Consider the following 53,942-nt stretch of genomic DNA (forward strand, 5'->3'; position numbering starts at 1 on the left):
CAGCAGCAGGCTGAGGCGGATGACCACATAGACCCCGACCTTGGACAGGATGGCGAAAACGGCCGCCGAGGGCGCGCTGGCCGCCGAATAGGTCGAAGTCAGCCAGAAGCCCACCGGCCACATGGCGCACTTGATCAGAAAGGCCGTGCCCAGCACCGCCGCCCCGATGTGGAACAGGCCCAGGTCGCCCGCCGCGACGGCCGGCACGCGCAGCGCCAGATCGGCCATGTTCAAGGTGCCGGTCACGCCATAGATCAGGCTGACGCCGATCAGGAACAGCAGGGAGGCGGTCAGGTTGACGGCGATGTAGATGACGCCCGCCCGCACCCTGGCCTCGCCCGATCCATGCAGGGCCAGGCCATACGACGCGGCCAGCATTACCTCGAAGAAGACGAACAGATTGAACAGGTCGCCGGTCAGAAGCGCGCCGTTCACCCCCATGATCAGCAGCAGGAACAGGGCGTGAAAGCGCGGGCCGGCCCGATCCCATCGCGCCAGGGCGAAGATCAGGGCGCACCCGCCCAGAACGCTGGTCAGGGCCACCATCATCGTCGACAGCCGGTCGGCGACCAGCACGATGCCATAGGGCGCGGCCCACGACCCCAACCGATAGACCCGCGCGGTGTCGCCGCCCCCGACCGCGCCGTTCGCGCTTTCGTGCAGCAGAATCAGGGCCATGATCAGTATGGCCGCCATGGCCGCAAGGCTGAGCGACGCCTTCAGGATGCGCCGGCGCTCGTCCACCAGCAGCATGGCCGAAGCGATGATCATGGGCAGGACGATGGGGCCGATGATCAGATGGGCGTGCCAGTCGGTCATGCGTCCGGCTCCTTGCCGTCGACATGGTCGCTGCCGGTGATGCCGCGCGCCGCCAGGATGACCACCAGGAACAGGGCCGTCAGGGCGAAGCTGATGACGATGGCGGTCAGGACCAGGGCCTGGGGCGTCGGGTCGGTGTAACGCGCCGGGTCGGACACGCCGCCCGCCAGCACCGGCGGGGCGCCCGACTTCAGCCGGCCCATGGCGAAGATGAAGATGTTGACCGCATAGGACAGCAGCGACAGCCCCATGATGACCTGGAAGGTGCGCGGTCGCAGCAGCAGCCAGACGCCGGAGGCGGCCAGAACGCCGATGGCCAGGGCCAGAACCAGCTCCATCATGACGGCTCTCCTTCCTCGGCGTCCCTCTGTTTGGGTTTTCGCAGCGACTGGTGCGCCAGGGCCACCAGCGTCAGGACCGTGGCGCCGACCACCAGCACCACGACGCCCAGGTCGAACAGAACCGCGCTGGCCAGCGGCACGCGGCCCAGGATCGGCAGATCGGCGTACTGGAACCACGAGGTCAGGAACGGATAGCCGAACAGCCATGAGCCGACGCCGCTGAGCGCCGCGATCACCAGACCGGCGCCGATCCAGACGATGGGCCGGATCGCCAGCCGCTCCTCCACCCAACGCGCGCCCGACGCCATATACTGCAGCACGAAGGCGATCGACAGCGCGACGCCCGCCGCGAACCCGCCGCCCGGCAGGTCATGCCCGCGCAGGAACAGATGCACGGCCAACAGGATGATGAAGGGAAACAGCCAGCGCATGACCACGCGGGGGATCAGCATGGTCTCCTTCAGCGTATCGCCTTCCGACCGGCTCTCGTGCGCGCGATCCGAGGCGTTCTGAACCCGCTGCTGTTTGGGCCCCGACAGGGTGTCGTCGGCGGGCCGGAACCGGCGCAACAGGGCGAAGACGGTCAGGCCGACGACGCCCAGCACCGTGATCTCTCCGAAGGTGTCGAAGGCGCGGAAGTCGACCAGAATGACGTTGACGATGTTGCGCCCGCCCGCGTCCTTATAGGCGTGTTCGACGAAGAAACGGGAAATGCCCTCGACCGACGGCCGCGTCATGACGGCGTAGGCGATGGCGGCCAGAGCGGTCCCGACGGCGGCGGCGATGATCAGGTCGATGCGGCGACGGACGCGGGACCGTTTCTCCATGGCCGGGGGCAGGCGGATGAACTCCAGCCGTTTGGGCAGCCAGCGCAGACCCAGCAGCAGCAGAACGGTCGTCACCACCTCGACCAGCAACTGGGTCACGGCCAGATCCGGCGCCGACAGCCAGACGAAGGACAGGCAACTGGCCAGGCCCGCCCCGCCCATCAGCACCACGGCGGCCAGCCGGTGGTATTTCGCCTGCCACGCCGCCGCGACCGCGCAGCCCGCGCCGATCAGCCACAGACCGGCGAAGGCCCAGTCGGCCAGGCTCGGCGTCGGCAGGATCGGCTGGACGACCAGCCCGCCGCCTGTCGCGGCCAGCCCGCCCGCCAGCAGGGCGACCAGGACGATGGCGCGCAGCTGCGGCTGCTGGCGCGTCGCCCCGAACAGGCGAACCAGGGCGTCCGACCCCTTGAACAGGCCCGTCATGGTCTTCTCGAACAGCCAGCCGCCGTTCAGACGTTTCCAGCCCCACGGCCCGCCGCGCGGATTGGCGTTGATGCGTGAGCCGAAGGCGACGTAAAGCGCCACGCCGCCGCCCAGGGCGATCAGGCTCAGCACCAGCGGCAGGTTGAACCCGTGCCACAGGGCCAGGCTGTAATAGGGCAGGTTGAAGCCCAGCACCGAGACGGCGGCGCTTTTCAGGAACGGCCCCACGGTCACGGCCGGGAAGACGCCGACGACCAGACACAGACCCACCAGCACCTCGACCGGCCGCCGCATCCAGGCCGGCGGCTCGTGCGGCGTGCGATCCAGCTCGGTCGGCGGCGGGCCGAAGAAGGTCGTGTGGATGAAGCGCAGCGAATACAGGACGCTGAAGGCGCTGGCCAGGGTGGCCAAGGCGGGCAGCAGCAGGTTCAGCCCGTGGGTGTTCACGCTGGCCACGGCCTCGGCCAGGAACATCTCCTTGGACAGGAAGCCGTTCAGCAGGGGCACGCCCGCCATCGCCGCCGCCGCCACCATGGCCAGGGTGGCGGTGAAGGGCATGAAGCGGAACAGGCCGCTCAGCTTTCGCATATCCCGCGTGCCGGCCTCGTGGTCGATGATGCCGGCGGCCATGAAAAGCGACGCCTTGAAGGTGGCGTGGTTCACCGTGTGGAAGATGGCGGCGATACAGCCCAGCGGACTGCCCAGCCCCAGCAGCAGCACGATCAATCCCAGATGGCTGATGGTCGAATAGGCCAGAAGACCCTTCAGATCGTGCTGGAAGATGGCGCACCAGGCGCCGAGCAGCAGGGTGGCCAGACCCATGCCCCCGACGATCAGATACCAGCTCTCGGTCCCCGCAAAGACCGGCCAGAACCGGATCAGCAGGAAGACGCCCGCCTTCACCATGGTCGCCGAATGCAGATAGGCGCTGACCGGCGTGGGCGCGGCCATGGCGCGGGGCAGCCAGAAGTGGAAGGGGAACTGGGCGCTCTTGGTCATCGCCCCCGCCAGCAACAGCAGCAGGGCGGGCAGATAGAGCGGGCTGTCTTGGATCGCCTTTCGCGACGCCAGAACGACATCCAGATCGTAGCTGCCGACGATCCGTCCGATCAGGATCATCCCGACCAGCAGCGCGATCCCGCCCGTCGCTGTGACGGTCAGGGCCATGCGCGAGCCTTCGCGCGCGGCCGGATTCTGGTGCCAGTAGCCGATCAGCAGGAAGGAGAAGAGGCTGGTCAGCTCCCAGAAGACCACCAGCTGAATCAGGTTGCCCGACAGCACCACCCCCTGCATCGCCCCCATGAAGGCCAACAGGAAGGAGAAGAAGCGCGGCACCGGGTCTTTCGGCGACATATAATAGCGGGCGTACAGCACCACCAAGGCGCCGATGCCCAGGATCAGGGCGCTGAACAGCCAGGAAAGCCCGTCCAGCCGCAGCGCAAGATTGACCCCCAGCGACGGCAGCCAGGGGATTTCGAACTTCAGCGTCTCGCCGTCCTGGAACATCGGCCACAGCGCCGCCAGACACCCCAGGCTGATCAGGGCCACGATCCACGACAGGATGGCGGCGGCCGTTCGGGCGTGACGCGGCAGACCGGCCGCCGCGATCGCGCCCATGAAGGGCAAAATCAGGATGATCAGAAGGAGAAAGCTGATGGACATCGAGGCGGCGCGTCTCTCCGAATGATCGCGGGTGGCTTTGGCGAACGCTCAAGGTTCGCCATGGTTCTCACCTACGGACTGGAAAGCGGGGCGTCAAAGCGACACCAGGGCGCGGCTGGTTGGCGGTTTTCAAGGTCAGAGACGCGCTGAACACGCCATCGCGAATCGATGAACCGGATTCGTCGGGCGATCTTCACAAGTGAAGTGGCGAATACTGAAACGAACTTTTGAATGTCTGGTCCCGGCGACCACGCCTGACGACCTTTACACCAGAGTGGCTCCGCAGGTAGGATTCGAACCTACGACCAGCCGATTAACAGTCGGCTGCTCTACCACTGAGCTACTGCGGAACATCTGCTCGGGAGGCGGGCCTATAGCAGCGGGTGTTCCGATCTTGCAATGGGAAATCGAACCATCGAGCCGATAATTGTCGAAGACCCCGAGGACCCGCGCGTCGCCGCCTATCGCGACATTCGCGAGCGCGATCTGACGGGGCGCCAGGGCCTGTTCATCGCGGAAGGGGAGGTGGTGGTGCGCGGTCTGGCGTCCGGCGCCTCGCGCTGTCGACCCCTGTCGCTGCTGCTGGCGGAAAAGCGCGTGGCCGCCTTGGACGACGTCATCCGGGCGCTGCCGGCGGACGCGCCGGTCTATGTCGCGCGTCAGGCGGTGCTGGATCGGATCGCCGGGTTCGAACTGCACCGGGGCATTCTGGCCCTGGGCGAAAAGCCCGCGCCGCCGCCGTTGCAGGCCCTGCTGGCGGACGTGGCGGCGGACGATGTCTTCGTCGTCGCCAGCGGAATCGGCAATCACGACAATATGGGCGGTCTGTTCCGCAACGCCGCCGCCTTCGGGGCCAGGGCCGTGCTGCTGGATTCGACCTGCTGCGATCCCTTCTATCGCAAGGCCATCCGGGTTTCGGTCGGGGCGGTGTTGCGCACGCCGTTCGCCGTCGCCCCTTCGTCCGACATTCTGGACGCCTTGACCCGGGCGCGTGTCGAGGTCCTGGCCCTGACCCCTTCGGCGGGCCAGCGTCTGGCGGATTATCGACGCAAGGGGCCGGTCGCGGTGGTGCTGGGGTCGGAGGGGCCGGGCCTGCCGCAGGCGGTCATCGACCGCTGTCGCCCCATCGGCATCGCCATGGCGGGGGGATTCGATTCGCTGAACGTCGCGGCGACCAGCGCGGTCGCCCTGCATCATCTGACCACGACGGTTCTGGAGGCCTGAAACGAAAAGGCCGCCCCTGGGGGCGGCCTTCGTCCGTATCGTCGCAATGGAGGCCTGACCGGGAATCGAACCCGGGTGCAAGGATTTGCAGTCCTCTGCGTCACCACTCCGCCATCAGGCCGCTTTTGATCCCCGATTTCTCGGAGGCGGTCATTGCGAGGGGCGTTCGCTATCAGATCGGATTGTCCGCTGCAACGCACGGACCTATAAGCGCGCGAGTTTTCCTCCCGGATTATCGTTGAAGGCTGCCCACAGATGGATTTCACCGCCGAGCGCAAGGCTATGGTCGACTCGCAGGTGCGGGTGAACGACGTGACGGATCGCGCGATTCACTTGGCCATGATGGCCGTGCCGCGCGAACAGTTCTGTGCGCCCGACCGCGCCTTCGCCGCCTATTCCGAAGAGGCCCTGCCCATCGCCGGGGATCGCCGCCTGATGCCGGCGCGCGACGTGGCCAAGCTGTTGCAGGCCGCCGATGCGCGGGAAGGGGGAAAGGCCCTGGCCGTCGCCGCCCCCTACGCCGCCGCCCTTCTGGCCCGGATGGGTTTGACCGTCACGGCCCAGGAATCGGACGAGGCCGTGTTCGGCATTGTCGGAGAGGCCCTGTCCGCAGAGGGTGTCGCAACGATGGTTCAGCCGCTTTCGCAGCCGGCCGGCGAAAACTGGGATCTGATCGTGTCCGAGGGCGGGGTCGCGGCCCTGCCCGAATCGTGGAGCGCCGCGCTGCGTCCCGGCGGGCGCATCGTGGTGGTCGAGCGTCGCGGCGCCATCGGCAAGGCGGCCCTGTTCGTGAAGACGCCCGAGGGGCTGTCGCGCCGCGAACTGTTCGATTCCTCGCCGGCGGTCCTTGCCGAGTTGACGCCGGCGCCTACCTTCGCGCTGTAGTGGCGCCATCGCCGAGCGACGCATCGCGCGCCGGCGACCGTGAATAAAACTTAACTGGCGTGTGGTTCAGTCAGGCCGCAGTTACGCCTGAGAAACATTCGGGCGTTCCTTTCGGGGCGTCGGGCAAGGACGGACAATGTTGAAACGCTCGCGTGTGCTGGCTTCGGCCGCAGTTGTCGCCGTGATGACCGGCCTGGGCGCGCCGGCCTGGGCCGAGACGCTTCAGGACGCCATCGCCCTGGCCTATCGCACCAATCCCAACCTGCTGGCTCAGCGCGCCAGCCAGCGCGCGCTGGACGAGACGGTGGTTCAGGCGCGTTCGGGCCTGCGCCCGACGCTCAGCGCCTCGGCCGGGGTCGACTATTCCCGCAACGACTTCCCCGCCGTGACCCAGTTCGTCGACACCAACAACGACGGCATCCCGGACACCCAGGTCTCGACCTCCTCGTCCGAGACACAGGGCGCCAATGTCGGCGTCAGCCTGAGCCAGAATCTGTGGACCGGCGGCCGCACGGCGCGCGCCATCGACCAGGCCCGCGCCGGCGTTCTGGCCGGTCGCGAAAACCTGCGTCAGATCGAACAGTCGGTCATGCTGTCGGTCATCCAGGCCTATGTGAACGTGACCCGCGACATGGAGATCCTGCGTATCCGCCAGGAGAACCTCAGCGTCCTGCAACGCCAGCTGGAAGAGACCAGCGCCCGCTTCGAGGTGGGGGAGATCACCCGCACCGACGTCGCCCAGGCCGAGGCGTCCCAGGCCCAGTCCGAGGCCGATCTGGCCAACGCCCAGGCGCAACTGGCCACCTCGCGCGCCGCCTACGCCGCCGTCGTGGGCCAGTCGCCGACTGATCTGGAGGCCGCGCCGACCCTGCCGGACGTGCCGACCGACTTCGACGTCGCCATGGAGACGGCGTTGCAGCGCAATCCCGGCATCCTGGCCGCTACGTATCAGTTGCAGGGGGCCGAGGCCGCCGTCGCCGCCGCCCGTTCGGAATATATGCCGTCGGTGCGCGCCACCGCCTCCTATGGCGGATCGTCCAACGATCTGGGCGACCTGGGCCAGCTTGCCGACCGCCGCAGCTTCACCGCCGGCGCCACCCTGTCGGTGCCGCTGTTCACCGGCGGGCTGAACCAGTCGCGCGTGGCACAGGCGCTGGAGCGCGCCAACGCCGCCCAGATGGCCATCGAGGGCGAACGCCGCACCGTGCTTCAGAACGTCAGCTCGGCCTACGCCCAGGTCCTGTCGACCCGCGCCAATGTGACGGCCGGGACGGAGGCGGTGCGCGCCGCCTCCGTCGCCGCCGAGGGCGTCCGTCAGGAGGCGCAGGTGGGCCTGCGCACCACCCTGGACGTGCTGAACCAGGAAGTGACGCTGCGCGCCTCCCAGACCGCCGTGGCCAGCGCCCGCGCCGCCGAATACGTCGCCCGCGCCTCTCTGCTGGCCGCCATGGGCCAGCTGGAAGGACCGGCGCTGAACCCGACCGTCGACGCCTACGACCCCAAGACCAACTACGATCAGGTCCAGGGTCGCGGCGGCCTGCCGTGGGACGGCGTGATCGAAGGCCTGGACCGCGTCGCCTCGCCGCCCATCGTGGGCGCCTTGGACGCGCCAGACGCGCCCATCGACACCCAGCTGAAGGGCGAGACGGTGCGCACCGCGCCCCGCAACTGACCCCCTAACCCGCGCCCCGCGAACGCAGCCCGTTGATTCCAGCGGGCGAAGATGCGACGACAAGACAGAGATTCCAGACGATCCGTCGTCTGTCTTTGTCCCGTTCGCGGCGCGCGGATCGTTCCGTGAGCCATCTTTCGTCCCAGGCCTCGCCCAAGGTTGCGCCATGACCGATCAGTCCGCCCAGGAACCGACCATGGAAGAGATTCTGGCGTCGATTCGCCGGATCATCTCCGAAGACGAGGCGCCCGCCGAAACCCCGGCCGCCGAATCGGCGCCTGAGGTCGAAACGCCGGCCGAAGTCGCAGCCGAGGCCCCGGCCGCTGCGGCCGAAACCGTCTTCGCCGCCCCTTTCGAGGCCGAAGCGGCGCCCGCCGTCGAGGACGATGTGCTGGACCTGACCGATCGTTACGAGCCCACGCCGGTCGAGACCATCGGCGACCTGGATGTCAGCCCGGTCGAACCCTATCAGGCGCCTGAGCCGCCCGCCGCTCCGTCCGTCGCCCCGGCTTCGGAGCCGGCCTACGACACTCTGGTCGGCGACAGCGCCGCCGCCAGCGCCGCCTCGGCCTTCGCGGGCCTGGCCGCCAGCTTCAAGAAGCCGGAACCCGCGCCGGCCGCCTCGACCGGCGACCTGCCCTTCGTCAGCGGCAATACGGTGGAGGCCATGGTCGCCGAAATGCTGCGGCCCATGCTGAAGGACTGGCTGGACGCCAATCTGCCGGCCATCGTCGAGGCCCAGGTACGCAAGGAAGTCGAACGCATCGCGCGCAGCGCCTAGCCCTTCGCCTCAGCCCAGACTAATCCGAGGGGCGGCTCCTGAAGGGGCCGCCCTTTCGCATTTTGCAAAAGACCAGACGTCATGCTTGAGAAGACTTTCGAACCCCAGGCCGCCGAGCCTCGCCTCTATGCCCAGTGGGAGGAGAGCGGCCTGTTCGCGCCCCGTACCGAAGGGGCCGAGGGCGCCTATTCGATCGTCATTCCGCCGCCGAACGTGACGGGCAGCCTGCACATCGGTCACGCGCTGAACAACACGCTTCAGGACATCCTGGCCCGCTATCACCGGATGAAGGGCAAGGCGGTGCTGTGGCTGCCCGGCACGGACCACGCCGGCATCGCCACCCAGATGGTGGTCGAGCGTCAGCTGGCCGCGGCCGGCAATGTCGGCCGCCGCGACATGGGCCGCGAGGCCTTCATCGATAAGGTCTGGCAATGGAAAGCCGAATCCGGCGGGACCATCGTGCGCCAGTTGCGCCGCCTCGGCGCATCGTGCGACTGGTCGCGTGAGCGGTTCACCCTGGACGAGGGGCTGAACGCCGCCGTCCGCAAGGTCTTCGTGCAACTGCACAAGGACGGCCTGATTTATCGCGACAAGCGGCTGGTGAACTGGGACCCGCATTTCCAGACCGCCATTTCCGACCTGGAGGTCGAGCAGCGCGAGGTGGACGGCGCCTATTGGCACTTCGCCTATTCGCTGGCCGACGGGGTCACCTACGCACACCCGGTCGCTTTCGACGAGGACGGCAAGGCGACCGAGTGGGAGACGCGCGACTTCATCGTCGTCGCCACGACCCGACCCGAGACCATGCTGGGCGACACCGGCGTCGCCGTTCACCCCGACGACGAACGCTATGCCGGTCTGGTCGGCAAGTTCGTGACCCTGCCCATCGTGGGCCGTCGCATCCCCATCGTCGCCGACGACTATGCCGATCCGACCAAGGGCTCGGGCGCGGTGAAGATCACGCCAGCCCATGATTTCAATGACTTCGGCGTTGGGAAGCGCGCCGGTCTGCCGTCGCTGAACATTCTGGACGCTTTCGGCCGCGTCACCGACGCCGACACGTCGGACGTGCCGTCGGACTATGTTGGGCAAGACCGCTTCGCCGCGCGCAAGGCTATCGTCGCCCGCGCCGAGGCAGAGGGCTGGCTGCGCGAGATCGAGAAGACCAAACACGTCGTCCCGCACGGCGACCGCTCCGGCGTGGTCATCGAGCCGTGGCTGACGGACCAGTGGTACGTCGACGCCAAGGTCTTGGCCCAGCCCGCGCTGAAGGCGGTGGAGCAGGGCGACACGGTGTTCGAGCCCAAGTCCTACGAGAAGATCTATTTCGAATGGCTGAGGAACATCGAGCCGTGGTGCATTTCGCGCCAGCTGTGGTGGGGCCACCGCATCCCGGCCTGGTACGGCCCGAACGGCGAAATCTATGTCGCCGAAACGGAGGAGGACGCCCGCGAACAGGCGATGGCGGACTATGATTCCGAGGTCGCCCTGACCCAGGACGAGGACGTTCTGGACACCTGGTTCTCCTCGGCTCTGTGGCCGTTCTCGACCATGGGCTGGCCCGAGAAGACCGAGGATCTGGAGCGGTTCTATCCGACCAGCGATCTGGTCACGGCGGCGGACATCATCTTCTTCTGGGTCGCCCGGATGATGATGATGGGCCTGCACTTCATGGACGGCCAGGCTCCGTTCAAGCGGGTCATCATCAACGGTCTGGTCCGCGACGAGAAGGGCCAGAAGATGTCAAAATCCAAGGGGAACGTCATCGACCCCCTGGGCATCATCGACGAGCTGGGCGCCGATCCGTTGCGCTTCACCATGGCCATCCTGTCGGGCACGCGCGACATCAAACTGTCGAAACAGCGGATCGAGGGCTATCGCAACTTCGGCACCAAGCTGTGGAACGCAGCCCGCTTCAGCCAGATGAACGAGGCGCGCCGCGTCGACGGTTTCGATCCCGCAACCGTCGAACAGACGATCAACCGCTGGATCAGAGGCGAACTGACCAAGACCGAACGCGCCGTGTCCGACGCCATCGAAGGCGGTCGGTTCGATGATGCGGCGGGCGCCCTGTACCGCTTCGTCTGGAACGTCTTCTGCGACTGGTATCTGGAACTGGCCAAGCCGGTGTTCCAGGGATCGGACGAGGCGGCCAAGGCCGAGACCCGCGCCATGACCGCCTGGACGCTGGACCAGACGCTGAAACTGCTGCACCCGGTCATGCCCTTCATCACCGAGGAGTTGTGGGCCGAACTGGGCAAGGAAGGCCCGGCACGCGAGTCCTTGCTGATCGGCGCCGAATGGCCGGTGCTGCCGGACGCCTTCATCGACGCCTCGGCCGAGGCCGAGATCGGCTGGCTGGTCGATCTGGTTGGTGAAATCCGGGGTCTGCGCGCCGAGATGAACGTACCGCCGTCGGCCAAGCCGCCGCTGGCCTTCGTCGCGCCCGACGCCGTGACCGCCGAACGCGCCGCCCGCCACCGCGACCTGATCCTGACCCTGGGCCGCGTGTCAGAGGTCGGATCGGCGGACGCGGCCCCGACCGGCGCCGTGACCTACGTCTCGGGCGGTTCGACCGTCGCCCTGTCGCTGGCGGGCATTATAGACCTGACCGCCGAACGGGCGCGTCTGGAGAAGGAGATCGCCGCCTTCGACAGCGACATCGGCCATGTGAACAAGAAGTTGGGCAACCCCAACTTCGTCGCCCGCGCCGCGCCGGAAGTGGTGGACGAACAGCGCGCCAAACTGACCGAGGCCGAGGCTGGCAAGGTCAAGCTGCAGGCGGCGCTGGCCCGGCTCAGCGAGATCGGGTGAAGTCCCGCATCGATCAGCTTCTGGTCGCACGCGGTCTGTTCGACAGCCGCGCGCGGGCCAGGGCGGCGATCGAGGCCGGTCTGGTCCTCGCCGACGGCGTGGCGGTGCAAAAGCCGTCCGAGCAGGTGGACGAAGAGGCGGTGCTGGAGGCCCAGCCCGCGCATCGCTGGGTCGGACGCGGCGCGCTGAAACTGGACCATGCGCTGGGCCTGTGGCCGATCGCGGTCGAGGGGCGGGTGGCGCTGGACGTCGGCGCCTCGACCGGCGGCTTCACCGAGGTCTGTCTGGATCGCGGCGCGGCGTGCGTCTTCGCCGTCGATGTCGGTTTCGGCCAGATGCACGACCGGGTCGCCGACGATCCGCGCGTGGTCAATCTGGAGCGGACGGACGCCCGCGACCTGAACCCTGACCTGATCCCGCAGGCGCCGTCTCTGATCGTCTGCGACGCCAGTTTCATCAGCCTGTCGAAGGTGCTGCCCGCCGCCTTGGCGCTGGCGGCGGACGACGCCGATCTGGTGACGCTGGTGAAGCCCCAGTTCGAGGCGGACGGCCCGGGCGGCGTCGGCAAGAAGGGCGTAGTCAAGAACCCTGAGGCCCATGCGGCGGCGGTTCGGCGCGTCTCCGACTGGCTGGACAGCGTCGGCTGGACCGTCCAGGCCACGGCTGAAAGCCCCATTACCGGCGGCGACGGCAACGTCGAATTCCTGCTCTGGGCAAAGCGCGCCTAGCAGAGCGACCATGCGACAGGCCCACTAACAAAGAGAAACCGCCGGAGGACTGATCCTCCGGCGGCTCCCGTCACATCGTCGATCGACAGGGGGGCTGAAAATTAATCGACGACGCGATAGCGGCCGTACTGGTCGGGGCAGGTGCGGACATAGCGGGTGTCCGTGCGACCATCGGGCAGACGGATCTGGCTCTCGGCCAGGCGGCATCCGTCGGAGTTGCGATAGGAATCGACCGGGCGCGAACGGTCGTCGTAATAGCCGCCGCCGTCATAGGCGTAGTCGGAACGACGGTCGTAGTCGTCGTAGCGATAGCCCTGATCGCCGGTGTAGCGGTTGTCGTAGTAGCCGTAGGTCGGCTGGCTATAGCCCTGGTTATAGTAACCGCTGGAGCCATAGCTGCTCTGATAGCTGCGGCAGGCGTCGGAGCTGGAACGCCCGACCTGCGAACCGACCACGGCGCCGAGAACGCCGCCCAGGATGCTGCCTTCGGTGCGACGACCGCGCGCGGCCAGTTGCGATCCGATGACGGCGCCCGCGCCGCCGCCGATCACCGCGCCGGCGCCGGTTCGACCCTGACGCTCACGCGCGCACGGGTCGTAGGACGGGTAGCCGCGACCGTAGTTGTAGGACGGCGCATAGGCCCCGGTGCCGTAGTTCTGGCTGTAGCCGTAGCCATAGTAGTTCTGAGCCGAGGCCGCCATCGGGGCGGCCGTGACGCCGAGGGCCAGGGCGGCCGCGGCGGCGAGCGAAGACTTGGAGAGACGCATTTTTTCAACCCTTCCGAGGACCGAACGATTTCCGTCAACGGTTAACGGCAAGCCTCGTGTCTCGTTGCAGTCCGATTTAAGACAGCGAAGCTGAACGGCATTTGAGCGCCTTGTTCATCTTCGTTCATCTTTCAGGCGAGTGGCGCGTAGTCGAGCCCGCCGCGACTTGAGCGGCCTTTCGGCGGCGGCTAGAAGCCCGGCGATGGAGACCTTCATCATCGACCGCGTCGGCGGCCAGGGCGACGGCGTCGCCCGCACGCCTGCGGGGCCGGTGTTCGCCGGCCTGACCCTGCCCGGCGAAACCGTGCGCGGTCAGGTCGTGGACGGTCGGCTGGAAGGCGTCGAGATCGTCACGCCCAGCCCGGATCGGATCGCGCCGGTCTCGCCGCAATATGGCGACTGCGGCGGCTGTTCGCTGCAGCACTGGGCCGAAGGGCCTTATCTGGACTGGAAGCGCGAGCAGGTGCGACTGGCCCTGGCGCGCGAACGGATCGAGACGGAGATCGAGGCGACCATCGCCACCCCGCCCGGCAGCCGCCGCCGCGTGGCCCTTCATGCCCGGCGCGACGCCGACGGCCGGGTGGTGCTGGGGTTCAAGGCGCGGCGGTCCTGGCGGCTGGTCGAGGTCACGGCCTGCCCGGTGGCCGACCCTCGCATCGTTCAGGCGATTCCCGTTCTGGCGCAGGTGGCGGCGGCCTTCTTCGAACATCCGAAATCCGCGCCGACGCTACACGTCACCTGGACCCTGACAGGGCTGGACGTCGATGTGACGGGGGTGGAGCGGCGTTCGGGCGGCGGTCTGTCCGCCGACGCCCGCACCCAGGCGGTGCAGGCCGCGCATCGGGCGGACCTGGCGCGGTTGAGCCTAGCGGGCGAGATTCTGGTGATGGCGCGCCAACCGACGGTGGCCTTTGGACTCGCGACGGTCGCCCTGCCGGCCGGCGGCTTCCTGCAAGCGGCGCCCCCAGCAGAGGCGGCCATGACGGCCCGCGCCGTCGCGGCGGTGAAGGGCGCGAAGAAGGTCGCCGATCTGTTCTGCGGGGCCGGAACCTTCACCTTCCCCCTGGCGACGGTCGCTCCGGTGATCGCGGCCGACGCCTCCAAACCCGGCATCGACGCCCTGAAATCCGCCGTCGGTTCGGCCAGGGGCATGAAGGCGATCACCGCCGAGGCGCGGGACCTGTTCCGCCGTCCGATGACGCCCTATGACCTGAAGGGCTGCGACGCCATCGTCTTCGACCCGCCCCGCGCCGGCGCAATCGAACAGACGGCCCAGATCGCCACGACCAAGGCCGCCGTGGTCGTCGGCGTATCGTGCAATCCGCAGACCTTCGCGCGCGACGCCCGCGTCCTGATCGACGCCGGCTTCCGGCTGGATGCGGTGACGCCCATCGACCAGTTCCTGTGGTCCGCCCACGTCGAACTGGTCGCGGTTTTCAGGCGATAGGACAGATCATGACCGAGATGACCGACGACCTTGGCGAGGAAGACGGCGGCGGCTTCGACGCCGACGACTGGGGCCGGCTGAAGCCGTTCATTGGGGCGGTCGCGACGCTGGACGACGTGCAGGCGCGCCGCGCCATCTTCGCGCTTGGCGACACCGACGATCCGCGCCCCATTGCGATGGACCTGCCCCAGCCGGTGATCTGGTGGGACGATGACGGCGAACAGGCGGCGGTCGCCGTTCAGGCCGAAAGCCATCTGGGTTCGGACGGCGAGGAGATGGAGATACTGGGTCTGGTCCTGCCGGACGGGGAGGGGGCGGTCGCCCTGCTGGAGGACGTCGATCTGGTCGACGACAGCGACCCGACCTGGCGCGATCTCGTCACCCGCGCCATCGATCCCTCGGCCGCCGACGATTAGTTCAGGGCTGCTCCGACGCGCGCGGCGAAGTCGGGCTGGTCGGGAATGTCGCCGTGGCCCGCGCGCGGGAAGACCAGGCGCCGGACGTCCACCCCGCGCGTTTCCATATCCCTGGCCAGGATGCGGCTGAGCGCGGGCGGCAGGGTCTGGTCGCGACCGGCCTCCAGCACCACGACACGGCCGGTATAGCCGTTCAGCACGGCCGGCACGTCGATGGCGGCCAGAGGCGCGGCCATCTGGACGCGGATCAGGGGCCGCCACAGGCCCAGCATCTGATCCACCGCCGCGCGAGCGGTCGGGGTCGTGGCCTCCAGAACCACGGCGTCGGCGCGAATCAGGCGTGCGGCCTCGGCGCAAACCGGGCCGCCCAGCGAATGGCCCCAGGCGATCAGCCGGCGCCCTTCGGCATCGGCCTGGGCGCGGGCGCTGGCGGCGACGACCTGTCCGGCGGCGCGGTAGGTGGCGAAATCGGCCTGGCCCGGCGTGTCGCCCGATCCGGGATAGTCGAACATCAGCACATCGCCGAAGGGCGCCAGCTCGCGCGCGACCGCCGCCCCGTTGACGCCGCGCCGAAACAGATTGCCGCCGCAGTACAGGATCAGAGGCGCGTCCGCCCGGCCCGTTCTGACCCGCGTCGCGGCGACCGCGCCGCCGGAATAGGGCAGGGACAGGGTCTCGCCGCCCGCCACGGCGGGGCCGGGCGTCAGGACCATGTTCTCGGCCTTCACCCGCGCGTCGGGATAGAAGAACTCACCCTCCGGCACCTCCACGGTGACGCAGCCGGACAGAAGCGCGGCTGCGCCCAACAGCGCCGATAGACGTTTGATCATGATGTCCCCCAGGATCAGGGACGCTAACCGCAAGCGCGGCCGTCAGGCAATCCCGACTTCGGGCATGGCCTGCAGCAGGTCGAACAGGTCCATCTGCGGTCGCGCATCCGGCGGCACGCGGAACTGCGTCTCGTCCAGCAGGCGGCGAGGCGTGTCCAGGCCATAGCGTTTGATCGCCGCCTTGAACCGCGCTCCGATCAGTTCGGCGACCGGGCCGGCGCCCTTCATCCGCTGGGACCAGTCGGCGTCGTAATCCTTGCCGCCGCGCGTCTGGCGGATCAGGGACATGACGCGCGCGGCCCGGTCGGGACGGGCGTCTGCCAGCCATTCGCGGAACAGATCCTTGATCTCCAGAGGCAGGCGCAGCGTCACATACATGGCGCGCGTGGCGCCTGCCTTGGCCGCCGCCTCCAGAATCGATTCCAGTTCGTGGTCGTTCAGGCCGGGAATGACCGGAGCGAAGCCCACCCCCACCGGACAGCCTGCATCGGCCAGCCTGGAAATAGCCTCCAGCCGCTTGGCGGGGGTGGAGGCGCGCGGCTCCATCGCCCGGGCCAGTCCCCGGTCCAGGGTGGTGATGGAGACGAAGGCGGAGGCCAGACCCGCCTTGCCCATCGGTCCCAGGATGTCGGCGTCGCGTCCGATCAGCACCGACTTGGTGATGATGCTGAACGGATGGTTGAACCGCTGCATCACCTCCAGGATCGCGCGCGTCGATCCCAGTTCACGCTCGACCGGCTGATAGGGGTCGGTGTTGCCGCCTATGTGGATGCGCTTGCATCGGTATCGGGGTGCGAGAAACGCCTGTTCCAGCAGACGTGCGGCCTGGGGCTTGAAGAAGATCCTGCTCTCGAAATCCAGGCCCGGGGATAGGCCCATCCAGGCATGGGACGGACGGGCGTAACAGTAGATGCAGCCATGTTCGCAACCTTTGTACGGGTTGATGGAGCGGTCGAATCCGATGTCCGGGCTGTCGTTCCGGGCGATGATCGTGCGGGCGTGTTCCGGCGTGAGGGTGGTGCGCAGAGGCGCGGGCTCGGCGTCGTCGCGCGTCCAGCCGTCATCGAACGACACATGCTGTTCAGGTTCGTAGCGGCCTGTGGCATTCGAACGCGCGCCTCTTCCCTTGGCGGTTTCCATAGGAAGGACGATGGATCATTGACCGGAACAAAGCAAGAACATTTGTTCCGGTCGCGACAGGCGCGTCAGTTGGGGCCGATCACCATGCAGGTGACGCGCCGTTCGGCCAGGGCCTCGCACGCCGACTTGGCGCCCGTCTCCGTCAGGCCCGTGAAGCGCGAGCGATACCAGTCGCCGGCGGTCTGGACGTTGCGCTCGGCCGTAGCGAACTGGGTGCGGAAGCGGCGGTTCAGTTCGGTCAGCCAGTCGTTGGCGACCTTTTCGTCGCGGAAGGCGCCGACCTGAACCGCCCATCGGCCGGCGGGCGCGCGGGCGGCGGCGCGGGCCGGCTCGCGGGAGGGCGGCGGCGTGGTGCGGCGCGGCGTTGTCGAAGGGGCCGCGACGGCGCTCGCGGGCGCGCCGTTCAGAGAGGCGGTGACGTTGTGCGGCGCGCGGGGCGCGGCGGCGGCTTGGCCCGCCGCCTGGGCGGTCGCGGCGGCGCGCTGGCTGGCCGCGCGTTCGGACGGCGAGGGCGCGACGCGGGTCGGCAGGACCGCCGGCGCCGGGGCGGCCGTATAGGCGACGGCGGTGGAGCCCGGGGCCTCTCCCTCCTCGTCGTCGCGGATCGAGGCGTAGGCGATGGGGGCGTCGCCTGTCGCGGATTCCCCGCCGAGGCCGAAGCCGCGCTGTTCGAAGAAGGTCTGGGCGACCTGAATGCGTTCGCCCTGGGCGCGGCGGCGTTCGACCTCGAACCCGGTGTCCATCAGTTCGGCGACGTGGGCGTTGCGGCTGGCTGTCGAGCGGCCGCCCAGAACGATGGTGATCAGTCGCCGTCCGTCGCGCACGGCCGACGCCGCCAGATTGTAGCCCGAGGCGTTGGTGTAGCCGGTCTTCATCCCGTCATAGCCGCGTCCCGTCGGCAGCAGGCCGTTGGTGTTGCGATAGGTGCGCCCGTTGTAAGCCCAGTCGTGCAGGCCGAAATAGCTGTAATACTGGGGGAAATCGCGCATGATGGCCCGCGCCAGGATCGCCTGGTCGCGCGCCGAGGTCAGCTGGCGCGCATCGGGCAGGCCGTTGGCGGTGACGTAGCGCGTCTGGGTCATGCCCAGCTGTTCGGCCTTCATCGTCATCATATTGGTGAAGCGCGCCTCGGACCCGCCGATATGCTCGCCGATGGCCAGGGCCATGTCGTTGGCCGAACGGACCGCCGTGGCCCGCATGGCGTTGTCCAGGGTGATGGTCTGCCCCGCCGCCAGGCCCAGTTTCGACGGGGGTTGAGACGCCGCGCGCGGCGAAATCGTCAGTACGTCGTTCAGGTGCGCCTTGCCCTGCTCCAGCGCCTCGAAAGTCAGATACAGGGTCATCATCTTGGTCAGGGATGCAGGATAGCGGCGGCTGTCGGCGTGGCGGGCGAACAGCACCTCTCCGGTCGCCGCATCGATCACGATGGCTGCGTAACGGCTGCTTTCCTGCGACTGGGCCTCGATCGGGCGGACATGGACGCCCAGCACCAGCGAGGCGGCGAGGAGGGCGAACAGTCCGCGGCGGAGGAAGGCGATCATGGGCGATACAACCCCTTGGTAATCAAGCCCTTGGCGAGCAGGGTGCGGCAGGCCCCCCGGCCGACGCGATGAAAGGGTTAGCATAGGAACCGGGGGTTTCATGGTGGTTAACCGCCCGTCAACGCGAATTTGACCCGCCTATCGGGGTTATGCCTTCCAGCTTATCGACGATCACATTGTGCAGCGCACAAGGCGGCCTTGCATTCTCTTCGCACATGCAGCATATTGCGGTTCTGCGAGGGTTCGCCTCGCATCAGATTTCCGCACCGCCGTCCTCCCCCAAAGGCGGGCAATCACCGGAGAGACATCATGGCCGACGCCGCCGAAACGATGAAGAAGACCGCCGATCAGACCGCCGCCAAGGTCAAGGCCCAGGCCGAAACCCTCCAGGCCGCCGGAACCCAGGCTTTCCGCGAAGGCATCGACAAGTCGGTCGCCTCGCTGGGCGAACTGAACGCCCACGGCAAGAAGAACCTGGACGCCATGGTCGAGTCGGCCACCGTCGCCCAGAAGGGCGCCGAGGCCCTGTCGCAACAGGCCCTGGGCTTCGCCAAAACCTCGTGGGAAGAAGGCGTCGCCGCCTCCAAGGAACTGTCGACCGCCCGTTCGGTGCAGGAGTTCTTCGAACTGCAGACCGTCTGGGCCAAGAAGTCCATGGAACGCTACGTCGCCGAAATGACCAAGACGAACGAGATCGTCGCCAACACGGTCAAGGACAGCCTGAAGCCCCTGAACGAGCGCGTCACCGCCTCGGTCGAAAGCTTCCAGGCCGCGCGCTAAGCCACAGCGACATTATAATCGAAGAAGGCCCCGGGGTTCGCTCCGGGGCCTTTTTTCGTTCTGCATCCGTGATTTGCCATTCACGTAATCCGTGACTGGACGCCGCTTCAAATCAGGCCATCATTCCCTATCTGTTAGCCAAGACGACTCCCCGATTACGGAACACGAATGCCCATTCAAAGGCCCGGTGAGACCGGCGGCGGACAAGGAACCGCCGTCGTCACCGAAACCAAGCCGAAGCTTCAGAGACCCTCGCTGTATCGGGTGCTGATTCTGAACGACGATTATTCGCCGATGGAATTCGTCGTCTATGTGCTGGAGCGGTTCTTCCAGAAGAGCCGCGAGGAAGCGACCCGCATCATGCTGCATGTGCATCAGCATGGCGTGGGGGTCTGCGGCGTCTTCACCTACGAGGTCGCCGAAACCAAGGTCGCCCAGGTCATCGAGACCGCGCGCCGCCACCAGCACCCTCTGCAATGCACGATGGAAAAGGACTGAGAGGAGCCTCCCGATGCCTTCATTTTCCCGTCCTCTCGAAGAAACCCTGCACCGCGCGGTGGGATACGCCAATGCGCGCAGGCACGAATACGCCACGCTGGAGCATCTGCTGCTGGCGCTGATCGACGACCCGGATGCGTCCGGCGTCATGGGCGCCTGCAACGTCGATCTGAATGCGCTGAAGGCGGCGCTGACCCTCTATGTCGACAACGATCTGGCCGCCCTGGCCACCGCCGACGGCGAGGACGCCAAGCCGACCGCCGGCTTCCAGCGCGTGATCCAGCGCGCGGTGATCCACGTCCAGTCGTCCGGCCGCGAGGAAGTGTCCGGCGCCAACGTCCTGGTCGCCATCTTCTCCGAGCGCGAGAGCCACGCCGCCTATTTCCTGCAGGAGCAGGACATGACGCGCTATGACGCGGTGAACTTCATCGCCCACGGCATCGCCAAAAAGGCCGGCGCGTCCGAGGCCAAGCCCGCCAAGGGCGCATCGCCCGAGGAGGCCGAGGACCAGTCGGCCGTCAAACAGGGCGGCGAGGCGCTGGAGGCCTATTGCGTCGACCTCAACGAGAAGTCGCGCCAGGGCAAGGTCGATCCCCTGATCGGTCGTCAGGCCGAGGTCGAACGCTCGATCCAGATCCTGTGCCGCCGCACCAAGAACAATCCGCTGCTGGTCGGCGATCCGGGCGTCGGCAAGACCGCCATCGCCGAGGGGCTGGCCCGCAAGATCGTCAACGGCGAGGTGCCCGACGTTCTGAAGGACGCCACCATCTATTCGCTGGACATGGGCGCGCTCCTGGCCGGAACCCGCTATCGCGGCGACTTCGAGGAGCGGCTGAAACAGGTGGTCAAGGAGCTGGAGAACCACGACAACGCGGTCCTCTTCATCGACGAGATCCACACGGTGATCGGCGCGGGCGCGACCTCGGGCGGGGCGATGGACGCCTCCAACCTGCTGAAACCCGCCCTGGCGTCCGGCACCCTGCGCTGCATGGGGTCGACGACCTATAAGGAATATCGCCAGCACTTCGAGAAGGACCGCGCCCTGGTGCGGCGCTTCCAGAAGATCGACGTCAACGAGCCGACGGTCGAGGATACGGTCAAGATCCTGAAGGGCCTCAAGACCTATTACGAGCAGCACCACAAGGTCCGCTACACCGACAGCGCCATCCGCACGGCGGTCGAACTGTCGGCCCGCTACATGACCGACCGCAAACTGCCGGACAAGGCGATCGACGTGATCGACGAGGCCGGGGCGTCGCAGATGCTGCTGACCGAATCCAAGCGCAAGAAGGTCATCGGCCAGAAGGAGGTCGAGGCCGTCATCGCCAAGATGGCCCGCATCCCGGCCAAGTCGGTGTCCAAGTCCGACACCGAAAGCCTGCGCGAGCTGGAAACCGATCTGAAGCGCGTCGTCTTCGGTCAGGAACAGGCCATCGAACAGGTCTCGGCGGCGATGAAGCTGGCGCGGGCCGGTCTTCGCGATCCGAACAAGCCCATCGGCAGCTTCCTGTTCAGCGGCCCGACCGGCGTGGGCAAGACCGAGGTGGCCAAGCAGCTCGCCGCCACCCTGGGCATCGAGATGCAGCGCTTCGACATGTCGGAATATATGGAGCGGCATACGGTCAGCCGTCTGATCGGTGCGCCTCCGGGCTATGTGGGCCATGACCAGGGCGGCCTGCTGACCGACGCGGTGGACCAGCATCCGCACGCCGTCATCCTGCTGGACGAGATCGAGAAGGCGCACCCGGACGTTTACAACATACTGCTGCAGGTGATGGACAATGGGATGCTGACCGATGCGGTCGGCAAGAAGGTCGACTTCAGGAACGTCATCCTGATCATGACCACCAACGCCGGCGCCGCCGACAACGCCCGCGCCTCCATCGGCTTCGGCCGGGGCAAGGTCGAGGGCGAGGACGACAAGGCCATCCAGCGCCTGTTCGCGCCCGAGTTCAGGAACCGCCTGGACGCCATCGTGGCCTTCAAGTCGCTGGGCGCCGAGACGATCCGTTCGGTCGTGACCAAGTTCGTGCTGCAGCTGGAAGCCCAGCTGGCGGATCGCAACATCACCATCGAACTGACCGACGAAGCCGCGGACTGGCTGGCCAAGAACGGCTTCGACGAACTGTATGGCGCGCGTCCCCTGGCGCGGGTCATTCAGGACTCGATCAAGAAGCCGCTGGCCGACGACATCCTGTTCGGCCGCCTGACACGTGGCGGACACGTCAAGGTCCAGCTGAAGGACGGCAAGATCGACTTCGACATCGCCGGCCCCTCGGGCGCCCCGGCCAAGTCGGAAGAGGAAGAAGAGACGGCCTGACCGCCGGCAGGCGAGACGGCGGAAGGCCCGGCTGGAAACAGCCGGGCCTTTTTCTTTGTCGTGATCGTCGAACGCTCGGTTCATCACAACGAACACGACGGGACACAGCGATCACAACGGAGCGGATCTCGCTGTGTTCGTCGTGCCTCGCTGTGCGCGTTGTGATGAACCCATCCGTCCCGCTATCGCGGGATCAGGCCGTCAAAACTCAATGCGAGCCCTGTTTGAACGGCGATAGTTCGGCGGTCATCGCGGCCCTCTGTTCCTCGACCGCCGGGCCTTCGCCCTCTAGGTAGCGGGCGACGGGCTCGCGCAGGGCTGGGTCGGCGATGAAGTGGGCGGAATAGACGGGGGAGGGCAGGTAGCCGCGCGCGATCTTGTGCTCGCCCTGCGCCCCCGCCTCGACGCGGGACAGGCCGCGCGCGATGGCGAAGTCGATGGCCCGATAGTAGCACAGCTCGAAATGCAGGAAGGGCACGTCGTCCAGCGTGCCCCACTGGCGGCCGTACAGGGCGTCGCGGCCGATGAAGTTCAGGGCGCCGGCGATGGGCGTGTCGTCCCGAAACGCCATGACCAGGGCGATGCGGTCGGCCATCGTCGCCCCGACACGGGCGAAGAAGTCCCGCGTCAGATAGGGTCGCCCCCATTTGCGCGAGCCGGTGTCCATGTAGAAGGCGAAGAAGGCGTCCCAATGCGCCTCGGTGATGTCGGCGCCGGTCAGGATGCGGATGTCCAGGCCCGCCTGGGCGTCGCGCCGCTCACGCCGGATCGACTTGCGGCGGTTGGCCGACAGGGCGGCCAGAAAATCGTCGAAGGTCCGATAGCCGTCGTTGCGCCAGATGAACTGGATGTCCTGACGCGGCAGCAGGCCCGCCTCGGTCATGGCCGCCCATTCCGGCTGGGTCGGGAAGTTGACGTGCAGGGACGAGACGCCCAGCCGCTGCACCAGGGTCAGGGCGCTCTGCAGCAGGGCCTGACGCACCGTCGCGGCGTCCGCGTCGGGATGGTTCAGGAGGCGCGGCCCGGTCGCAGGCGTGAAGGGCACGGCGCCCAGCAGCTTGGGATAGTACCGCCCGCCGGCCCGCTCATAGGCGTCGGCCCAGCTGTGGTCGAAGACATATTCGCCCTGGCTGTTTCCCTTCAGATACAGGGGCATGACGCCGAGGACGGCGTTGTCGTCATCGCGCAGGGCCAGATGGCGCGGCGCCCATCCCTGACGCGGCGCTGCGCTCTCGGACGCCTCGCAGGCGTAGAGGAAGTCGTAGGAGACGAAGGGATCTCCGGTGGAACGCGCGCAGACGTCCCAGGCCTCGCGGCCGATGTCGGCGATCCCGTCGTGAACGGTGATGTGAAAACTCATCCCCGCTCATCCCCGCGAAGGCGGGGACCCAGTGCTTTTGGCGAACCCACTCGTCCCTTCGTTCCCGCTGGTCGTCCCAATACTGGCGGCGCGGAAAAACTGGGTCCCCGCCTTCGCGGGGATGAGCGGATCATAAGGTCGCCGATCAGCGGATCTCCACGATCGCGTCGATCTCGACGGCGAAGCCCAGCGGCAGCTTATAGACGCCGACGGCCGAACGGGCGTGCTTGCCCGCGTCGCCGAAGACCTGGACCATCAGGTCCGAGCAGCCGTTGATGACGGCGGGAATGGCCTCGAAGTCCGGCCCGGCCTGGACGAACCCGCCCAGTTTGACGATGCGGACCACCCGGTTCAGGTCGCCGTCGCAGGCGGCCTTGATCTGGGCGATCAGGTTCAGGCCGCACAGACGGGCCGCGTCCACGGCCTGTTCCGGCGTCACGTCCACGCCGACCGTGCCCTTGATCCCGCCGTTGGCGTCGTTCGACAGCTGGCCCGAAATGGTGATCTGATCGCCCGAGCGGACGAAGGAGACATAGCTGGCCACCGGCTTGGCGGGTTCCGGCAGGGTGAGGCCGAGTTCGGCGATGCGGGCTTCGATGCTCATGGCGGCTCCTGTTGATCTGGGCGCGGTTTAGCGCGCGGCGGGGGCGGCGTCACGCCTTCACGGGTTAAAGGTTCGCCAACCGCTGTGTGCCATGCTGGCGAACATGGATATGCACCTGACCCCCGACGTCGCCGCCTTCCATGCCGTCCTGGCGCGCCTGTCGCCCGACGACCGGGCGCGGGTCGACGCCGCCGCCGGACCGGCCGCGCAAAAGGCCGCGGAGGCCGCGCCCCACTGGGATTTCGAAATGCCGGCCAAGGCGGTCGACGCCCTGCTGGGGCCGGGCGCCTCGGACGACGTGCGACGCGGCCTGATCGCCGCTTGGGCGCTGCAGCTGCCCGACCGCGCAGCGGCGATGCGCCTGCCGCCCCAGGTCATGGCCCTCTATCCCTATTGGATCGAACAACTGGCGGCGTTTCTGGACAAGGCCGAGGGCGACTATGTCTTCGATCATTGGTCCAAGGACGTGCGCTTCACCCTGGCGCTCAGCGTGCCGGGGGCCAAGAGCCAGGTCATCGACCTGTCGTCGCCGGTCGGGCCGGGCCAGATCGTCAAACACGTCCGTGACGGCTGGGGCCTCAAGCCGCTGTTCCGTTATCTGGCGGCGGGGGCCAAACGCGAGCCGTGGCTGGAGGTCCATACCGAAAGCCGCTGGCTGCGCGGCTTCAACGAGGACGGCTGGAACGAGGCCTGGGCGACGGCGGCGGAACTGTGCCGGGCGCGTCCCGAACTGGCGGGCATGATCGGCTCCAGCTGGTTCTACGACCCGCCCCTGACCGAGATCAGCCCGCGCCTGGCCCACCTGCGGCTAAACCCCCTGAACGGCGGCGCCTTCATGGTCCATCAGGGCCCGGCCCCGATCCACACCGAACGCGCCGGCACGGCCTCGCCATCCAGGAAGGCGCTGATCGACACCGGCGAATACACCGCCCGCTCATGGCTGATGGTCTGGCCCCGCAAGGAGCTGATCGCCTGGGCGGATCGGCGGAAGGCGGCCGCTTGACCCACCTCCGTCATCCTCGGGCCTGACCCGAGGATCGGACGCTGATCGGGCCGTGCATCGCCGTTGGCGCAATGCGGCGGGACGCTCGGCCCTCGGGTCAAGCCCGAGGGTGACGCATCCTATTGGGTCGCCAACCGCCACGCCGCCGCGACCGGCTGGATGTCCAGATCGGCGGCCTTGGCCAGGCGGATCAGGCGGTCGATGTCCTCGGGACGACAGCCGTAAGGCGTGGGCGCGTCGCTGACGTCGTGGCCATAGGCGATCAGCCAGCCCTTCGACGCCGCCGTCTCCGCCACCAGCGCTTCCAGATCGTAACCAGGCAGGCGACGGCTCTCCAGACCCACGGCCTGCAGCAGGTTTCGGTCGGCCCTGGCGCGGTTCACACCGTCGCGCACGCCGCGCCCGCACAGGAACCGCCTGTCGATGACCGGCTTGGCCCCCAAGGCGCAGTCGCCGAACGGATAGGCGAAGGTCGCCATCTGATGACCGTCCAGCCGCTCGGCGACCCAGGCGGCGTTGCGCGCCAGGCTGGCGTCCAGTTCGGCCGGCGTCAGGGTCAGGGTCGAGACATGTTCATAGGTATGGCACCCGACCTCATGCCCGGCGGCGTGGAGGGCCTGCAGATGCTCGACCTCGAACTGGGGCAGGTCCATATTGCGCCCGCCCGACAGGCCGCCGCAGACATAATAGGTCGCCTTGATCCCATGCTGGGCCAGGATCGGCCCGGCCTCGGTCCAGGCCGAGGCGGGGATGTCGTCGAACGACAGGCTGAGGATGCCGCGCGCCGGGCGAACGGCGACGGGGCGGACGTCCAGATAGCGGCCGGCGCGGCGGCGCATCTTGTCGATGAAGGCGTTCATGTCCGCCTTATGACCTGCCGGCCTTAAGGGCGGGTTTCACACCGTGACGGGCTGGGCCGTCAGGCCGCGCACGCCGAACACGCGGCGATAGCGTTCGATCTCGGCCGGATCGCCCACGGCCTTGGCCGGATTGTCCGACAGCTTGACGGCGGGGCGTCCGCCTGCCTCGACCACCTTGCAGACCAGCGAGATCGGCTCCAACTCGGGCGCGAAGGCGGGCGAGCAGTCGCGGAAGTCGTTGGTCAGATTGGTGCCCCAGCCGAAGCTGAGGCGGGCGCGGCCGTGGAAATGGGCGTGGGTCGCCTCGATGCCGTCGATGTCCATGCCGTCGGAAAAGATCAGCAGCTTCTCCCTCGGATCGCGGCCCTTGGCCTTCCACCAGTCGATCAGACGCTCGCCCGCCGGGATGGGCGGGGCGGAATCGGGACGGAAGCCGGTCCAGTCGGCCACCCAGTCGGGCGCCTGTTCCAGAAACGCCTCGGTGCCGAAGGCGTCGGGCAGGACGATCAGCAGATTGCCCGCATAATGCCGACGCCATTCGTCCAGCACGGCGTAGGGCGTCCGCGCCAGGGCCGCGTCGTCGGGCGCCAGGGCCGCCAGCACCATCGGCAGTTCATGCCCGTTGGTGCCGATGGCCTCCAGATCGTTCTCCATCGCGTGCAGCACGTTGGAGGTGCCGATGAAGGACGACCCCAGCCCCTCCTTCAGCGCCTGGATGCACCAGCTTTGCCACAGGAAGCCGTGCCGCCGCCGGGTGCCGAAGTCGGACAGGGCCAGGTCGGGCAGGGTCCGCAGCCGCTCCACCTTGGACCACAGCCGGGTCTTGGCGCGCGAATACAGGATGTCCAGCTCGAACCGGCCCAGCCGCCGCATTCCGACCCGGCAACGCAGCTCGTTCAGTATGGCCAGCGCCGGGATTTCCCACAGGGTCACATCGGCCCAGCCGCCGGAAAATGTCAGCACATACTGCCCGTCCTGAACCGACAGGTCGTAGTCCGGCAGTCGATAGTCGGTCAGCCAGGCGATGAAGTCGGGCGAGAAAATCTGCTTCACCCCATAGAAGCTGTTGCCCGCCAGCCAGACCAGTTCCTTGTTGGTGAAGCGCAGGGTCCGGGCGTGATCCAGCTGTTCGCGCAGGGCGTCGATGTCGACCTCGTCGGCCAGACGGACGGTCTTGGTCCGGTTGATGACCTGAAACACGACCGGCACGTCGCGATGCTCGCGCCAGATCATCTGCAGCATCAGCAGCTTGTAGAAGTCGGTGTCCAGCAGGCTGCGGACGATCGGGTCCAGGCGAAAGCCGTGGTCATAGGCGCGTTTGGCGAGGTCCATCCGGGCATTTGAGCCGATAGAGCGAGGGAGCGCACGTTCTTTCCGCCCATACTCCCGTCATCTCACCCCCTCTCCGTCATCCTCGGGCTTGACCCGAGGATCGGAGGTTCAGCCGCATTGCGCTTGAGGTGAGGCGCGATCTGTCGAACGCCCGATCCTCGGATCAAGCCTGAGGATGAAGGGTAAGGGTGATCACCCCTTCAACGCCCGGCCCGCCACCACCGCATCCTTGCCGAACTTTTCGCGCAGGGCGTCGATGGCCCGTTCGGTCTTCAGGGCGCGGGTCTCGGTGGTCTGGAACAGGCCGGCGGGCGCGTCCTCGGCGTCCTGAACGTCGGCCATGCCGATGCCGATCAGGCGATAGGGGCGGCCAAGTTCGGGCTTCAGCAGGTCGCGCCCGGCCGCGAACAGGGCGCGCGCCGTCTGGACCGGATCGGGCAGGGTGATGCGGCGGGTCACGATCTTGAAGTCCGCGCGCCGCAGCTTCAGCACCAGGACGCGGCTGGCCACCCCGTCGCGGCGCGCCTTGGACGCCAGCTTTTCGCACAGGGGCCACAACTCGGCCTCCAGCGCCTCGGCTGTGGTCAGGTCCTCGTTGAAGGTGGTCTCGGCGCTCATCCCCTTGCGATCCCGTTCGGGGTTCACGGCGCGGGCGTCGCGGGCGTGGGCCAGGTCGTGCAGGCGCAGCCCCGATTCGCCATAGCGTTTGACCAGATCGCGCACGTCCGCCCGCGCCAGATCGCCGATGGTCGAATAGCCGTCGCTGCGCAACGCCTTGCCGAACACCGGCCCGACGCCGGGCAGGGCGGTGACGGGGCGCGGCGCCAGCAGGCTTTGCGCGTTCGCCGCCCCCACGACGGAAAAGCCCCGCGGCTTGTCCATCTCGGACGCCATCTTGGCCAGGAAGCGATTGGGCGCCAGGCCGATGGAGACGGTCAGGCCGGTCTCGTCCTCGATCTGTTTCTGGAAGCGGATCAGCTGCAACGCCGGCGGGCCGCCGTTCAGCCGCTCCGTGCCCGACAGATCGACCCATGCCTCGTCCAGCGACAGGGGCTGGATCAGCGGCGTCAGCTGGCCCAAGGCGCCCAGGATGCGTTGGGATTCGAAGACATATTTGGCGAAGTCGGGCTTGATGACCACGGCCTCGGGACAGGCCTTCAGCGCCTTGAACATCGGCATGGCCGAGCCGACGCCGTACTGGCGCGCGACATAGCAGGCGGTGGAGACCACGCCGCGCTTGCCCCCGCCGACGATGACCGGCCGGTCGCGCAACTCGGGCCGGTCGCGCTTCTCCACCGAGGCGTAGAAGGCGTCGCAGTCCATATGGGCGATGGACAACTGGTCCAGTTCGGGGTCCGCGACGATCCGACGCGACCCGCACGACGGACAGCGCCGGTCGGGCGGGCCGGCGGGGTCTTGGCCGGTCCACAGACAGTCGCGGCAGATGGCCTTGATGGCCACGTTTAAGGTCTCCGTAAGTTTGGCTTCACCCCAACTTAAGACTGGCCGCCTACGAATGCGACCAACGAGGCGTCCCGCGTTCCAGGGGCGCGCAGGTCAGGTGATGATGTCCAAGAAAGTCCTCATCGTCGAGGATAACGAGCTGAACATGAAGCTTTTTCATGATCTGCTCGATTCCCAGGGCTATGAGACCCTTCAGACCCGTGAGGGCCTGCAGGCGCTCGCCCTGGCCCGCGCCCACCACCCCGACCTGATCCTGATGGACATTCAGCTGCCCGAGATTTCGGGGTTGGAAGTCACCAAATGGCTGAAGGACGACGAGGAGCTGAACCACATCCCCGTCATCGCCGTGACCGCCTTCGCCATGAAGGGCGACGAGGAGCGCATCCGTCAGGGCGGGTGCGAGGCCTATATCTCCAAGCCCATCTCGGTCATGCATTTCCTCGACACCATCCGGCAGCATCTGGGATGAGCGCGCGCATCCTCGTGGTCGACGACGTGGACGTGAACGTCCGCCTGCTGGAGGCCAAGCTGACGGTCGAATACTACGACGTCCTGACCTGCAACGACGGGGCGACCGCCCTGGCGATGGCGGTGGAGCATCAGCCCGACCTGATCCTGCTGGATGTCATGATGCCCGGCATGGACGGGTTCGAGACGTGCCGGCGATTGAAGGCCGAGGCCCGGACGCGCCATATCCCTGTCGTTCTGGTCACGGCCCTGGACGGACGACAGGACCGCATCCGGGGGCTGGAGGCGGGCGCCGACGACTTCCTGACCAAACCCATCGACGACGTGATCCTGTTCGCGCGGGTCAAGTCGCTGACGCGGCTGAAGCAGGTGATGGACGAATTGCGGGAACGCGAGGAAAGCGGCCGGCGCCTGGGCGTCGATGCCGAAGGAGCGGCCCGTCTGCGTAGCGAGGGCGGCCGCGTGATGATCGTCGATGACGACCTGCGCCAGGCCGAAAAGATCGGGCGGGAGCTGGGCGCCGAACACCGCGTCACCATCGAATCCGATCCCGAGGCCGCCTTGGCGGCGGCGCGCGGCGCGCTGGACCTGATCATCGTCGATGTGACGGCGGCGGCGTTCGACGGTCTGAGGATCGTGGCCCAGGCCAAGTCCGGCGACGCCCGACGCGCGCCGATCCTGGCCATCGTCGACCCGACCGACCGGCCCCGCATGGTCAAGGCGCTGGAGCTGGGCGCCGCCGACATCCTGCCGCGCCCGGTCGACACCGAGGAGCTGTCGGCCCGCGTCCGCACCCAGATCCGGCGCAAACGCTACACCGACTTCCTGCGCCATAAGCTGGACAGCAGCATGGAGATGGCCGTCACCGACGCCCTGACCGGCCTGCATAACCGCCGCTACATGACCGGCCAGCTTCAGGCCCTGGTGGGGCGCGCGGCCCAGGGCGGGGCCCAGGTCGCCGTGCTGGTGCTGGACATCGACCACTTCAAGTCCGTCAACGACGGCTTCGGCCACGATGCGGGCGACGAGGTTCTGGTCGAGTTCGCCGTGCGCCTGGCCACCAATGTCCGCGCCGTGGACCTGCCGTGCCGCATGGGCGGCGAGGAATTCGTGGTGGTCATGCCGGGCGCCAGCCTGGAGGACGCCGGCCGCGTCGCCGAACGCATCCGTCGCGACGTCGCCTCCGCCCCCTTCCGCGTCATGGGCGGCAAGGAGCAGATCACCATCACCATCTCCATCGGCGTGGCCGCCACCGTCGGCGACGGCGACACGCCCGAGGGCCTGCTGAAACGCGCCGACGAGGGCGTCTATGAGGCCAAGGCCGCCGGCCGCAACAAGGTCATCGCCAAGGCGGCCTGAGGTTAGACCCGTCATCCTCGGGCTTGACCCGAGGACCGGGCGCTGATCGGGCTATGCGTCGCCTCAAGCGCAATGCGGCTGAACCTCCGGTCCTTGGGTCAAGCCCGAGGATGACGGTAGAAACGAAAAAACGCCCGGGTGGAGACCAGCCGGGCGTTTTCGATTTCAGCCGATCAAGGATTTACTTGATCTTGCCTTCCTTGAACTCGACGTGCTTGCGCACGACCGGGTCGTACTTCTTGACGACCATCTTTTCGGTCATGGTGCGGGCGTTCTTCTTGGTGACGTAGAAGAAGCCGGTGTCGGCCGTGGAGTTCAGGCGGATCTTGATGGAAGCCGGTTTGGCCATCGGAATTACCTCTGCGACGGCGAAAGCCGCTTAAAATAAGAGGCGCGGAACATACTCAGGATCGCTCCAAAGTCAACGGGCGCGATGCCGCGTTGATACGGGCGGATGCACAGATAGGGTGACGCCATGAAAATCGCATCCCTGCTGGCCGCTGCGGCCTTGCTTTCCCTGTCGTTCGCCGGCGCTGCGGCCGCGTCTTCCGCTCCGGCGCAGGACGATTTCATGGCGCGCCTGAACGCCCTGTGCGGCCAGCGATTCGAAGGCCGTATCGTCACCACCGACGCTGCCGACGCCAGGTTCGCCAGCGAGCGTCTCGTCATGCATGTGCGCGACTGTTCGCCGGACGAGGTTCGCATTCCCTTCGCCGTGGGGGCGGATCGGTCGCGCACCTGGGTCGTCACCCGCACCGACGCGGGTTTGAGGCTGAAGCACGATCACAGGCACGAGGACGGCGCGACCGACGTGCTGCACTGGTACGGCGGCGACACGGTCGATGAAGGCGCGGCGGAGCGTCAGGAATTCCCGGTCGACGCCGAATCGATCGCCCTGTTCAACGCCAACGACGCCTCGGTCTCGACCACCAACGTCTGGGCGATGGAGGTCCATCCGACGCGGATGTTCGCCTATGAACTGCGCCGCCCAAACCGGCATTTCCGTGTCGAATTCGACCTGACCCGGCCGCTGGCGGACTGAGGGTCGGGCGGGGCGTCATTCCCTGTGATCGACCAAATGCCGCCCATGCACCATTCGCACGAAGGGCAGGGGACGGTTCGGCTGGTCCAGCCGTTCGGCCAGTTCCCCCAGCACGAACCGGGTGATGGCCGGCAGGTCCAGCGCCCGCGCCTGATCCAGCGGCAACCAGGCGATCTCGTCCAGCTCGCCCGATCCGGCCGTCGGTTCGGGCGTCAGCAGGGCCTCGGCCGGCGCCATGAAGAACCGTGCGTCGAACCGGCGCGTGCGGCCGGGCGGAGTGATGGCGCGCGCGACATAGGACAGGACCGACAGGTCGGGCAGGGCGCCCGCCTGGCGATACTCCCGCCACGGCCCGGCGACCGAGGCGCGGGGCGCCGACCGGCCCAGGATCAGGCCCGTCTCCTCGAACGTCTCGCGCACCGCCGTCAGGGCCAGGGCGCGGGCGCGCCGCGTCGGCAGTTCGCCCTCCAGCCGCCGGGCGACGTCCGACGACAGATCGCCGGTCGCGGCGGCGGTGAAGTCGCTGCGGTCGATTCGACCGCCCGGAAACACCCATTTCGACGCCATGAACACATGTCCCGGCGCGCGTCGCCCCATCAGCACCTCGGGCCGCTCACCCCCCCGTGTCAGGATCAGGGTCGCGGCGTCTTTTGGCCTCTGCCGCGCCCCCGCCACGCGCGGGGCGTCGGCCAAGTCCTGAGCGGCGTCGAAGGGTTGATCGCTCATTCCGCCGGGATGAGCGGATGTCCGGGTCACTTCCTTTTGCCCTTCCTCACGCCTTTCAGGCCGCCGGAGGGTTTGGCGCCGTTGCGGGGCTTAGGGCCGCCGGGGCGGTTCTTGCCGCGCATGGGCGGGCCGTCGCCGCCCCGTCCACGGATGCCATAGCGGGGCGCCGGAGCGTTGGGGTCGCGAGGTTCGGGCTCGCTGAGCATTTCGAACACCAGTCCGCCGGTGACGGGGGTGGCCTCGCGCAGTTTGACCTCGACCATCCGGCCCAGGGTGAAGCGTTTGCCGGTGCGTTCGCCGACCAGGGCGTGGGCGCGGTCGTCGTGGGTGAAATATTCGCTGCCCAGCGTCGAGACGGGAACCAGACCGTCCGCGCCCGTGTCCTCCAGCCGGATGAACAGGCCGAACCGGGTGACGCCGGTGATGCGCCCCTTGAAGGTCGCGCCGATGTGCTCCTCCAGATAGGCGGCGATGTAGCGGTCCATGGCGTCGCGCTCGGCGGCCATGGAGCGGCGCTCGGTCGTCGTCACCTGTTCGGCGATGGCGGGCAGTTCTGCGATCTCGCGATCCGTCAGCCCGTCCTTGCCAAGGCCCAGCGCGCGGATCAGGCCGCGATGCACGATCAGGTCGGAATAGCGCCGGATCGGCGAGGTGAAGTGGGCGTAGCGGTCCAGGTTCAGGCCGAAGTGACCCACGTTCTCGGGGCTGTAGATGGCCTGCATCTGGGTGCGCAGGACGACCTCGTTGACCACGTCGGCGTGTTCGGTGTCGCGCGTCTCGTCCAGCAGCTTGTTGAACCGTTTGGTCGTGCCCGGCTCGCCCTTGTTCCACGGCTTGCCGATGGTGGACAGGAAGTCGGCCAGGTTGAAGATCTTCTCCTGACTGGGCGCGTCGTGGATGCGATAGATCAGGGGCGTCTTTTTCTGCTCCAGCGTCTCGGCGGCGCAGACATTGGCCTGGATCATCATCTCCTCGATCAGCCGGTGCGCCTCCAGCGACGTGCGCTTCTCGATGGAGGCGATGCCGCCGTCCGGCGCCATGCGGATGCGGCGTTCGGCCGATTCGATCTGCAGCGGGCTGCGCTTCAGCCGGCCCTTCAGCATGGCGTGATAGGCGTTCCACAGCGGATAGAGGATGGCCTCCATGATCGGGCCGGTCGCATCGTCCGGCGCCCTGTCTATGGCCGCCTGCGCCTGTTCGTAGGACAGTTTGGCGTGCGACCGCATCAGGCCGCGCACGAACCTGTGGCCGGTCTTGCGGCCCTCCTTGTCGAAGACCATCCGCACGGCCAGACAGGCGCGGTTCTCGCCCTCCTTCAGGCTGCACAGGCCGTTCGACAGCACTTCCGGCAGCATCGGCTCGACCCGGTCGGGGAAATAGGTCGAATTGCCCTTGTCGCGGGCCTCGCGATCCAGCTGCGAGCCGGGGCGGACATAGGCGGCGACATCGGCTATGGCGACCCAGACGATCCAGCCGCCGGGGTTCTTCGGGTCTTCGTCACGGGCGGCATAGACGGCGTCGTCGTGGTCGCGCGCATCGGCGGGGTCGATGGTGATGAAGGGAACCTCGCGCAGGTCTTCGCGCCCCTTCAGCGTCGGCAGTTCCTGATCCTCGGCCTCGCGCTCGACGGCCTCGGAGAAGCCGGTCGGGATGCTGTGGGCGTAGATGGCGATCAGGGAGGCGGCGCGGGGATCGTCCTCCTTGCCGATATGCTCCAGAATCTTGCCCCGCTTGGGACCATAACGATGGTCGCCCTTCTCGACGGCGGCCAGCACCAGATCGCCGTCACGCAGGTCGCCGGACTGGGCCTGGGGCACCAGCAGAACGTCCTTGGATCGGCGGTCGACCGGCTCCACGCGGGTCTCACGCGCCGATTTGCGGATGACGCCCAGGACGCGGTTGGTCCCCACGTCCAGCTTCTTGATCAGCCGGGCCTCCCAGCCTTCCGCGCCGTGCTGGAACTTGACCAGCAGGCGGTCGCCCAGACCGGGCGCGGTCCTGGACTTGTCGGGCATCAGCAGGGCGCGCGGGGCGTCGGGGCTGGCCTCGACCAGGCGAACATACAGTTCGCCCTCGCCGTCGCGCTCGATCACATCGGCGACGCCGACGGGGGGCAGGGCGCCGGCTTCGGAAAAGCCCTTGCGGCCGCGCTTGCCCAGCCGGCCTTCGGCCTCCAGTTCGCGGATCATTTCGCGCAAGGCCCGGCGGTCGCCGCCCTTCAGCCCGAAATGGCGCGCGATGTCGGTCTTCTCGGCCGATCCGGCCTCGCGCAGGAAGGCGACGAGCGTGTCTTTGTCGGGGAGACCGGCGGGCGGTCTCTTGGATGATTTGGTCATTATGTCTTTCGTAGCGCGGAACAGCGCCCTTGAGTAAATCTTGAGGGGTCAAATCTTGCGTGAGTTGACCACGTGAAGGCGGGGCTTCAGCTTCCGCCCGCCCCGAATGGAGTTTTCGATGTCCCTCAACGCCCCCGCCCTGAGCGCGACCGTCTCGTCGCCGCTGGATCTGATCGGCAAGACGCCGATGGTGGAGGTGACGAAGATCGACACCGGCCCGTGCCGCCTGCTGCTCAAGCTGGAGTCCCAGAACCCCGGCGGTTCGATCAAGGACCGGATCGCGGTGGAGATGCTGGATGCGGCCGAGCGGGAAGGCTGGCTGAAGGAAGGCGGCACGATCGTCGAGGCGACGGCCGGCAACACGGGCCTGGCCCTGACGCTGGTGGGCCGGGCGCGCGGATATAAGGTGCTTCTGGTCATCCCGGACAAGATGTCCAAGGAAAAGATTCAGCATCTTCGGGCCATGGGCGCCGATGTCCGCCTGACCCGTTCGGACGTGCCGCATGGCCACCCGGAATACTACACCGACATGGCCGAACGCCTGTCGCAGGCCATTCCGGGCGCCTATTACGTCAATCAGTTCGCCAATCAGTCGAACGCCGACGCCCATGTGAAGACGACGGGGCCGGAAATCTGGGAACAGGCGGGCGGCGACATCGACGCCTTCGTCGCCGGCATCGGCTCGGGCGGCACCATCACCGGCGTCGCCCGCTATCTGAAAAGCGTGGGATCGAAGGCCCAGATCATCCTGGCCGACCCGGTCGGCTCGACCCTGGCGGGCATCGTCAACGACGGCGTTCCGGGGCCGGAGGGCGGCTATACGGTCGAGGGCATCGGCCAGAACTTCGTGCCCGACACGGCCGACATGGGCCTGATCGACAGGGCCTATTCGATCCCCGACGCCGAGGCCATCGCCACGGCGCGCGAACTGCTGCTGAAAGAGGGCATTCTGGCGGGCTCGTCGTCCGGCACATTGATCGCCACGGCCCTGCGCTGGTGCCGTGAGCAGACGGAAGCCAAGACCTGCGTCACCTTCGTCTGCGACACCGGAGCCAAATACCTGTCCAAGGTCTATAACGACGCTTGGCTGGCCGATCAGGGGCTGGGCGAGCGCGAAATCCACGGCGACCTGTCGGACCTGATCAACCGCAAATACGAGAAGGGCGACGTGATCGTCGCCGGCCCCGGCGACACGCTTGACACGGCCTTCAAGCGGATGAAGGGCGCCGACGTGTCGCAACTGCCGATCATCGAGGACGGCCGCCTGGTCGGTATTCTGGACGAGAGCGACCTGATCCAGGTGATGAACACCGACGAGATCACGCGCAAGGAACGGTTCGCCAAACCCGTGTCCTCGGCCATGACGCGCGATTTGGACACGGTTCAGGTCAACGAGCCTCTGGACGCCCTGATCCCCGTCTTCGACCGCGACCGCGTGGCCATCGTGCTGGACGGCGAAACCTTCGTCGGCCTGATCACCCGCACCGACCTGATCAACCACCTGAGCCTGAATCGGTAGGCTGGCCCATGGTGACATTGCACCGAGCGCCGGCCTGGAAGATCGCTGTCTATGGCCGCGATCATGGCGTGCCGCACTTCCATGTCGAAGGGCGCGGCTGGCGGTGCTCGGTTGCAATCGCCACCCTGGAGGTCATCATAGGCACCTATGATGCCAGATCGCTGGCCGCCGCCATCGCCTGGGCCAGCGCGCGGCGGGCGGAGTTGGCGGACACCTGGAACGAGTTGAACCCATGATGGGCGTCGAAGACCAACATGAACTGACTGCGGTGAAAGCGTCCGCGCCCTGCTGGCTGGATTTACGCTGGGGCGACGGCCGCGAGGCGAGAATCGACCTGACCAGGACGCTGGAGAACAAGGCGTTCGAGGCGTTGCGCGATCCGGCCGTCTTCACGGCCGTCGATCTGGGCGACTGGGGCCACAGTCTGGTCTGGTCCGACGACATCGAAATCGGCGCCGATTCCCTTTGGCTCGACAGCCTGTCGGCCTGGGGCAGGGAGGACACGCGGTCGTTCCTGGAATGGCGTCTTCGCAACGGCTTCTCCGCCACGGCGGCGGCCGAAGCCCTGGGCATCTCGCGGGCCAGCGTGATCCGATATTCGACCGAGGCCACGGTGCCTCGCTCCATTCAACTGGCCTGCAAGGGCTGGGATGCGTTGAAAGCCGCGTAATGACTGACAAGAAGAACAGCCAGGGTTTCTCGACCCGCGCCATCCATGCCGGCCAGCGTCCCGATCCGACGACGGGGGCGGTGATGACGCCGATCTACGCCACCTCGACCTACGCCCAGGAAAGCCCCGGCGTGAACAAGGGCTATGAGTATGCGCGGGGCAAGAACCCCACGCGCGAGGCGTTCGAGGCCTGTGTCGCCGATCTGGAGGGCGGGACGCACGGCTTCGGCTTCGGTTCGGGCATGGCGGCGACCTCGACGGCGCTGGAACTGCTGGACGCGGGCGATCATGTCGTGACCGGCGACGACCTGTACGGCGGATCGTGGCGGCTGTTCGAACGGGTGCGTCGGCGCTCGATGGGGCTGGACTTCGCCTATGTAGACCTGAGCGACATTGCGGCGGTCGAGGCGGCGATCACGCCCAAGACCAAGATGCTGTGGGTCGAGACGCCGACCAATCCGCTGATGAAGCTGGCCGACATCGCCGCCCTGTCCAAGGTGGCCAAGGCGCACGGCCTCTTGCTGATCGTGGACAACACCTTCGCCACCCCCTTCTGCCAGCAGCCGCTTAGCCTGGGGGCGGACGTTGTCATGCACTCGGCGACCAAATATCTGAACGGCCATTCCGACATCATCGGCGGGGTGCTGGTCACGGGCGACGCCGATCTGGCGACGCGCATCAAGTTCCTGCAGAACTCGGTCGGCGGGGTCATGGGGCCGTTCGACGCCTTCCTGGCCAACCGCGGCCTGAAGACCCTGGCGCTGCGGATGAAGGCGCACTGCGAGAACGCCCTGACCATCGCCCGCTGGCTGGAGACGCGGGCGGGGATCGCCAGGGTGATCTATCCCGGCCTGATCGCCCATCCGCAGCACGAACTGGCCGCGCGCCAGATGCACGGCGGCTTCGGCGGCATGGTGACGGTGATCCTGGACGGCGACCTGGAACGCACCAAACGGGTGCTGGAGCGGGTGCAGGTCTTCACCCTGGCGGAATCGCTGGGCGGGGTCGAAAGCCTGGTCAACCACCCGGCCATCATGACCCACGCCTCGGTGCCGAAAGAGGTCCGCGAGGCGGGCGGCGTGACCGACAATCTGATCCGGCTGTCGGTCGGCGTCGAGGACGTCGCGGACCTGATCGCCGACCTGGATCAGGCGCTGGGCTGACCCGTCAGAAGTCGTAGGCGACCTTGGCCACCAGCGCCTGCTTGTACTGCTCGCCATAGGTGTCGGCGTCGGTGTCGTGATAGCGGACGTCCAGCGACAGGGCGTCGGTCAGGTCATAGGTCACGCCCGCGTTCCAGCCGGTGTAGTCGGGGCCGCCGTCCTGCTCGCGCCGTCCCACCGCCGCCGTGCCGTTCAGCCGGGGGGTGAAGTCCCAGCCGAGCCGCGCCTCGACCCAGGTGAAGGCGCGCGTCGCGCCGGCGGCGTCGGGCGAATACTGGACCTGCAGCCGGGCGTCGGCCGGGCCGATGGCGCGGCTGACGTTGCCGGTCAGCTCCCACGTGTCCTGATCGTAGCCGGCGTCGGCCCCCAGCCGGTTCTTGTAGGCGAGGTTGAAGTCGAACCGATAGCCGAACGCCTCGGGCTGATAGCCGGCGACGAACTCGGCCTCGATCCTAGAGCCGCCCGACTGGATCGTGTCGAAGCCGGGGCCGGCGTAGAACAGGCCGTTCGCGCTCTGCCAGGTCGCCGAGCCGAAGGCGTAGCCGTCGTTGCCCGATTTGGAGGCGTTCTTGGAGCGGTTGTCCGTCCCGGCCCCCAGTTCGAACGACCAGGCGTCCCGCGCCGAGGGACCGGATGCCGCCTGGGCCGCGACGGGCGAGGCGGCCAGGGCGGCGAAAAGGCCCAGGGCGGCGAACGTGGGGACGGCGGTGCGGATCATGACGGCTCCAACGCGCGAAATGCGGTTCGGCGCCTTTAGCGCGCTCCGGTCTTGATGGCGAATTGATCCGTGGCCTGAGTGAACTCCTGTCGCAGGCGCGCGACCAGTTCGGCGGTCGGCAGGACGTCGTGGACGGCGCCCGCGCCTTGTCCGGCGGACCAGACGGTCTTCCAGGCCTTGGCCTCGTCGCCCATGTCCAGCTTGTGTTCGGGCAGGTGTTTGGGGTCGATGCCGTTCTCGATCAACGACTTGCTCATGAAGTTGGCCGGGATGCCCGAGACGGCGGGGGTGTGGACGATGTCGGTCGAGCCGCTGTCGACGATCATCTGCTTGTAGGCGTCGGCCGCCATGGCCTCGGTCGTGTTGATGAAACGGGTGCCCATATAGGCGAAGTCGGCGCCCAGCATCAGGGCGGCGGCCACGTCCTGACCCGTCGAGATCGCGCCCGACAGGATGATGGTCCCGTCGAAGAAGCTGCGCACCTCGTTGACCAGGGCGAAGGGGTTGATGATCCCCGCATGGCCGCCCGCGCCGTTGGCGACCAGGATCAGCCCGTCCACGCCCGCCTCGGCCGCCTTCCGCGCATGGCGGATGTTGGCGATGTCGTGGAAGACCTGACCGCCATAGCCATGCACCGCGTCCACCACGTCGCGCACCGCGCCCAGAGAGGTGATGATCAGCGGCACCTTTTCCTCGACCGACACCATCATGTCGGCCATCAGCCGGGGATTGGTCGGATGGACGATGTGGTTGACGCCGAAGGCGGCGGCCTCGGGCTTCAGCCGGCCCTTGATCTCGTGAATCCAGTCGCGATAGCCCTCGGTCGTGCGCTGGTTCAGCGACGGAAAGGTGCCGATGACGCCCGCGTTGCAGGCCTCCACCACCAGATCCGGCCCCGACACCAGGAACATGGGCGCCGAAATCACCGGCAGGGTCAGGCCCTTTTGCAGCGAAGCGGGAATGGCCACGAGCGTCTCCTTGGTTTTCTTTCGCTACGCATAGCGGGCTGTCGTGGGGGAAGGCAATCGGGGCGTTTTCAGACGGTGGTCGGAAAAAACACCGTCTGAAACGTCTGAATCGTCTGAAATCGGGACGGGGCGAAATTGCACTGCACCGGCGAAAAAAGGTGCAAAGTGCAAGATGGTCCAATTCGCGGGGCTTCCAATCGTCTGAAACCGCCCATCGTACAGCCGTTTGCAGTCGTGGATGGTCGATTGACGCTGGCGCCGGGCAGGGCGTTGAAACGACGCGGGAAGTTCGCGACCGATAGGATGGCTGGGAACCGCATCCTTCCCGATGGGGAAGGATTTTCATGTGCGCCGCAAGCGCCTAAATCCCACCCATGACCCATTACACCGACAACCTGAGCCAACTGGGCGCTCAGACCGCCGCGCCGACCAGCCCGGAAACCGCCGTGCTGGAGCGGGTGCCGAACCCGCACGCGGACACCCTGTATCTGGCGCGGTTCACGGCGCCGGAGTTCACCAGCCTGTGCCCCGTAACGGGCCAGCCCGACTTCGCCCACATCGTCATCGACTATGCGCCCGGCGAGTGGTTGGTCGAATCCAAGAGCCTGAAACTGTACCTGACCAGTTTCCGCAACCACGGCGCCTTCCACGAGGACTGCACCGTCGCCATCGGCCGCAAGCTGGCCGACCTGCTTCAGCCGAAATGGCTGCGCATCGGCGGCTACTGGTACCCGCGCGGCGGCATCCCCATCGACGTCTTCTGGCAGACCGGCGCCCCGCCCGAGGGACTGTGGCTGCCCGACCAGGGCGTGCCGACCTATCGCGGGCGGGGATAACTCGACGCGCTGGCAACTTTAGTGAACACTGCGATGGGAGCTTATCCAAGCCAGTTCAGAGGGCCATCGTGATCGCAATCTTCTTGGCCACCGCAATCGCGATCTCGATCCCCGGCCAGGAGAGCAACGAACTCCGCGTGCCAGTAAGTTGGGCCGATACGCCCTTCGTTGAGCCGTCCCAAGCCTTTCTAAATCAGGGAGGGGAAGGCGTCGTGCACCTCGCATGCGACGTGACGACTGAGGGACAAGCAAGTTCCTGTGTCGTGATTGATGAAAGCCCCTCTGGATTAGGCCTCGGAGACGCAGCGCTTGCGGCTCGGCCCAACTTTAAGTTCAATCCAGCCACGATAGGCGGCGTTCCAGTGGCGGACAGGATCACCTTCGCCGTAGCTTTCAGAGCGTCCGTGCCCGAGCCGCGCCGTGAGGGCGCACGTAGGGCGACACCCGAGATGGAGCGGGCTTTCGCTCCAACTGATTTTTACGGTTTTACAGCCGGTTCTTGCGCCGCGTATCTGACTCAGGACGAGCGCGATCGTCTCCAAGCGGGCTTGGTGCAGTTCAACGAAAACCAGAAGGCGTTGCCCGTATTCGATCAGGTCTTATTCGGAGCCTATGGTCGCGGACTTAAGGACAGCCATTTGTCGAACCGGACCGAGGATTACTGCGTCGCCGCACTTTCGTCGGCAAAGGCAAGACTCGAAAACGCCGCCGATGTGATTGCGTCTGTGGAGGCTTCGTTTCCGCCAGCTGGGCGTCGCCAGTAATGGCGTATGCTTTCAGCGGCCATGAAGCGGCGCAATAATCTCGTCTGTTTGAAATGACGCATCGTTCGCAATCCCTGCCGCTCGAAACCTGGGGCCGCCGTCTGATGATGCGGGCGGAAACGTGGGCCGACCAATCCCGCGCTCGTCGCCATGCCTACGAGTTTCTGTGGTTCGGGCTGAAGCAGGGGTGGGCGTGTCTGTTCGGGGGGCTGATGCTGGCCCTGATCCTGGGGACGTTTCTGCTTTGGCCGGAGGGGGCGCCGGTGTCGCGTTACGATTTCCTGGCGGTCGGGGCGGTGGTGATCCAGGCGGCGATGCTGGCGTTCCGGCTGGAGAGCTGGGAGGAGGCGCGGGTCATCTTCCTGTTCCATGTCGCGGGGACGATCATGGAGCTGTTCAAGACCGCGCACGGGTCGTGGGTCTATCCCGAGGACAGTCTGCTGCGGATCGGCGCGGTGCCGCTGTTCTTGGGCTTCATGTATGCGGCGGTGGGCAGCTATATCGCGCGGGTGCAGCGTATCTTCCATATCCGGGTGCGCGGCTATCCGCCGATGTGGACGACCTGGGTGCTGGCGGCGGCCATCTACGTCAACTTCTTCGCCCATCACTGGCTGCCGGACGTGCGGATCGCGCTGTTCGTGGCGACCGCGCTGTTGTTCGGGCGAGGGTGGTTCTATTTCACGGCGGACCGCAGGCGCAGGTCGATGCCGCTGCTGCTGGGTTATGGGCTGGTGGCCCTGTTCATCTGGTTCGCCGAGAACCTGGGCACGCTGGGGCGGGCCTGGGTCTATCCGGGGCAGGCGGACGGATGGGAGATGGTGTCCCTGGCCAAGCTGGGCAGCTGGTTCCTGCTGATGATCATCTCGGTCGTGCTGGTGTCCATCGTACACAAGCCGGAGGACGAGATCAGCGGCTCTCCAGCGCCCCGCGCATGACGGCGGACTTGCGGCTCATGCGGGTCTTGAGCAGGCGGTAGGCGACGGCGACGATCAGGATGGCCAAGGCGATGGCGCCGATCAGCAGGGTGGGGCCGTGGGCCTCGCTGAGCAGCTCCATCCGGGCCAGGCCCTTGGCCGCCAGATAGCCGGGCGCCAGCATGGCCACGACCCAGACGATCCCGGACGTGACATTGCCGAACTGGAAGGCGCGCTGGCGCATCCTGAGCATACCCAGCGTCAGGGGCACGAAGGCCCGCAGGGGGCCGAAGAAGCGGCCGACGAAGATCGACATGACGCCGTAGCGGCGGCAGTACAGGCGCGTCCAGGCGATGCGGCGACGATGCGGCTTGAACATCGGGCGCTGCAGGAACCGCACGCCCAGGCGCCGCCCGGCCCAGTAGGACACGGCGTCGCCGATCACCGCGCCCACGACGCAGCCGACGATGACGTTGACCGGGTCCAGCACCCCGGCCGCGATCAGGCCGCCCGCCGCGACCAGCAGGCCGGTGGCGGGCACGAAGGCCCCCACGACCGCCAGCGATTCGAAGAAGGTGATCAGGCCCAGCAGGACGCCGGCCCACATATGGTTGCGGGCGATGAAGTCGCCCACGGCTTGCAACAGGGAATCCATACGAAGGCCTTGGGGGAGAAAGGCGGGGTCGGTCGAGGTCGAACCGACGCAGGGCGACCTTATGTCACCGGCTTACGGCAGGCGTGTGACCTTGGCGGACATCTCCGGGCGGGGACGCTCCAGGGCCGGTTCGTTCAGCGTGCCGATGTGGATGAAGCCCGCGACGCTCTCGCCCTCGCCCACGCCGAACAGGGGCAGGGCCTGCGGATCGTAGCTGTACCAGTCGGTGATCCAGCTGGCGGAATAGCCGAAGCCGCCGGCGGCGTGTTCCAGGTTCATGCAGACCGCGCCGGCCGAAAGCTGCTGCTCCCAGATCGGCTTGGCGCCGGGGACGGGGCTGGACACGACCAGGATGGTGACGGGCGCGGCCGTCAGCTTGGCCAGCACCGCCTGATCCTTGGCCGGGCCGTTCCTGAGTTCGACCAAGCTCGCCAGACGGGACGCGATCTCGGCGCGCGACTGCGGCCCCAGGACCACGAACCGCCAGGGAAACAGCTTGCCGTGATCCGGCGTGCGGGCGCCCAGGGCCAGGATGTGGTCCAACTCGGCCTGCGACGGGCCGGGCGTGGTCAGGGCCTGGGCCGGGGCCGAACGGCGCAGGGCCAGCCGGTCCAGAAAAGCCTTGGACGGAACGGGCGGAGGGAGGGGCTCGTTAAGCGCGGTCATGCCGTCTAGCTAGGCTTTCAACCCCCCATCCGCCATAGGTGGCCCATGCGCAAAAGCGACGAACCGAAATGGGCCGAAGGGCGGACCAGGCCGCCGGCCTGGCGCAGCGACGGAACCGAGACGCTGTTCGACAGCCCTTGGATGGCCCTGACGCGGCATCCGGCGACGGCGCCCACGGGGATGAAGGCCGACTACGCCGTGGTGCGGTTCAAGAATGTGGGCACCGGCGTCCTGCCCGTCCACGACGACGGGACCGTGACCCTGGTGGGCCAGCAGCGGTTCGCCCTGGCCAACTATAGCTGGGAAATGCCCGAGGGCGGGGCGCCGCTGGACGAAGACCCGTTCGACGGGGTGCGGCGCGAACTGGCGGAAGAGGCGGGGCTGCACGCCGAACACTGGGCGCCGGCGCTGACGATCGAGATGTCCAACTCCATCACCGACGAGATCGGCCGGACCTGGATCGCCTGGGGCCTGTCGCTTGTTCCGACCGCGCCCGATCCGACCGAGATCATCGCCGTCGCGCGCGTGCCGTTCCTGGATCTGCTGGACGAGATCGGGCGCGGGACGGTGCGCGACGGACTGACGGTGGCGACGGCCTACAAGGCCTACCATATGGCGCAGAACGGCGACCTGCCCGAGACGCTGGCGCAGGCGATGCTGAGGCGGGTAGGATGAGGGGGAAGGAGCCGATCATGGCCAAACTGGAAGTCGTCGCGGAAACCCAGGTCGACAGCGTGTGGCGACAGCTGCGCGCCTCGGCCGAGGCCGCCTCGCGCGAGGAGCCGCAGCTGGGCTCGCAGATGAATGCGGTGATCCTGTCGCATGACGATCTGGCGGGCGCGCTCAGCTTCCAGATCGCGCGCAAACTGGCCGATGGCGAAATGAGCGCCATGTCGGTGCGCGAGGTCTGCCTGTCGGCGTTCAAGGCCGACGCCGCGATGGTCGAGGCGGCGGAAGCCGACCTTCAGGCCGTCGCCGAGCGCGATCCGGCCATCCGCAACCTGTTGCAGCCCTTCCTCTATTTCAAAGGCTTCCAGGCGCTGCAGGCCTGGCGCGTGGCCCATTGGCTGTGGGGGCAGGGGCGCGAGACCCTGGCCTTCCATTTCCAGAGCCGGATTTCGGAACTGTTCCAGCTGGACATCCACCCGGCGGCGCGGCTGGGCAAGGGGCTGTTTCTGGACCACGGCACGGGCATCGTGATCGGTGAGACGGCGGTGGTCGCCGACGACGTCTCCATGCTGCACAACGTCACACTGGGCGGCACGGGCGCCGAGCGGGGCGATCGTCACCCCAAGATCGGCAAAGGCGTCCTGCTGGGCGCGGGGGCCAAGGTGCTGGGCAATATCCACGTCGGCGACTACGCCAAGGTGGCCTCGGGCTCGGTGGTGCTGAAGGCCGTGCCGTCCGGTTGCACCGTGGCGGGCGTGCCCGCGCGCCTGGTCAACTGCCCGACCGGCGCCGAACCGGCGCGGACGATGGACCACACCCTGGCCGACGTGGTCTATGATTTCGTGATCTGAACGGGATCAGCCGTTCGAGATCGGCCCGTGATGGAACAGGGCCAGGGCCGTGACCGCACAGGCCAGGATGACCGGCGAGGCCAGAAGCGCCCGCCGACAGCGGTGAGCGATATAGAGCGCTTCGCCGACCATGATCGACAACAGCATCTGCGTTTCCCCCGAAACGAACGGTGACACTTATTTGACGTCGCCGCGCGCCGGGGGCCGTAAAGGAAAATGAACGGTGACGCGCATTTTTCTTTCGCGGTCGCCGCGGTGGAAAATGACCGTCGGCGGTTCCCCTGACCCCCGGACTTCTCTAGGGTCCGCCGCCAATCCAGGACTATGAGGCCATCCGTGAAAGACACCGACCTGAAGCGCATCGAGGGCCACCTCAAGCGCACCTTCAACACCGGCGGCATCATCGTGAAGGCCCGCCCCAAGCAGAACGATTCGGCCGAGGTCTATGTCGGCGACGAGTTCATCGGCATCGTCTTCGAGGACGAGGACGAAGAAGGCTCCTTCATGTTCGAAATGGCCATCCTGTCCGAAGACCTGCCGGACTGACGATCATAAGCCCCGCCTGACCTTCAGCCCGCGTGCGCGATGAAGGTCAGGGTGTGGGTGTAGCTGCGCCAGGGCGTGGCGGCGCCGGGCGGGGCGGCGATGCGGTGACGCACCTGGGTCATATAGGCGCCCGGTTCGGCGACCCTCAGCGTGATCCGGCCCGAGGCGTCGGTGCGGGTTTCGCTCTCGATCTTCTTGCCGTCGTATTGGCCCGCCTCGCGAAATACGGTCACGTCGGCGCCTGCGACCGGCCGGCCGTCGAACAGCAGGCGGAAGGGCGCGTCCTCGCCCGCCACGATGTCGCCGGGCTGGATCAGGGGCTGAAGCTCCAGCCCCTGGCCCGAGGGTTTCAGCGCCGCCTCGTCCGGCGCGCCGCGCACCACATAGACGTCCGCGACCGTGATGCTCTGCACATCGACCAGTTCGGCGCCGGGCGGGGGCGGCGCATCCTCCTCGCCGACCATCTTCCAGCCCGAGGGGGTCTGGTACATCTTGGCCGCCCGACCCTCGCGCGCGCCGGACGACAGGCGATACAGGCCGTCCACCGGCGTCGGCGCCTCGAACACCGCCAGGTCGCGCAGATAGGTGACGGTGGTGATCGGCGTGTCGCCGTTCGGCCCCACGACATGGAAGTGATCCGAGCGCATGACCACCTCGGCGTTGAACACGTCCTCGGTGAAGGCCGCCTCGACCGTCACATGGTCGCGGTTGGTGGCGTCGAAGACGTTGGGTCGCAGATAGGGCGAATGGGCCTGGGCGGCGCCGGCGCTCCATACGGCCAGCAGGCTAGCCAGAAGACTGGCGTGGAGGATGGGTCTGCTCATGCTGCTGCGCCTCTCGCGTTCGCGCGAACAATATAAGATTGAGAGGCGTTTGCAACATTAAGGGCTTGCCTAACCCAACCCTGTTCGCCCAGGCTCGACCTCCCCGAAACCACCTCCGAGGTCGTCATGCCCGTCAAAACCGTCGCCGAGTTCGTCGCCGACTACAAGGAAAAGGACGTCAGTCCCGAAGCCTTCGAACTGGAGAACGCCTATCTGCTGGAAGTCCGGCTGAACGGCTCGGTCTGGGCCAAGTCCGGGGCCATGGTAGCGCGCACCGGACAGGTGAAGTTCACCCGTCAGGGCCTGATGGAGCAGGGGCTCGGCAACCTGCTGAAGAAGGCCGTCAGCGGCGAGGGCATGGTGCTGATGAAGATGGAGGGCCAGGGGCGCGTCTATCTGGCCGACACCGGCAAGAAGATCACCCTGCTGCGGCTGGACAACGAGACCATCTTCGTCAACGGCAACGACGTGCTGGCGCTGGAAAACGGCGTCAGCAACCAGATCACCATGATGAAGCGCGTCGCGGGCATGCTGTCCGGCGGCCTGTTCAACGTGAAGCTGAGCGGCAGCGGCATCGTGGCCATCACCTCTCACTACGAGCCGCTGATCCTGAAGGTCAGCGCGGCGACCGGCCCGGTCTTCACCGACCCGAACGCCACCGTGGCCTGGTCGGGCGGCCTGTCGCCCGAAATCGCCACCGACATCTCTCTGAAGACCCTGGTGGGCCGAGGCTCGGGCGAAAGCATCCAGATGAAGTTCGCCGGCGAGGGCTGGGTCGTGGTCCAGCCCTACGAGGAAACCTATATGCAGGCCAACAGCGGCGGCTGACGGACCAAATCAATCGTCATTCCGGGGCTGAGCGAAGCGAAGAACCCGGAACCCAGGGCCAAGAACACGCTGCTGGCTCCATCCAACGCCTTGTGCCCGCCTCCTGGGTTCCGGGTTCGTCCTTCGGACGCCCCGGAATGACGTCATCAGGCTGAATGTCGTTTGAACCTGACCCCTCGGTCGTCATCCGCGTTCTTGTGGCCAGGAGAGGGGGCCGGGCGGCGTCACTCCGCCCGTTCCAGGCCGGCGACCGCCTCGGCGAGGTCGTCGGCCTTCTTCTTCAGCACGGCCTGGGCGTCATAGAGGGCGCGGTTGTAGAAGAAGGGGCCGATCTCGCGGGCCAGGAAGTCGATCAGCATCTCGGCCGGCAGGTCGCGCAGTTCGACATCCATTTCGTCGCGGAAATAGGGGCGCAGCTTCGCCGTGATGGCGGCGACCTCCTCGCGGCTGAAGCGGATCGGCGTCATGCGACCTCGGCCAGGGCTTCCTCGGCCGCGACCCAGGCGGCTTCGGCGGCGGCGAGATCGGCCTCGGTCTTGGCGCGGGCGCGGGTCAGGCCCTCCAGCGCCTTGGGATTGCTGACCGAGGCCGTGGCCATGTCGTCGTCGATGCGGGCGATCTCGGCGGTCAGGCGGTTCATGGTCTCCTCGGCCTTCTTGACCGCGTGACGGAGAGTGGACGGCGAGGGACCGGATCGCTTCTTGTTGCCCCTATCGTTCGCGCCCCCGACTTTCGAAGAATTGGCGCTCTCTGCTTGAGGGGCGCCTGAGCTCGCCTTGGCTTCTTCCTTCTTGATCTGGCTAGGCTTGGCGATGGCCTGTTTGGCGCGGTCGAGGACGAACTTGGCGTAGTCGTCCATGTCGCCGTCGAACGGCTTCACCGTGCCGTCGGCGGCCAGCCACAGCCGGTCGGCCACCATCTCCATCAGCGAACGGTCGTGGGTGATCAGGATGACGGCGCCGGAATAGTCGTTCAGCGCGTCCAGCAGGGCCCGGCGGCTGTCGATGTCCAGGTGGTTGGTCGGTTCGTCCAGGATCAGGACGTGGGGCGCATCCATCGCCACCATGTTCAGCAGCAGGCGCGCGCGCTCGCCGCCCGACAGGCTGTCGACCGTGGTTTCCTGCTTCTCATAGCCCAGGCCGAACTGGGCCAGTTTTGAGCGGCGGGCGCTTTCGGGCGCGTCCGGCATGGCGCGGCGGATGATCTCCAGCGGCGTGTCCGTCGGGTCCATCGCCTCGATCTGATGCTGGTGGAACCAGCCGACGCGCATCTTCCTGTCGCGGTGCAGTTCGCCCTCGGACACGTCCAAGGCGCCGGCGATCATCTTGGCGAAGGTCGACTTGCCCGCGCCGTTGACGCCCAGCAGGCCGATCCGGTCGTCCAGGTCCATCCGCAGGTTCAGGTTCCGCAGGATGGGCTTGCCCGGCTCATAGCCGACATTGGCCCGCTCCAGCCGGATCAAAGGCGGCGCCAGCGGACGCGGCGGCGAGGGCAGGGTGAAGGGGGCGACGCGCTCCTCGATGGTGGTCGCCACCGGCTGCATCTTCTCCAGCCGCTTCATGCGCGACTGGGCCTGGGCGGCCTTGGACGCCTTGGCCTTGAACCGGTCCACGAAGGCCTGAAGGTGGGCGCGTTCGGCGTCCTGCTTGGCCTTGGCCGACAGCTGCAGCCGGGCCTTCTCGGCGCGGGCCTTTTCGAAGGCGTCGTAGTTGCCGGTGTAGAGGGTCAGGGTGTGGTTCGCGAGGTGCAGGATGTGGGTGCAGACCTCGTTGAGCATTTCCCGGTCGTGGGAGATGATCAGGGCGGTGTGCGGGTATTTCTTCAGCCGCGCCTCCAGCCACAGGGCGCCCTCCAGGTCGAGGTAGTTGGTCGGTTCGTCCAGCAGCAGCATGTCCGGCTCGGCGAACAGGGCCGCCGCCAAAGCGACGCGCATCCGCCAGCCGCCTGAGAACTCTGACATCGGCCGGGCCTGGTTCTCCTGATCGAAGCCCAGACCGACGAGGATTTCGGCCGCGCGCGCCGGGGCGGCGTCGGCGTCGATCTCGATCAGGCGCGACCAGATCTCGCCCATCTCCTCCGGTTCGGCGGTTTCCAGACGGCCCAGCAGGGTGTGGCGCTCGACATCGGCCTCAAGGATGGTGTCGATGACGCTGACGGGCGTGGCCGGATGCTCCTGATCGACCGAGCCGATGCGGGCGGTCTTGGGCAGGCTGATCTCGTCGCCATTGGCGTTCAGTTCGCCCAGGATCAGCTTGAACAGCGTCGATTTGCCGATGCCGTTGCGCCCCACCAGCCCCACCTTGGACCCCGGCGGCAGGCTGACGGAGGCGTCCACGAGGAATTTGCGGCCCCAGGCGTTGAAGGTCAGGTCGGTGATCTGGAGCATGGGCGGCGCATGGACTTTCTGACTGGTCATCTCTATATGACCAGTCATGACGTATGATCTTGTAAGCGGCGAGGTCGTCATAACGGCGACGGAGTTCAAGGCCAAGTGTCTGGACCTGCTGGACCGCGTGAACTCGGGCGAGATCCGCAAGGTTCATATCACCAAGCGGGGCAAGGAGGCCGCCGTTCTGGTCGCCCCTGAAGCCGCGACCAAGGAGCCTTGGGACCCCCGCAGCATGTTCGGCAGCATGAAGGGCTCGCTGACCATCGACCCAGGCATTGATCTGGCGAAGCCCATTTACAAACAGGTGTTCGGAACGACGGTCGAGGCCGATATGGACCTGAACGATCCTGACTATGACCTCGGTCTTGGGCTGCGCGAGGAATGAGCGACGGTGTGCTGCTTGACACCCACGCCTTGATCTGGACCGTTCTGGGGGAGCCTATCCGTCAGGAAGCCGCGACTGCGATCGTGGCGGCCAGCACCGGCGGCGGTGTCCATGTTTCCGCAGCAACGGCTTGGGAGCTTGGAATCATCAGCCAGAAACGGTCATTGGAGGTTGTGATCGCCGGAGATGTCAGGGGCTGGCTGGCCAAGGCTGTCAGGGCCACGCGCGCGCGACTGCTGGCGCTTGATTTCGATCTCATGATCGATGTGGGCGAGTTGCCCGATCTGGCGCACAGAGATCCGGCGGATCGGATGCTGATCGCAACGGCGCGATCTCACGACCTGATCCTCGTCACCCGCGACCGGGCCATTCTGGCCTATGCGGAGGCCGGTCATGTGCGGGCGATCGCCTGCTGAAGACAGCGGCTTGGCGCGGGGGTTGGCGCAGGTGCGGCGCGTCGCTATAAGCCCGCGACCCTCAATCGACTAAAACAAAAGAAGTCACTCCCATGACCGAACGCACCTTCTCGATCATCAAGCCCGACGCCACGCGCCGCAACCTGACCGGCGCGATCAACGCCGTGATCGAAGGCGCCGGCCTGCGCATCGTCGCCCAACGCCGCGTCAAGCTGACGACCGAGCAAGCCAAGAAGTTCTACGAAGTCCACGCCGAGCGTCCGTTCTACGGCGAGCTGGTCGAACAGATGACCGCCGAGCCGGTCGTGGTTCAGGTTCTGGAAGGCGACAACGCCGTCGCCGCCTATCGCGAAGTCATGGGCGCCACCAACCCGGAACAGGCCGCCGAAGGCACCATCCGCAAGCAATTCGCGCTGTCGATCGGCGAAAACTCGGTCCACGGCTCGGACAGCCAGGACAACGCCAAGATCGAGATCGCCCAGTTCTTCACCGACGACCAGATCGTCGGCTAAGGCGCTGGGGCCGCGCTCGGGACCGCGTCCCGAGCATGGCGACAAGATGCTCGCTCAAGTCGTGAGGCGCCGCGCGCCGAACATAGCGACACCTCTCATGAAAGGCCCGCGTTCGGAACCGGACGCGGGCCTTTTCAGTTCGGTCAACATCGTCCCCCTCGCTGTCTCGGAGAAGACTCATGAAGACCCTCATCAAACTGGCCCCCGTCGTCGGCGTCGTGGCCCTGCTGGCCGCCTGTGGTCAGACCATGGAACAACGCGCCGCCACCGGCGCCCTGGGCGGCGCGGTCGCCGGTCAGGTCATTGGCGGCAACACCGGCTCGACCGTGGCGGGCGCCGCCATCGGCGCCGTCGCCGGCGCGGCGACCAAGCCCCGCTGATCGCGGGCTAAAACCCCGGATGACAAAAAGGCCCGGAGCGTTCGCTCTGGGCCTTTTCCACGTCCGAGATCCGGCGCGCTTACCAGATGCGCGCGCGGGCGTCGGGCGCGATATATTCCTTCTGGTCGGGCGACACGCCGAAGGCGGCGTACCAGGCGTCGATGTTGCGCGGCGAGGTGGCGGCGCGCACCGGGCCGGGCGAGTGCGGATCGGTGGTCAGCTGTTCCTTCATCGCCGCCTCGCGCGACTTCTCGCGCCAGACCTGCGCCCAGCCCAGGAAGACGCGCTGATCGCCCGTCAGGCCGTCGATGACCGGCGCCGGCTGGCCGTTCAGCGACTTGTGATAGGCGTCCAGCGCCAGCAGCAGGCCGCCCAGGTCGGCGATGTTCTCACCCATGGTCAGGTCGCCGTTGACGTGCATGCCGGGGATCGGCTCCAGCTTGTCGTAGATGGCGCCCAGCACCTTGGCGCGTTCTTCGAAGCGGGCGGCGTCTTCCGGCGTCCACCAGTCGCGCAGCACGCCGTCGCCGTCGGACTTGCGGCCCTGGTCGTCGAAGCCGTGGGTGATCTCGTGACCGATCACCGCGCCGATGCCGCCATAGTTGATGGCCGGGTCCGCGTTCGGATCGAAGAAGGGCGCCTGCAGGATGGCGGCCGGGAAGACGATCTCGTTGCGCGGCGGGTTGTAATAGGCGTTCACCGTCTGGGGCGTCATACCCCATTCCAGCGGATCGACGGGTTTGCCGATCTTGCCGCGCTGCCACGCCCATTCGAAGGCGGCGGCGCGTTCGACGTTGCCGTACAGGTCGCCGGACGTCAGCTCCAGCCCGTCATAGCTGCGCCATTTGTCGGGATAACCGATCTTCACCCCGAACCTGGACATCTTGTAGAGGGCCTGTTCGCGCGTCGGCTCGCTCATCCAGTCCAGGGTCTTCAGCCGCTCGGTCATGGCGTCGCGGATGTTGCCGACCAGGGCGTCCATCTGGGCCTTGGACGAGGCCGGGAAGTGCAGGCGGACGTATTCCTGGCCCAGGACTTCGCCCAGCTGGCCGTCGACCAGGGCCACGCCCCGGTTCCAGCGCGGACGGTTCTGCGGCTGGCCGCGCAGCGTCTTGCCGCGGAAGTCGAAGCGGGCGTCCACGAAGGCCTTGGACAGATAGGGGCTGGCCTGATCGACGATCTGCGTCGCCTGCCAGGCCTTCAGCGTCTCGACGGGCGTGTCGGCGAACACCTGGGCGATGGCCGGAATGGCGGTGTTCTCGGCTAGGACGAAGTTTTCGACATCCGCGACCTGGGCGCCGGTCAGGAAGGCGCGCCAGTCGAAGCCGGGGGCCAGGGTCGGCAGGTCGGACGCCTTGGCGGGATTGTACAGCTTGTCGATCTGGCGACGCTCGACCTGGCTCCACTGCTTCTCGGCGACCTTGGTTTCGAAGGCCACGATGTCGGCGGCGGTCTTGGCCGGATCGGTCCAGCCGATGGCGGTCAGGGTGGTGGTCAGATAGGCCAGATAGGCCTCGCGCTGGGCGGCGAAATCAGGCTTCAGATAATAGTCGCGATCCGGCAGGCCCAGCGAGCCCTGGCTGATATAGGCGGTGTTGATCTTGGGATCGCGCAGGTCTTCCGACACGCTGATACCGAACAGGGAGCCGCCGAAGCCGGAGTGGCTCTCGCCCATCAGGCGGGCCATGTCGGCGTGATCCTTGACCGCCTTGACGGCCGCGAGGTCGGCGGCCAGCGGCGTCGCGCCCAGCTGTTCGATCCGGGCCTCGTCCATGAAGCTGGCGTAGAGGGCGCCGACCTTCTGGGCGTTGGCGTTGACGGGGTTGGCGGCGCTGGCCTCGATGATCGACTTCAGCTGGGCCTGGGCGTTTTCATACAGGACGTCGAACGGGCCGAACCGGGCCTTGTCCGCCGGGATTTCGGTCGTGCGCAGATATGTGCCGTTGGCGTATTCGTTGAAGTCGTCACCCGGCTTCACCGTCATGTCGCGCCCGGCCAGGTCGAAGCCCCAGGCGCCGAAAGGATGCGCGGCGGCGGCGCCGTGCGAATGGTCCTGAGCCGAGGCCGCGCCGCCGGTCAGGGCGACGACGATGCAGGCCGAGCAGGCGGCCATCAGACGAATGCGAGTCATGAAGAAAAGAGGTCCCGATTTTGAACGGCCGCACCATCGCGCCGGTGCGGCGGTCTGTCGCATGACGTTTTCGTAATGTTCGATCGTCCTCCCCATCCGCTCATCCCCGCGAAGGCGGGGACCCAGTTCTGTCGCAGGATGGGTTGTCGTGGATTTCTGGACAGACCCGCATCCAAACACTGGAGCGCCCAAAACACTGGGTCCCCGCCTTCGCGGGGATGAACGGGCAGGGAGGGGGCTAGCGAATGGAGAAAGGGCTCAGCCCCGCTCCAGATCCCGGCAAAACGCAGCCAGCATGCGCGGATAAAGCTCATGCTCGGCCGTCTTCACCCGTTCGGCCAGGGCTTCCGGCGTATCGCCCGCCACGATCGCCACGCGCGCCTGGCCCAGGATCGGGCCTTCATCGACGCCTTCCGTCACCAGATGCACGGTGCAGCCCGCTTCGGCGTCGCCGGCGGCGATGGCGCGGGCGTGGGTGTCCAGGCCCGGATAGAGGGGCAACAGGCTGGGGTGGATGTTCAGCATCCGCCCGCGCCAGCCGCCGACCAGCCAGGAAGTCAGCACGCGCATGTATCCAGCCAGGGCCACGACCTCGATCCCGGCGTCCCGCAGCACGGCGTCCACGGCCCGCTCGTGCGCCTCGCGGTCCTTGCCGAACGGCCTGTG

55 protein-coding genes and 2 tRNA genes (2 of these 57 running past the window's edge) are annotated in these 53,942 nt (G+C 67.1%); 30 read left to right on the forward strand and 27 right to left on the reverse strand.

Features of this window, described 5'->3' with window-relative positions:
* The 4 genes from SH203_RS06150 to SH203_RS06165 form a co-directional block, all read right to left on the reverse strand.
* Positions 1-819 carry the 5' portion of a monovalent cation/H+ antiporter subunit D gene (locus SH203_RS06150; RefSeq protein ID WP_087119967.1) on the reverse strand. It extends 777 nt beyond the left edge of the window, so only the first 819 of its 1,596 coding nucleotides appear in the window; the start codon lies at positions 817-819; the stop codon falls past the left edge of the window.
* Entirely contained in the window at positions 816-1,157 is a 342-nt protein-coding gene (locus SH203_RS06155) for a Na+/H+ antiporter subunit C (RefSeq protein ID WP_087120192.1), read from the reverse strand. Before SH203_RS06155 ends, SH203_RS06150 begins: the two co-directional genes overlap by 4 nt.
* Positions 1,157-4,075: a monovalent cation/H+ antiporter subunit A gene (locus SH203_RS06160; RefSeq protein ID WP_087119968.1), complete on the reverse strand. Its 2,919-nt coding sequence runs from the start codon at positions 4,073-4,075 to the stop codon at positions 1,157-1,159. Before SH203_RS06160 ends, SH203_RS06155 begins: the two co-directional genes overlap by 1 nt.
* Before the next feature lie 275 nt (positions 4,076-4,350).
* Positions 4,351-4,425 (reverse strand) — tRNA-Asn (locus tag SH203_RS06165).
* Between the two features lie 49 nt (positions 4,426-4,474).
* On the opposite strand from SH203_RS06165, the gene SH203_RS06170 reads away from it, so the two are divergent.
* On the forward strand, positions 4,475-5,299 hold the full coding sequence (locus SH203_RS06170) for an RNA methyltransferase (RefSeq protein ID WP_087119969.1): 825 nt from the start codon (positions 4,475-4,477) through the stop codon (positions 5,297-5,299).
* A gap of 47 nt (positions 5,300-5,346) precedes the next feature.
* On the opposite strand, the gene SH203_RS06175 is transcribed toward SH203_RS06170, so the two are convergent.
* Positions 5,347-5,420: transfer RNA gene (locus SH203_RS06175), tRNA-Cys, on the reverse strand.
* 134 nt (positions 5,421-5,554) lie between these two features.
* Here SH203_RS06175 and SH203_RS06180 point away from each other — a divergent pair.
* The 5 genes from SH203_RS06180 (at position 5,555) to SH203_RS06200 (ending at position 12,179) form a co-directional block, all read left to right on the forward strand.
* The gene (locus tag SH203_RS06180) at positions 5,555-6,184 is read left to right on the forward strand and encodes a protein-L-isoaspartate O-methyltransferase (RefSeq protein ID WP_087119970.1); all 630 of its coding nucleotides are present in this window, start codon (positions 5,555-5,557) and stop codon (positions 6,182-6,184) included.
* Positions 6,185-6,320: 136 nt separating this feature from the next.
* Positions 6,321-7,856 carry a TolC family outer membrane protein gene (locus SH203_RS06185; RefSeq protein ID WP_087119971.1) on the forward strand — a complete coding sequence of 512 codons (1,536 nt, stop codon included), beginning with the start codon at positions 6,321-6,323 and terminating at the stop codon, positions 7,854-7,856.
* Between the two features lie 166 nt (positions 7,857-8,022).
* A complete protein-coding gene (locus SH203_RS06190; RefSeq protein ID WP_087119972.1) occupies positions 8,023-8,637 on the forward strand; it encodes a DUF2497 domain-containing protein in 615 nt (204 codons plus the stop codon).
* A gap of 81 nt (positions 8,638-8,718) precedes the next feature.
* Positions 8,719-11,451 carry a valine--tRNA ligase gene (locus SH203_RS06195; RefSeq protein ID WP_087119973.1) on the forward strand — a complete coding sequence of 911 codons (2,733 nt, stop codon included), beginning with the start codon at positions 8,719-8,721 and terminating at the stop codon, positions 11,449-11,451.
* Positions 11,448-12,179 (forward strand): TlyA family RNA methyltransferase, encoded by a 732-nt coding sequence (locus SH203_RS06200; RefSeq protein WP_087119974.1) that lies wholly within the window; start codon positions 11,448-11,450, stop codon positions 12,177-12,179. Before SH203_RS06195 ends, SH203_RS06200 begins: the two co-directional genes overlap by 4 nt.
* Before the next feature lie 101 nt (positions 12,180-12,280).
* On the opposite strand, the gene SH203_RS06205 is transcribed toward SH203_RS06200, so the two are convergent.
* Positions 12,281-12,946: a glycine zipper 2TM domain-containing protein gene (locus SH203_RS06205; protein ID WP_087119975.1), complete on the reverse strand. Its 666-nt coding sequence runs from the start codon at positions 12,944-12,946 to the stop codon at positions 12,281-12,283.
* Positions 12,947-13,148: 202 nt separating this feature from the next.
* Here SH203_RS06205 and SH203_RS06210 point away from each other — a divergent pair, with 202 nt between their 5' ends.
* Positions 13,149-14,393 (forward strand): class I SAM-dependent RNA methyltransferase, encoded by a 1,245-nt coding sequence (locus SH203_RS06210; protein WP_087119976.1) that lies wholly within the window; start codon positions 13,149-13,151, stop codon positions 14,391-14,393.
* A gap of 8 nt (positions 14,394-14,401) precedes the next feature.
* A complete protein-coding gene (locus tag SH203_RS06215; RefSeq protein WP_234989403.1) occupies positions 14,402-14,809 on the forward strand; it encodes a hypothetical protein in 408 nt (135 codons plus the stop codon).
* On the opposite strand, the gene SH203_RS06220 is transcribed toward SH203_RS06215, so the two are convergent.
* The 3 genes from SH203_RS06220 to SH203_RS06230 all read right to left on the reverse strand — a co-directional run bounded on the left by SH203_RS06220 (position 14,806) and on the right by SH203_RS06230 (position 18,320).
* On the reverse strand, positions 14,806-15,639 hold the full coding sequence (locus SH203_RS06220; protein WP_087120194.1) for an alpha/beta fold hydrolase: 834 nt from the start codon (positions 15,637-15,639) through the stop codon (positions 14,806-14,808). The genes SH203_RS06215 and SH203_RS06220 overlap by 4 nt on opposite strands.
* A 42-nt stretch (positions 15,640-15,681) precedes the next feature.
* Positions 15,682-16,779 carry a PA0069 family radical SAM protein gene (locus SH203_RS06225; protein WP_087119977.1) on the reverse strand — a complete coding sequence of 366 codons (1,098 nt, stop codon included), beginning with the start codon at positions 16,777-16,779 and terminating at the stop codon, positions 15,682-15,684.
* Between the two features lie 65 nt (positions 16,780-16,844).
* Positions 16,845-18,320, reverse strand: coding sequence for a D-alanyl-D-alanine carboxypeptidase (locus SH203_RS06230; RefSeq protein ID WP_087119978.1), 1,476 nt, complete (start codon positions 18,318-18,320; stop codon positions 16,845-16,847).
* Between the two features lie 309 nt (positions 18,321-18,629).
* Here SH203_RS06230 and SH203_RS06235 point away from each other — a divergent pair, with 309 nt between their 5' ends.
* From SH203_RS06235 to clpA, 3 genes are all read left to right on the forward strand, one after another.
* Positions 18,630-19,100 carry a phasin family protein gene (locus tag SH203_RS06235; protein WP_087119979.1) on the forward strand — a complete coding sequence of 157 codons (471 nt, stop codon included), beginning with the start codon at positions 18,630-18,632 and terminating at the stop codon, positions 19,098-19,100.
* A 168-nt stretch (positions 19,101-19,268) separates the two neighbouring features.
* Complete coding sequence (gene clpS, locus SH203_RS06240; protein ID WP_087119980.1) at positions 19,269-19,598, forward strand: ATP-dependent Clp protease adapter ClpS; 330 nt, start codon at positions 19,269-19,271, stop codon at positions 19,596-19,598.
* A 13-nt stretch (positions 19,599-19,611) separates the two neighbouring features.
* Positions 19,612-21,918 carry an ATP-dependent Clp protease ATP-binding subunit ClpA gene (gene clpA / locus SH203_RS06245; RefSeq protein WP_087119981.1) on the forward strand — a complete coding sequence of 769 codons (2,307 nt, stop codon included), beginning with the start codon at positions 19,612-19,614 and terminating at the stop codon, positions 21,916-21,918.
* A gap of 208 nt (positions 21,919-22,126) precedes the next feature.
* Here the strand turns inward: clpA and SH203_RS06250 are convergent, their stop codons facing one another.
* Both SH203_RS06250 and SH203_RS06255 read right to left on the reverse strand, forming a co-directional pair.
* A complete protein-coding gene (locus tag SH203_RS06250; protein WP_087119982.1) occupies positions 22,127-23,278 on the reverse strand; it encodes a GNAT family N-acetyltransferase in 1,152 nt (383 codons plus the stop codon).
* Positions 23,279-23,423: 145 nt separating this feature from the next.
* On the reverse strand, positions 23,424-23,882 hold the full coding sequence (locus SH203_RS06255) for a RidA family protein (RefSeq protein ID WP_087119983.1): 459 nt from the start codon (positions 23,880-23,882) through the stop codon (positions 23,424-23,426).
* Positions 23,883-23,991: 109 nt separating this feature from the next.
* On the opposite strand from SH203_RS06255, the gene SH203_RS06260 reads away from it, so the two are divergent.
* A complete protein-coding gene (locus SH203_RS06260; RefSeq protein ID WP_234989404.1) occupies positions 23,992-24,885 on the forward strand; it encodes a hypothetical protein in 894 nt (297 codons plus the stop codon).
* A 119-nt stretch (positions 24,886-25,004) separates the two neighbouring features.
* Here SH203_RS06260 and SH203_RS06265 read toward each other — a convergent pair whose 3' ends face one another.
* The 3 genes from SH203_RS06265 to SH203_RS06275 form a co-directional block, all read right to left on the reverse strand.
* Entirely contained in the window at positions 25,005-25,745 is a 741-nt protein-coding gene (locus SH203_RS06265; protein ID WP_087119984.1) for a polysaccharide deacetylase family protein, read from the reverse strand.
* Between the two features lie 36 nt (positions 25,746-25,781).
* A complete protein-coding gene (locus tag SH203_RS06270) occupies positions 25,782-27,077 on the reverse strand; it encodes a nicotinate phosphoribosyltransferase (protein ID WP_087119985.1) in 1,296 nt (431 codons plus the stop codon).
* Positions 27,078-27,269: 192 nt separating this feature from the next.
* On the reverse strand, positions 27,270-28,538 hold the full coding sequence (locus SH203_RS06275) for a DNA polymerase IV (protein WP_087119986.1): 1,269 nt from the start codon (positions 28,536-28,538) through the stop codon (positions 27,270-27,272).
* A 106-nt stretch (positions 28,539-28,644) separates the two neighbouring features.
* Here SH203_RS06275 and SH203_RS06280 point away from each other — a divergent pair, with 106 nt between their 5' ends.
* Together SH203_RS06280 and SH203_RS06285 are read left to right on the forward strand one after the other, a co-directional pair.
* Entirely contained in the window at positions 28,645-29,010 is a 366-nt protein-coding gene (locus tag SH203_RS06280; RefSeq protein WP_166622562.1) for a response regulator, read from the forward strand.
* Positions 29,007-30,368, forward strand: a complete 1,362-nt coding sequence (locus SH203_RS06285; protein ID WP_087119988.1) for a PleD family two-component system response regulator — start codon at positions 29,007-29,009, stop codon at positions 30,366-30,368. Before SH203_RS06280 ends, SH203_RS06285 begins: the two co-directional genes overlap by 4 nt.
* Before the next feature lie 181 nt (positions 30,369-30,549).
* On the opposite strand, the gene rpmG is transcribed toward SH203_RS06285, so the two are convergent.
* A complete protein-coding gene (gene rpmG / locus SH203_RS06290; protein WP_003164451.1) occupies positions 30,550-30,717 on the reverse strand; it encodes a 50S ribosomal protein L33 in 168 nt (55 codons plus the stop codon).
* Between the two features lie 126 nt (positions 30,718-30,843).
* Between rpmG and SH203_RS06295 the strand changes: the two genes are divergently transcribed.
* A complete protein-coding gene (locus SH203_RS06295) occupies positions 30,844-31,410 on the forward strand; it encodes a hypothetical protein (RefSeq protein ID WP_087119989.1) in 567 nt (188 codons plus the stop codon).
* A 15-nt stretch (positions 31,411-31,425) separates the two neighbouring features.
* Here the strand turns inward: SH203_RS06295 and SH203_RS06300 are convergent, their stop codons facing one another.
* Together SH203_RS06300 and rnr are read right to left on the reverse strand one after the other, a co-directional pair.
* A complete protein-coding gene (locus SH203_RS06300; RefSeq protein ID WP_087119990.1) occupies positions 31,426-32,136 on the reverse strand; it encodes an NUDIX domain-containing protein in 711 nt (236 codons plus the stop codon).
* 26 nt (positions 32,137-32,162) lie between these two features.
* Positions 32,163-34,472: a ribonuclease R gene (gene rnr / locus SH203_RS06305; RefSeq protein WP_087119991.1), complete on the reverse strand. Its 2,310-nt coding sequence runs from the start codon at positions 34,470-34,472 to the stop codon at positions 32,163-32,165.
* 118 nt (positions 34,473-34,590) lie between these two features.
* Between rnr and SH203_RS06310 the strand changes: the two genes are divergently transcribed.
* Genes SH203_RS06310 through SH203_RS06325 form a run of 4 tightly spaced genes read left to right on the forward strand, consistent with a single transcriptional unit; the run spans position 34,591 to position 37,824 of the window.
* Entirely contained in the window at positions 34,591-35,991 is a 1,401-nt protein-coding gene (locus tag SH203_RS06310; protein ID WP_200808825.1) for a cystathionine beta-synthase, read from the forward strand.
* A gap of 8 nt (positions 35,992-35,999) precedes the next feature.
* Positions 36,000-36,227: a DUF4160 domain-containing protein gene (locus SH203_RS06315; RefSeq protein WP_200808826.1), complete on the forward strand. Its 228-nt coding sequence runs from the start codon at positions 36,000-36,002 to the stop codon at positions 36,225-36,227.
* Entirely contained in the window at positions 36,224-36,661 is a 438-nt protein-coding gene (locus SH203_RS06320; RefSeq protein ID WP_200808827.1) for a DUF2442 domain-containing protein, read from the forward strand. Before SH203_RS06315 ends, SH203_RS06320 begins: the two co-directional genes overlap by 4 nt.
* Positions 36,661-37,824 (forward strand): cystathionine gamma-synthase, encoded by a 1,164-nt coding sequence (locus SH203_RS06325; protein ID WP_087119993.1) that lies wholly within the window; start codon positions 36,661-36,663, stop codon positions 37,822-37,824. The genes SH203_RS06320 and SH203_RS06325 overlap by 1 nt, the downstream gene beginning before the upstream one ends.
* A gap of 4 nt (positions 37,825-37,828) precedes the next feature.
* Here SH203_RS06325 and SH203_RS06330 read toward each other — a convergent pair whose 3' ends face one another.
* Together SH203_RS06330 and SH203_RS06335 are read right to left on the reverse strand one after the other, a co-directional pair.
* Positions 37,829-38,542, reverse strand: a complete 714-nt coding sequence (locus SH203_RS06330) for a TorF family putative porin (RefSeq protein WP_087119994.1) — start codon at positions 38,540-38,542, stop codon at positions 37,829-37,831.
* A gap of 35 nt (positions 38,543-38,577) precedes the next feature.
* Positions 38,578-39,510, reverse strand: a complete 933-nt coding sequence (locus SH203_RS06335) for a nitronate monooxygenase family protein (protein WP_087119995.1) — start codon at positions 39,508-39,510, stop codon at positions 38,578-38,580.
* A gap of 374 nt (positions 39,511-39,884) precedes the next feature.
* Here SH203_RS06335 and queF point away from each other — a divergent pair, with 374 nt between their 5' ends.
* The 3 genes from queF (at position 39,885) to SH203_RS06350 (ending at position 42,045) form a co-directional block, all read left to right on the forward strand.
* The gene (gene queF / locus SH203_RS06340; protein WP_087119996.1) at positions 39,885-40,346 is read left to right on the forward strand and encodes a preQ(1) synthase; all 462 of its coding nucleotides are present in this window, start codon (positions 39,885-39,887) and stop codon (positions 40,344-40,346) included.
* A gap of 68 nt (positions 40,347-40,414) precedes the next feature.
* Positions 40,415-41,110: a TonB family protein gene (locus tag SH203_RS06345; RefSeq protein WP_159457541.1), complete on the forward strand. Its 696-nt coding sequence runs from the start codon at positions 40,415-40,417 to the stop codon at positions 41,108-41,110.
* A gap of 53 nt (positions 41,111-41,163) precedes the next feature.
* Positions 41,164-42,045: a DUF817 domain-containing protein gene (locus SH203_RS06350; protein WP_375600715.1), complete on the forward strand. Its 882-nt coding sequence runs from the start codon at positions 41,164-41,166 to the stop codon at positions 42,043-42,045.
* On the opposite strand, the gene SH203_RS06355 is transcribed toward SH203_RS06350, so the two are convergent.
* Both SH203_RS06355 and SH203_RS06360 read right to left on the reverse strand, forming a co-directional pair.
* The gene (locus SH203_RS06355) at positions 42,017-42,679 is read right to left on the reverse strand and encodes a DedA family protein (protein WP_087119998.1); all 663 of its coding nucleotides are present in this window, start codon (positions 42,677-42,679) and stop codon (positions 42,017-42,019) included. The two genes, SH203_RS06350 and SH203_RS06355, sit on opposite strands and share 29 nt — an antisense overlap.
* Before the next feature lie 72 nt (positions 42,680-42,751).
* Positions 42,752-43,345 carry a nitroreductase gene (locus tag SH203_RS06360; protein WP_087119999.1) on the reverse strand — a complete coding sequence of 198 codons (594 nt, stop codon included), beginning with the start codon at positions 43,343-43,345 and terminating at the stop codon, positions 42,752-42,754.
* A gap of 45 nt (positions 43,346-43,390) precedes the next feature.
* Between SH203_RS06360 and SH203_RS06365 the strand changes: the two genes are divergently transcribed.
* Positions 43,391-44,020 carry an NUDIX hydrolase gene (locus tag SH203_RS06365; RefSeq protein WP_087120000.1) on the forward strand — a complete coding sequence of 210 codons (630 nt, stop codon included), beginning with the start codon at positions 43,391-43,393 and terminating at the stop codon, positions 44,018-44,020.
* A 17-nt stretch (positions 44,021-44,037) separates the two neighbouring features.
* Positions 44,038-44,865, forward strand: a complete 828-nt coding sequence (cysE, locus tag SH203_RS06370) for a serine O-acetyltransferase (RefSeq protein WP_087120001.1) — start codon at positions 44,038-44,040, stop codon at positions 44,863-44,865.
* 6 nt (positions 44,866-44,871) lie between these two features.
* Here the strand turns inward: cysE and SH203_RS15495 are convergent, their stop codons facing one another.
* Complete coding sequence (locus SH203_RS15495) at positions 44,872-45,012, reverse strand: hypothetical protein (protein ID WP_159457542.1); 141 nt, start codon at positions 45,010-45,012, stop codon at positions 44,872-44,874.
* A gap of 177 nt (positions 45,013-45,189) precedes the next feature.
* Between SH203_RS15495 and SH203_RS06375 the strand changes: the two genes are divergently transcribed.
* A complete protein-coding gene (locus tag SH203_RS06375; RefSeq protein ID WP_375600716.1) occupies positions 45,190-45,411 on the forward strand; it encodes a DUF3126 family protein in 222 nt (73 codons plus the stop codon).
* Between the two features lie 23 nt (positions 45,412-45,434).
* Here SH203_RS06375 and SH203_RS06380 read toward each other — a convergent pair whose 3' ends face one another.
* Positions 45,435-46,235: a DUF4198 domain-containing protein gene (locus SH203_RS06380; RefSeq protein ID WP_087120003.1), complete on the reverse strand. Its 801-nt coding sequence runs from the start codon at positions 46,233-46,235 to the stop codon at positions 45,435-45,437.
* Positions 46,236-46,361: 126 nt separating this feature from the next.
* Between SH203_RS06380 and SH203_RS06385 the strand changes: the two genes are divergently transcribed.
* Positions 46,362-47,063: an AIM24 family protein gene (locus tag SH203_RS06385; RefSeq protein ID WP_087120004.1), complete on the forward strand. Its 702-nt coding sequence runs from the start codon at positions 46,362-46,364 to the stop codon at positions 47,061-47,063.
* Positions 47,064-47,287: 224 nt separating this feature from the next.
* On the opposite strand, the gene SH203_RS06390 is transcribed toward SH203_RS06385, so the two are convergent.
* Positions 47,288-47,530 (reverse strand): DUF2164 domain-containing protein, encoded by a 243-nt coding sequence (locus SH203_RS06390; RefSeq protein ID WP_087120005.1) that lies wholly within the window; start codon positions 47,528-47,530, stop codon positions 47,288-47,290.
* Complete coding sequence (locus SH203_RS06395) at positions 47,527-49,449, reverse strand: ABC-F family ATP-binding cassette domain-containing protein (protein ID WP_087120006.1); 1,923 nt, start codon at positions 49,447-49,449, stop codon at positions 47,527-47,529. The genes SH203_RS06390 and SH203_RS06395 overlap by 4 nt, the downstream gene beginning before the upstream one ends.
* 46 nt (positions 49,450-49,495) lie before the next feature.
* Here SH203_RS06395 and SH203_RS06400 point away from each other — a divergent pair, with 46 nt between their 5' ends.
* The 4 genes from SH203_RS06400 (at position 49,496) to SH203_RS06415 (ending at position 51,145) form a co-directional block, all read left to right on the forward strand.
* Complete coding sequence (locus tag SH203_RS06400; RefSeq protein WP_087120007.1) at positions 49,496-49,837, forward strand: type II toxin-antitoxin system Phd/YefM family antitoxin; 342 nt, start codon at positions 49,496-49,498, stop codon at positions 49,835-49,837.
* On the forward strand, positions 49,834-50,253 hold the full coding sequence (locus SH203_RS06405; RefSeq protein ID WP_087120008.1) for a type II toxin-antitoxin system VapC family toxin: 420 nt from the start codon (positions 49,834-49,836) through the stop codon (positions 50,251-50,253). The genes SH203_RS06400 and SH203_RS06405 overlap by 4 nt, the downstream gene beginning before the upstream one ends.
* 92 nt (positions 50,254-50,345) lie before the next feature.
* A complete protein-coding gene (ndk, locus tag SH203_RS06410; RefSeq protein WP_017504672.1) occupies positions 50,346-50,765 on the forward strand; it encodes a nucleoside-diphosphate kinase in 420 nt (139 codons plus the stop codon).
* A gap of 179 nt (positions 50,766-50,944) precedes the next feature.
* Complete coding sequence (locus SH203_RS06415; RefSeq protein ID WP_087120009.1) at positions 50,945-51,145, forward strand: YMGG-like glycine zipper-containing protein; 201 nt, start codon at positions 50,945-50,947, stop codon at positions 51,143-51,145.
* Between the two features lie 79 nt (positions 51,146-51,224).
* On the opposite strand, the gene SH203_RS06420 is transcribed toward SH203_RS06415, so the two are convergent.
* The gene (locus tag SH203_RS06420; RefSeq protein ID WP_087120010.1) at positions 51,225-53,276 is read right to left on the reverse strand and encodes a M13 family metallopeptidase; all 2,052 of its coding nucleotides are present in this window, start codon (positions 53,274-53,276) and stop codon (positions 51,225-51,227) included.
* 258 nt (positions 53,277-53,534) lie between these two features.
* Positions 53,535-53,942, reverse strand: the 3' portion of a protein-coding gene (gene purN / locus SH203_RS06425; RefSeq protein WP_087120011.1) for a phosphoribosylglycinamide formyltransferase. Its footprint extends 195 nt past the window's final position; only the last 408 of its 603 coding nucleotides appear in the window; its start codon lies beyond the right edge, outside the window; the stop codon is at positions 53,535-53,537.

Source organism: Brevundimonas sp. SH203, from assembly GCF_002157625.1.
GTDB lineage: Bacteria > Pseudomonadota > Alphaproteobacteria > Caulobacterales > Caulobacteraceae > Brevundimonas.

What these genes read in the sequence shown, in the direction of transcription:
- SH203_RS06155 (WP_087120192.1), bottom strand. Translation starts at nt 1,157, where the DNA reads ATGGAGCTGGTTCTGGCCCTGGCCATCGGCGTTCTGGCCGCCTCCGGC.
- SH203_RS06160 (WP_087119968.1), bottom strand. Translation starts at nt 4,075, where the DNA reads ATGTCCATCAGCTTTCTCCTTCTGATCATCCTGATTTTGCCCTTCATG.
- SH203_RS06170 (WP_087119969.1), top strand. Translation starts at nt 4,475, where the DNA reads ATGGGAAATCGAACCATCGAGCCGATAATTGTCGAAGACCCCGAGGAC.
- SH203_RS06180 (WP_087119970.1), top strand. Translation starts at nt 5,555, where the DNA reads ATGGATTTCACCGCCGAGCGCAAGGCTATGGTCGACTCGCAGGTGCGG.
- SH203_RS06185 (WP_087119971.1), top strand. Translation starts at nt 6,321, where the DNA reads ATGTTGAAACGCTCGCGTGTGCTGGCTTCGGCCGCAGTTGTCGCCGTG.
- SH203_RS06190 (WP_087119972.1), top strand. Translation starts at nt 8,023, where the DNA reads ATGACCGATCAGTCCGCCCAGGAACCGACCATGGAAGAGATTCTGGCG.
- SH203_RS06195 (WP_087119973.1), top strand. Translation starts at nt 8,719, where the DNA reads ATGCTTGAGAAGACTTTCGAACCCCAGGCCGCCGAGCCTCGCCTCTAT.
- SH203_RS06205 (WP_087119975.1), bottom strand. Translation starts at nt 12,946, where the DNA reads ATGCGTCTCTCCAAGTCTTCGCTCGCCGCCGCGGCCGCCCTGGCCCTC.
- SH203_RS06210 (WP_087119976.1), top strand. Translation starts at nt 13,149, where the DNA reads ATGGAGACCTTCATCATCGACCGCGTCGGCGGCCAGGGCGACGGCGTC.
- SH203_RS06215 (WP_234989403.1), top strand. Translation starts at nt 14,402, where the DNA reads ATGACCGAGATGACCGACGACCTTGGCGAGGAAGACGGCGGCGGCTTC.
- SH203_RS06220 (WP_087120194.1), bottom strand. Translation starts at nt 15,639, where the DNA reads ATGATCAAACGTCTATCGGCGCTGTTGGGCGCAGCCGCGCTTCTGTCC.
- SH203_RS06225 (WP_087119977.1), bottom strand. Translation starts at nt 16,779, where the DNA reads ATGGAAACCGCCAAGGGAAGAGGCGCGCGTTCGAATGCCACAGGCCGC.
- SH203_RS06230 (WP_087119978.1), bottom strand. Translation starts at nt 18,320, where the DNA reads ATGATCGCCTTCCTCCGCCGCGGACTGTTCGCCCTCCTCGCCGCCTCG.
- SH203_RS06235 (WP_087119979.1), top strand. Translation starts at nt 18,630, where the DNA reads ATGGCCGACGCCGCCGAAACGATGAAGAAGACCGCCGATCAGACCGCC.
- clpS (WP_087119980.1), top strand. Translation starts at nt 19,269, where the DNA reads ATGCCCATTCAAAGGCCCGGTGAGACCGGCGGCGGACAAGGAACCGCC.
- clpA (WP_087119981.1), top strand. Translation starts at nt 19,612, where the DNA reads ATGCCTTCATTTTCCCGTCCTCTCGAAGAAACCCTGCACCGCGCGGTG.
- SH203_RS06250 (WP_087119982.1), bottom strand. Translation starts at nt 23,278, where the DNA reads ATGAGTTTTCACATCACCGTTCACGACGGGATCGCCGACATCGGCCGC.
- SH203_RS06255 (WP_087119983.1), bottom strand. Translation starts at nt 23,882, where the DNA reads ATGAGCATCGAAGCCCGCATCGCCGAACTCGGCCTCACCCTGCCGGAA.
- SH203_RS06260 (WP_234989404.1), top strand. Translation starts at nt 23,992, where the DNA reads ATGCACCTGACCCCCGACGTCGCCGCCTTCCATGCCGTCCTGGCGCGC.
- SH203_RS06265 (WP_087119984.1), bottom strand. Translation starts at nt 25,745, where the DNA reads ATGAACGCCTTCATCGACAAGATGCGCCGCCGCGCCGGCCGCTATCTG.
- SH203_RS06270 (WP_087119985.1), bottom strand. Translation starts at nt 27,077, where the DNA reads ATGGACCTCGCCAAACGCGCCTATGACCACGGCTTTCGCCTGGACCCG.
- SH203_RS06280 (WP_166622562.1), top strand. Translation starts at nt 28,645, where the DNA reads ATGTCCAAGAAAGTCCTCATCGTCGAGGATAACGAGCTGAACATGAAG.
- SH203_RS06285 (WP_087119988.1), top strand. Translation starts at nt 29,007, where the DNA reads ATGAGCGCGCGCATCCTCGTGGTCGACGACGTGGACGTGAACGTCCGC.
- rpmG (WP_003164451.1), bottom strand. Translation starts at nt 30,717, where the DNA reads ATGGCCAAACCGGCTTCCATCAAGATCCGCCTGAACTCCACGGCCGAC.
- SH203_RS06295 (WP_087119989.1), top strand. Translation starts at nt 30,844, where the DNA reads ATGAAAATCGCATCCCTGCTGGCCGCTGCGGCCTTGCTTTCCCTGTCG.
- SH203_RS06300 (WP_087119990.1), bottom strand. Translation starts at nt 32,136, where the DNA reads ATGAGCGATCAACCCTTCGACGCCGCTCAGGACTTGGCCGACGCCCCG.
- rnr (WP_087119991.1), bottom strand. Translation starts at nt 34,472, where the DNA reads ATGACCAAATCATCCAAGAGACCGCCCGCCGGTCTCCCCGACAAAGAC.
- SH203_RS06310 (WP_200808825.1), top strand. Translation starts at nt 34,591, where the DNA reads ATGTCCCTCAACGCCCCCGCCCTGAGCGCGACCGTCTCGTCGCCGCTG.
- SH203_RS06315 (WP_200808826.1), top strand. Translation starts at nt 36,000, where the DNA reads ATGGTGACATTGCACCGAGCGCCGGCCTGGAAGATCGCTGTCTATGGC.
- SH203_RS06320 (WP_200808827.1), top strand. Translation starts at nt 36,224, where the DNA reads ATGATGGGCGTCGAAGACCAACATGAACTGACTGCGGTGAAAGCGTCC.
- SH203_RS06325 (WP_087119993.1), top strand. Translation starts at nt 36,661, where the DNA reads ATGACTGACAAGAAGAACAGCCAGGGTTTCTCGACCCGCGCCATCCAT.
- SH203_RS06330 (WP_087119994.1), bottom strand. Translation starts at nt 38,542, where the DNA reads ATGATCCGCACCGCCGTCCCCACGTTCGCCGCCCTGGGCCTTTTCGCC.
- queF (WP_087119996.1), top strand. Translation starts at nt 39,885, where the DNA reads ATGACCCATTACACCGACAACCTGAGCCAACTGGGCGCTCAGACCGCC.
- SH203_RS06350 (WP_375600715.1), top strand. Translation starts at nt 41,164, where the DNA reads ATGACGCATCGTTCGCAATCCCTGCCGCTCGAAACCTGGGGCCGCCGT.
- SH203_RS06355 (WP_087119998.1), bottom strand. Translation starts at nt 42,679, where the DNA reads ATGGATTCCCTGTTGCAAGCCGTGGGCGACTTCATCGCCCGCAACCAT.
- SH203_RS06360 (WP_087119999.1), bottom strand. Translation starts at nt 43,345, where the DNA reads ATGACCGCGCTTAACGAGCCCCTCCCTCCGCCCGTTCCGTCCAAGGCT.
- SH203_RS06365 (WP_087120000.1), top strand. Translation starts at nt 43,391, where the DNA reads ATGCGCAAAAGCGACGAACCGAAATGGGCCGAAGGGCGGACCAGGCCG.
- cysE (WP_087120001.1), top strand. Translation starts at nt 44,038, where the DNA reads ATGGCCAAACTGGAAGTCGTCGCGGAAACCCAGGTCGACAGCGTGTGG.
- SH203_RS15495 (WP_159457542.1), bottom strand. Translation starts at nt 45,012, where the DNA reads ATGCTGTTGTCGATCATGGTCGGCGAAGCGCTCTATATCGCTCACCGC.
- SH203_RS06375 (WP_375600716.1), top strand. Translation starts at nt 45,190, where the DNA reads ATGAGGCCATCCGTGAAAGACACCGACCTGAAGCGCATCGAGGGCCAC.
- SH203_RS06380 (WP_087120003.1), bottom strand. Translation starts at nt 46,235, where the DNA reads ATGAGCAGACCCATCCTCCACGCCAGTCTTCTGGCTAGCCTGCTGGCC.
- SH203_RS06385 (WP_087120004.1), top strand. Translation starts at nt 46,362, where the DNA reads ATGCCCGTCAAAACCGTCGCCGAGTTCGTCGCCGACTACAAGGAAAAG.
- SH203_RS06390 (WP_087120005.1), bottom strand. Translation starts at nt 47,530, where the DNA reads ATGACGCCGATCCGCTTCAGCCGCGAGGAGGTCGCCGCCATCACGGCG.
- SH203_RS06395 (WP_087120006.1), bottom strand. Translation starts at nt 49,449, where the DNA reads ATGCTCCAGATCACCGACCTGACCTTCAACGCCTGGGGCCGCAAATTC.
- SH203_RS06400 (WP_087120007.1), top strand. Translation starts at nt 49,496, where the DNA reads ATGACGTATGATCTTGTAAGCGGCGAGGTCGTCATAACGGCGACGGAG.
- SH203_RS06405 (WP_087120008.1), top strand. Translation starts at nt 49,834, where the DNA reads ATGAGCGACGGTGTGCTGCTTGACACCCACGCCTTGATCTGGACCGTT.
- ndk (WP_017504672.1), top strand. Translation starts at nt 50,346, where the DNA reads ATGACCGAACGCACCTTCTCGATCATCAAGCCCGACGCCACGCGCCGC.
- SH203_RS06415 (WP_087120009.1), top strand. Translation starts at nt 50,945, where the DNA reads ATGAAGACCCTCATCAAACTGGCCCCCGTCGTCGGCGTCGTGGCCCTG.
- SH203_RS06420 (WP_087120010.1), bottom strand. Translation starts at nt 53,276, where the DNA reads ATGACTCGCATTCGTCTGATGGCCGCCTGCTCGGCCTGCATCGTCGTC.